Annotated in this window: 47 protein-coding genes (2 of these 47 cut by a window edge); 30 read left to right on the top strand and 17 right to left on the bottom strand. The window is 61.8% G+C overall.

The genetic code is table 11. The features are described 5' to 3' along the window. The 3 genes from DD235_RS10070 to DD235_RS10060 form a co-directional block, all read right to left on the bottom strand. A protein-coding gene (locus DD235_RS10070; protein ID WP_109061926.1) for an HAD family hydrolase crosses the window boundary here: on the bottom strand, positions 1–989 show its 5' portion. Its footprint begins 37 nt before the window's first position; the window shows 989 of its 1,026 coding nt (coding positions 1–989); the start codon lies at positions 987–989; its stop codon lies beyond the left edge, outside the window. A 263-nt stretch (positions 990–1,252) separates the two neighbouring features. After that, complete coding sequence (locus DD235_RS10065; protein WP_109061925.1) at positions 1,253–2,362, bottom strand: S-(hydroxymethyl)glutathione dehydrogenase/class III alcohol dehydrogenase; 1,110 nt, start codon at positions 2,360–2,362, stop codon at positions 1,253–1,255. 77 nt (positions 2,363–2,439) lie between these two features. Continuing rightward, positions 2,440–2,715 carry a metal/formaldehyde-sensitive transcriptional repressor gene (locus tag DD235_RS10060; protein ID WP_109061924.1) on the bottom strand — a complete coding sequence of 92 codons (276 nt, stop codon included), beginning with the start codon at positions 2,713–2,715 and terminating at the stop codon, positions 2,440–2,442. Positions 2,716–2,894: 179 nt separating this feature from the next. On the opposite strand from DD235_RS10060, the gene DD235_RS10055 reads away from it, so the two are divergent. Continuing rightward, positions 2,895–3,398, top strand: a complete 504-nt coding sequence (locus tag DD235_RS10055) for a macro domain-containing protein (protein WP_109061923.1) — start codon at positions 2,895–2,897, stop codon at positions 3,396–3,398. A gap of 24 nt (positions 3,399–3,422) precedes the next feature. On the opposite strand, the gene DD235_RS10050 is transcribed toward DD235_RS10055, so the two are convergent. After that, positions 3,423–4,184, bottom strand: coding sequence for a type 2 periplasmic-binding domain-containing protein (locus tag DD235_RS10050; RefSeq protein ID WP_109061922.1), 762 nt, complete (start codon positions 4,182–4,184; stop codon positions 3,423–3,425). A gap of 227 nt (positions 4,185–4,411) precedes the next feature. Here DD235_RS10050 and DD235_RS10045 point away from each other — a divergent pair, with 227 nt between their 5' ends. The 4 genes from DD235_RS10045 to DD235_RS10030 all read left to right on the top strand — a co-directional run bounded on the left by DD235_RS10045 (position 4,412) and on the right by DD235_RS10030 (position 9,069). Next, the gene (locus tag DD235_RS10045; protein WP_109061921.1) at positions 4,412–4,723 is read left to right on the top strand and encodes a DUF485 domain-containing protein; all 312 of its coding nucleotides are present in this window, start codon (positions 4,412–4,414) and stop codon (positions 4,721–4,723) included. Continuing rightward, a complete protein-coding gene (locus DD235_RS10040) occupies positions 4,720–6,384 on the top strand; it encodes a cation acetate symporter (RefSeq protein WP_109061920.1) in 1,665 nt (554 codons plus the stop codon). Before DD235_RS10045 ends, DD235_RS10040 begins: the two co-directional genes overlap by 4 nt. Positions 6,385–6,452: 68 nt before the next feature. Then, on the top strand, positions 6,453–8,405 hold the full coding sequence (gene acs / locus DD235_RS10035) for an acetate--CoA ligase (protein ID WP_109061919.1): 1,953 nt from the start codon (positions 6,453–6,455) through the stop codon (positions 8,403–8,405). A gap of 7 nt (positions 8,406–8,412) precedes the next feature. Beyond that, complete coding sequence (locus DD235_RS10030; RefSeq protein WP_109061918.1) at positions 8,413–9,069, top strand: response regulator transcription factor; 657 nt, start codon at positions 8,413–8,415, stop codon at positions 9,067–9,069. A gap of 167 nt (positions 9,070–9,236) precedes the next feature. Here DD235_RS10030 and DD235_RS10025 read toward each other — a convergent pair whose 3' ends face one another. Then, positions 9,237–9,566 (bottom strand): hypothetical protein, encoded by a 330-nt coding sequence (locus tag DD235_RS10025; RefSeq protein WP_109061917.1) that lies wholly within the window; start codon positions 9,564–9,566, stop codon positions 9,237–9,239. Further along, entirely contained in the window at positions 9,563–13,042 is a 3,480-nt protein-coding gene (locus DD235_RS10020) for a hybrid sensor histidine kinase/response regulator (RefSeq protein ID WP_109061916.1), read from the bottom strand. The genes DD235_RS10025 and DD235_RS10020 overlap by 4 nt, the downstream gene beginning before the upstream one ends. 235 nt (positions 13,043–13,277) lie before the next feature. Here DD235_RS10020 and DD235_RS10015 point away from each other — a divergent pair, with 235 nt between their 5' ends. The 9 genes from DD235_RS10015 (at position 13,278) to DD235_RS09975 (ending at position 25,419) form a co-directional block, all read left to right on the top strand. After that, a complete protein-coding gene (locus DD235_RS10015) occupies positions 13,278–13,790 on the top strand; it encodes a sigma-70 family RNA polymerase sigma factor (RefSeq protein ID WP_109061915.1) in 513 nt (170 codons plus the stop codon). 3 nt (positions 13,791–13,793) lie between these two features. Then, positions 13,794–14,810 carry a FecR domain-containing protein gene (locus tag DD235_RS10010; RefSeq protein ID WP_109061914.1) on the top strand — a complete coding sequence of 339 codons (1,017 nt, stop codon included), beginning with the start codon at positions 13,794–13,796 and terminating at the stop codon, positions 14,808–14,810. 154 nt (positions 14,811–14,964) lie between these two features. After that, positions 14,965–17,433 carry a TonB-dependent siderophore receptor gene (locus tag DD235_RS10005; RefSeq protein ID WP_420810457.1) on the top strand — a complete coding sequence of 823 codons (2,469 nt, stop codon included), beginning with the start codon at positions 14,965–14,967 and terminating at the stop codon, positions 17,431–17,433. 7 nt (positions 17,434–17,440) lie between these two features. Next, complete coding sequence (locus tag DD235_RS10000; RefSeq protein ID WP_204524224.1) at positions 17,441–18,664, top strand: MFS transporter; 1,224 nt, start codon at positions 17,441–17,443, stop codon at positions 18,662–18,664. Between the two features lie 15 nt (positions 18,665–18,679). Then, a complete protein-coding gene (locus tag DD235_RS09995) occupies positions 18,680–19,897 on the top strand; it encodes an ABC transporter substrate-binding protein (protein WP_204524223.1) in 1,218 nt (405 codons plus the stop codon). Continuing rightward, entirely contained in the window at positions 19,881–20,957 is a 1,077-nt protein-coding gene (locus tag DD235_RS09990) for a FecCD family ABC transporter permease (RefSeq protein ID WP_239990104.1), read from the top strand. Before DD235_RS09995 ends, DD235_RS09990 begins: the two co-directional genes overlap by 17 nt. Further along, positions 20,951–21,712: an ABC transporter ATP-binding protein gene (locus tag DD235_RS09985; protein WP_109061913.1), complete on the top strand. Its 762-nt coding sequence runs from the start codon at positions 20,951–20,953 to the stop codon at positions 21,710–21,712. The genes DD235_RS09990 and DD235_RS09985 overlap by 7 nt, the downstream gene beginning before the upstream one ends. Before the next feature lie 116 nt (positions 21,713–21,828). Further along, positions 21,829–22,461: a pseudouridine synthase gene (locus DD235_RS09980; protein ID WP_109061969.1), complete on the top strand. Its 633-nt coding sequence runs from the start codon at positions 21,829–21,831 to the stop codon at positions 22,459–22,461. Between the two features lie 96 nt (positions 22,462–22,557). Next, the gene (locus tag DD235_RS09975) at positions 22,558–25,419 is read left to right on the top strand and encodes a sensor domain-containing protein (protein WP_109061912.1); all 2,862 of its coding nucleotides are present in this window, start codon (positions 22,558–22,560) and stop codon (positions 25,417–25,419) included. Here the strand turns inward: DD235_RS09975 and DD235_RS09970 are convergent. Then, positions 25,307–25,642 (bottom strand): YbbN family protein, encoded by a 336-nt coding sequence (locus DD235_RS09970; protein ID WP_109061911.1) that lies wholly within the window; start codon positions 25,640–25,642, stop codon positions 25,307–25,309. The genes DD235_RS09975 and DD235_RS09970 overlap by 113 nt on opposite strands. A 392-nt stretch (positions 25,643–26,034) precedes the next feature. On the opposite strand from DD235_RS09970, the gene trpB reads away from it, so the two are divergent. The 6 genes from trpB (at position 26,035) to DD235_RS09940 (ending at position 32,891) form a co-directional block, all read left to right on the top strand. Next, positions 26,035–27,276, top strand: coding sequence for a tryptophan synthase subunit beta (gene trpB / locus DD235_RS09965; protein WP_239990103.1), 1,242 nt, complete (start codon positions 26,035–26,037; stop codon positions 27,274–27,276). Positions 27,277–27,403: 127 nt separating this feature from the next. Further along, complete coding sequence (locus tag DD235_RS09960; protein ID WP_239990102.1) at positions 27,404–27,643, top strand: YtcA family lipoprotein; 240 nt, start codon at positions 27,404–27,406, stop codon at positions 27,641–27,643. A 6-nt stretch (positions 27,644–27,649) separates the two neighbouring features. Beyond that, a complete protein-coding gene (mdtN, locus tag DD235_RS09955) occupies positions 27,650–28,699 on the top strand; it encodes a multidrug transporter subunit MdtN (RefSeq protein WP_109061909.1) in 1,050 nt (349 codons plus the stop codon). A gap of 9 nt (positions 28,700–28,708) precedes the next feature. Further along, positions 28,709–30,565, top strand: a complete 1,857-nt coding sequence (locus DD235_RS09950; RefSeq protein ID WP_109061908.1) for an FUSC family protein — start codon at positions 28,709–28,711, stop codon at positions 30,563–30,565. Continuing rightward, positions 30,562–32,082, top strand: coding sequence for a TolC family protein (locus tag DD235_RS09945; protein WP_109061907.1), 1,521 nt, complete (start codon positions 30,562–30,564; stop codon positions 32,080–32,082). Before DD235_RS09950 ends, DD235_RS09945 begins: the two co-directional genes overlap by 4 nt. Positions 32,083–32,156: 74 nt before the next feature. Next, entirely contained in the window at positions 32,157–32,891 is a 735-nt protein-coding gene (locus tag DD235_RS09940; protein ID WP_109061906.1) for a sulfurtransferase, read from the top strand. 15 nt (positions 32,892–32,906) lie between these two features. Here the strand turns inward: DD235_RS09940 and DD235_RS09935 are convergent, their stop codons facing one another. From DD235_RS09935 to DD235_RS09915, 5 genes are all read right to left on the bottom strand, one after another. Then, positions 32,907–33,587 carry an anaerobic ribonucleoside-triphosphate reductase activating protein gene (locus DD235_RS09935; protein ID WP_193519583.1) on the bottom strand — a complete coding sequence of 227 codons (681 nt, stop codon included), beginning with the start codon at positions 33,585–33,587 and terminating at the stop codon, positions 32,907–32,909. A 98-nt stretch (positions 33,588–33,685) separates the two neighbouring features. Then, positions 33,686–33,901, bottom strand: coding sequence for an anaerobic ribonucleoside-triphosphate reductase (gene nrdD / locus DD235_RS09930; RefSeq protein ID WP_109061904.1), 216 nt, complete (start codon positions 33,899–33,901; stop codon positions 33,686–33,688). A 50-nt stretch (positions 33,902–33,951) separates the two neighbouring features. Further along, positions 33,952–35,676 (bottom strand): ribonucleoside triphosphate reductase, encoded by a 1,725-nt coding sequence (locus DD235_RS09925; protein ID WP_109061967.1) that lies wholly within the window; start codon positions 35,674–35,676, stop codon positions 33,952–33,954. A gap of 384 nt (positions 35,677–36,060) precedes the next feature. Continuing rightward, positions 36,061–37,176, bottom strand: a complete 1,116-nt coding sequence (locus DD235_RS09920; RefSeq protein ID WP_109061903.1) for an NADH:flavin oxidoreductase — start codon at positions 37,174–37,176, stop codon at positions 36,061–36,063. Positions 37,177–37,194: 18 nt separating this feature from the next. Continuing rightward, positions 37,195–37,983: an SDR family NAD(P)-dependent oxidoreductase gene (locus tag DD235_RS09915; RefSeq protein ID WP_109061902.1), complete on the bottom strand. Its 789-nt coding sequence runs from the start codon at positions 37,981–37,983 to the stop codon at positions 37,195–37,197. A 141-nt stretch (positions 37,984–38,124) separates the two neighbouring features. Here DD235_RS09915 and DD235_RS09910 point away from each other — a divergent pair, with 141 nt between their 5' ends. Further along, positions 38,125–38,694 carry a TetR/AcrR family transcriptional regulator gene (locus tag DD235_RS09910; protein WP_109061901.1) on the top strand — a complete coding sequence of 190 codons (570 nt, stop codon included), beginning with the start codon at positions 38,125–38,127 and terminating at the stop codon, positions 38,692–38,694. Between the two features lie 80 nt (positions 38,695–38,774). Here the strand turns inward: DD235_RS09910 and metG are convergent, their stop codons facing one another. Together metG and DD235_RS09900 are read right to left on the bottom strand one after the other, a co-directional pair. After that, the gene (gene metG / locus DD235_RS09905; RefSeq protein ID WP_109061900.1) at positions 38,775–40,877 is read right to left on the bottom strand and encodes a methionine--tRNA ligase; all 2,103 of its coding nucleotides are present in this window, start codon (positions 40,875–40,877) and stop codon (positions 38,775–38,777) included. A 102-nt stretch (positions 40,878–40,979) separates the two neighbouring features. Further along, positions 40,980–41,246, bottom strand: coding sequence for a hypothetical protein (locus tag DD235_RS09900; RefSeq protein ID WP_109061899.1), 267 nt, complete (start codon positions 41,244–41,246; stop codon positions 40,980–40,982). Positions 41,247–41,434: 188 nt separating this feature from the next. Between DD235_RS09900 and apbC the strand changes: the two genes are divergently transcribed. The 4 genes from apbC to dcd all read left to right on the top strand — a co-directional run bounded on the left by apbC (position 41,435) and on the right by dcd (position 48,552). Further along, positions 41,435–42,523: an iron-sulfur cluster carrier protein ApbC gene (apbC, locus tag DD235_RS09895; RefSeq protein ID WP_109061966.1), complete on the top strand. Its 1,089-nt coding sequence runs from the start codon at positions 41,435–41,437 to the stop codon at positions 42,521–42,523. 23 nt (positions 42,524–42,546) lie between these two features. Further along, a complete protein-coding gene (locus DD235_RS09890; RefSeq protein WP_164497340.1) occupies positions 42,547–44,382 on the top strand; it encodes an autotransporter assembly complex protein TamA in 1,836 nt (611 codons plus the stop codon). Further along, positions 44,379–47,879, top strand: a complete 3,501-nt coding sequence (locus DD235_RS09885) for a translocation/assembly module TamB domain-containing protein (protein WP_109061897.1) — start codon at positions 44,379–44,381, stop codon at positions 47,877–47,879. Before DD235_RS09890 ends, DD235_RS09885 begins: the two co-directional genes overlap by 4 nt. Before the next feature lie 106 nt (positions 47,880–47,985). Further along, positions 47,986–48,552, top strand: coding sequence for a dCTP deaminase (gene dcd / locus DD235_RS09880; protein WP_109061896.1), 567 nt, complete (start codon positions 47,986–47,988; stop codon positions 48,550–48,552). Between the two features lie 199 nt (positions 48,553–48,751). Here the strand turns inward: dcd and DD235_RS09875 are convergent, their stop codons facing one another. Then, on the bottom strand, positions 48,752–49,804 hold the full coding sequence (locus tag DD235_RS09875) for a cytochrome-c peroxidase (protein ID WP_109061895.1): 1,053 nt from the start codon (positions 49,802–49,804) through the stop codon (positions 48,752–48,754). Positions 49,805–50,205: 401 nt separating this feature from the next. On the opposite strand from DD235_RS09875, the gene DD235_RS09870 reads away from it, so the two are divergent. The 4 genes from DD235_RS09870 to gcvH all read left to right on the top strand — a co-directional run bounded on the left by DD235_RS09870 (position 50,206) and on the right by gcvH (position 54,970). Further along, positions 50,206–52,467: an arginine/lysine/ornithine decarboxylase gene (locus tag DD235_RS09870; protein ID WP_109061894.1), complete on the top strand. Its 2,262-nt coding sequence runs from the start codon at positions 50,206–50,208 to the stop codon at positions 52,465–52,467. A gap of 6 nt (positions 52,468–52,473) precedes the next feature. Continuing rightward, a complete protein-coding gene (locus tag DD235_RS09865) occupies positions 52,474–53,754 on the top strand; it encodes a BaiN/RdsA family NAD(P)/FAD-dependent oxidoreductase (protein ID WP_162300461.1) in 1,281 nt (426 codons plus the stop codon). A gap of 213 nt (positions 53,755–53,967) precedes the next feature. Further along, on the top strand, positions 53,968–54,585 hold the full coding sequence (locus DD235_RS09860; RefSeq protein WP_109061893.1) for a superoxide dismutase: 618 nt from the start codon (positions 53,968–53,970) through the stop codon (positions 54,583–54,585). 13 nt (positions 54,586–54,598) lie between these two features. Beyond that, complete coding sequence (gcvH, locus tag DD235_RS09855; protein ID WP_109061892.1) at positions 54,599–54,970, top strand: glycine cleavage system protein GcvH; 372 nt, start codon at positions 54,599–54,601, stop codon at positions 54,968–54,970. A gap of 76 nt (positions 54,971–55,046) precedes the next feature. On the opposite strand, the gene DD235_RS09850 is transcribed toward gcvH, so the two are convergent. After that, positions 55,047–56,390 (bottom strand): aminotransferase-like domain-containing protein, encoded by a 1,344-nt coding sequence (locus DD235_RS09850; RefSeq protein WP_109061891.1) that lies wholly within the window; start codon positions 56,388–56,390, stop codon positions 55,047–55,049. Positions 56,391–56,560: 170 nt separating this feature from the next. Between DD235_RS09850 and DD235_RS09845 the strand changes: the two genes are divergently transcribed. Next, positions 56,561–56,974 carry a PaaI family thioesterase gene (locus tag DD235_RS09845; protein ID WP_239990101.1) on the top strand — a complete coding sequence of 138 codons (414 nt, stop codon included), beginning with the start codon at positions 56,561–56,563 and terminating at the stop codon, positions 56,972–56,974. 84 nt (positions 56,975–57,058) lie between these two features. On the opposite strand, the gene upp is transcribed toward DD235_RS09845, so the two are convergent. Beyond that, positions 57,059–57,671: the 3' portion of a uracil phosphoribosyltransferase gene (gene upp, locus DD235_RS09840; protein WP_109061889.1), read on the bottom strand. It continues 20 nt past the right edge of the window; only the last 613 of its 633 coding nucleotides appear in the window; the start codon falls outside the window, past its right edge; it ends in the stop codon at positions 57,059–57,061.

The following is a 57,671-nucleotide window of genomic DNA, read 5'->3' as shown; positions in this document are numbered from 1 at the left end:
CGGATGCTGATGCGTGTCCAGTCACGCTCGGCTGCGCGTGCATGGCTGCGGTCGGCTCCCCGGGCGTAGTCATATTCACGCTGTGCGTCGTCGTGATCCACCAGCAACACCAGAGAGGGGCCGCTGCGGTCGGCCACATAGGTCATCATGGCCAGGTCGCCATCCGAATTGCCGGCGGCCAGGATGGGACGCATGCCCAGGGCAACCTCGATGCCGACAGGCTTGTCTTCGTTGTAGTTATAGAAATCCAGTGTGGGTTCGCGCATGACGACCGAACCGCCGTCCTGCTCCTGGTAGGTCATTTTCCAGCGGGTGGCGAGCACTTCATAAGGTTGGATACCATAGACAGGTGCCAGCGCACGGGTGAACTCATCGAATCCGCCCGTGCTGATATAAGTGCGGAAGCCATGACCGCGCAGCAGCTCGAGCAGCTCCAGCATGGGCTGGTAAACCATATCTCGGTAGAGCATGCCGGTTTCCGGATGTCGGGCGGTAGCCAGCCAGTCGCGTGCAATCGTGCGAAAGCTTTCCTGGTCCAGCCCGGTTTCTGCCAGGGCGGCCAGCCGGATGACTTCCTTGCCGCCCAACTTGGGCGGATGGGCCGGATCGTTGGCGATGACAGAGGCCAGGAGGGGATCGGCCATCCATTCGGGGTGCTCCGGGGCCAGTGCGCGTACGCGATCGATATAAAACTGGACCGAAAACCAGTGCGGCTTTTCCGCCCAGAGCGTGCCGTCGTTGTCGAAGACGGCCAGTCGCTCGGCTGGAGGCACATAGTCAGGGTGGCCTGGCGTGGTGACATGTTCGACGAATGCCAGGATTTCCTGTCTGGCAGCACGGTCTTGCCACGAAGGCAGCGCCTGCGTGGCGGATTGTGTCGAAAGGGCGTGATGGGCCGGGCTGTCTGTCGGCGGAAGGGTGCAGCCAGTCAGGGCCAGGGAGGCTGCGATCAGGCCGACACGCAGGCAGGAAGAGAAGGAAGGAGACATTGGATAGGCAACCGTAGCGAACGAGGATGGCAGCAGTCACGCTGAGTGCCCTGATTCTAACCGTCGATACGGTCTTGGCGGGGCGCGATATCCAGGCTGGCTGGATATGCGCATTTTTTGCGCAGTGCGAGCGATGACCGCATGGCTGCGGGGGTGGGGGGATATACCCATCGATTGCCCCCAGGGTTGTCCACAGGTGATGGGGACAACCCTGATCACTGCGTCCCACAGCAGCGAGGACTGCTGCAGGACGCAGGCATCGGTCAGTAGTGGATGACCGTGCGGATCGACTTGCCTTCGTGCATCAGGTCGAAGGCCTCATTGATCTGTTCCAGGGGCATCGTATGGGTGATGAAGGGATCGAGGTCGATTTCGCCCTTCATGGATTGCTCGACCATGCCCGGCAATTGCGTACGGCCTTTCACGCCGCCGAAGGCCGAGCCGCGCCAGACGCGGCCGGTGACCAGTTGGAACGGGCGGGTCCGGATTTCCTGTCCGGCCCCGGCCACGCCGATGATGACGCTTTCGCCCCAGCCCTTGTGGCAGCACTCGAGTGCTGCCCGCATGACATCCACATTGCCGATGCACTCGAAGCTGAAATCGACGCCGCCGTCGGTCATCTCGACAATGACTTCCTGGATGGGCCGCTCATGGTCCTTGGGGTTGATGCAGTCGGTGGCCCCCATGGCCTGTGCGAGGATGAACTTGTTGGGGTTGGTGTCGATGGCGATGATGCGGCCTGCCTTGGCCTGTACCGCACCCTGGATCGCAGCCAGTCCGATGCCGCCCAGGCCGAAGATGGCAACGGTATCGCCTTCCTGGACCTTGGCTGTATTGTGGACGGCTCCGATGCCGGTGGTCACGCCGCACCCCAGCAGGCAGACTTTTTCCAGCGGGGCTTCGGGATTGATGACTGCCAGCGAAATTTCGGGCACGACCGTGTATTCGCTGAAAGTCGAGCAGCCCATGTAGTGGTAGATGGGTTCGCCGTTGTAGGAGAAGCGCGTGGTGCCATCGGGCATCAGGCCCTTGCCCTGGGTCGCACGTACGGCCTGGCAGAGGTTGGTCTTGCCGGACAGGCAGAATTTGCAGGCGCGACACTCTGCGGTATAGAGCGGGATGACATGATCGCCGGGCTTCAGGCTGGTGACGCCTTCGCCGACCTCGACCACGATGCCGCCGCCCTCATGGCCGAGCACCGCCGGAAAAATGCCTTCCGGATCGTCTCCCGACAGGGTGAAGGCATCGGTGTGGCAGACGCCGGTGTGCGTGATTCGAACCAGGACTTCACCCTTTTGAGGGGGCGCGACGTCGATCTCGACGATCTCAAGAGGCTTGCCTGGGCCGAAGGCCACTGCTGCACGTGATTTCATGGTGGAACTCCTTGTTGGTATGGAATGGCGCGGCGAGGCCGGCGCATGCGAGAAGGACACAGAGAACGGGATGTTGCCTACTTGAGGTAGGAGCGGACCAGACTGTTGAGCTCTTCGATCTGGCGACTGCGTTCGGGGGATGCGTCAGCTGTCTGGCCGAAGGTTTCGCGGATATGGGCTTCCATGACCTCCGACATCAGACCGTTGACGGCACCGCGGATGGCGGCGATCTGCTGCAGGACCGCGGCGCATCCCTGGTCTGCATCAAGCGCGCGCAACAATGCTTCGGTCTGTCCGCGGATGCGCTTGACGCGTGCGGTGACGCGCTTTTTCTCATGAACGGTATAAGGCATGTCCAGCACTCTCTATATACTGGGGGGTAGTATATTTATATTGTTCTGTCATGGCAAGCAGCATGGCTGGAAATGCAGCGCAACGTGTTTGATTACTGTCAAGGCAGGGCCGGCATGGCGGGCGTACCCTGACATTGCAAGCTGGTTCTAGTAGAAGTGTTCAACCAAGAGGAATAACCATGATTCGAGAAGTTGAAGGCGATATTCTGCTGACCCAGGCCCAGGTGATTGCCCACGGCATTGCGCCGCAGGACCCGTTTGACAGCGGCCTGGCGCTGGCGCTGCGCGAACGCTGGCCATCACTGGTCAAGGATTACCGGCATGCAGTACGGGCCCATTCCGTGGTGCCGGGCGATATCTGGCCCTGGGCTGGCGTGAACGAGGATGGTTCGGTGCGCCGCATCGTCAATCTGGTGACTCAGGACAGCCTGGGGGATGGCCGTACGGCCCGGCCCGGCAAGGCGACTCTCGAGAATGTGGGGCATGCCCTGCGCCATCTGGCCAGGTACCTGCGCGACGAGCAAGTCTCCAGCGTGGCATTGCCCCGGCTGGCAACCGGCGTGGGCGGGCTGGCGTGGCAGGATGTCAAGCCGTTGCTGGAAAAGCACCTGGGTGAACTGGATATCCCGGTAATCGTTTACGAGGTCTATCGCGCTGGCACGCAGGCCGACGAGGCGATCTGACGATCGCCTCCCTGCCGGCGGCGGTCAGTCTTCCAGCGTGCGCGGGGGGGCAACGGCAGCCCCTGCGATGCCGTGCTCGTCGAGGCGTGCCTGGATGAAGCCGCTCTGTTTGAGATGCTCTGTATAGGTCGCCAGAAACCGGGCGGCATCCGCGCCGGCCTCTTCGGAAATGCCCAGTACCTGTTGCAGAACCATGAAGCAGCCGTCGAGCTGGCGCAGCCGATCCTTGTGAGGCGAGTCGTTCCAGGAGGTCAGGCGGATGCCGACGACGGCATCGGCACCACTGTCGAGCATGCTGGCGATGGCATCGAGCGAGGTGCTGGCGCGTACCAGCTGCGCATATTCCAGTGACTTGCCCAGAAATTGCTCGTAGGCACTGCCCTGGCTGACCACGACCTTGTGATGGGCCTGATCCACGTCTTCATTATTGCGGATGGGGGATTCCTGCCTGACCAGATAGCAGCCCTCGATCAGCAGGTAGGGCGCACTGGTCGCGATCGGCTGGTCCTGACAACTGTCGAGAGTGAAGAAACCGAGATCCGCCTCGAGACTGCCGACGGCCTCGACGGCCTGGCGGGCATTGTCTACCACCATCAGGCGGGCTTCCACGCCCAGGCGGTGCGCCAGATCCTGGGCAATATCGATGGAGACACCTGCGACCTGCTGTTCCGGGCCTGGCCGCATGCGTGCCAGTGCAGGATTGCCCAGGTTGATGACGGTGCGCAGCACGCCGGTGGGGGCAAGGCTGGCAACCAGTGTGGGGTCAATGGTGAGGATCGCGCTCATGGTGATGTCTCCTGAAAATCACTGGCGATGACTACTGGGTCGATCGATAACTCTGGATCGATCGGCTGCTAGTGTATCAGCACAATGGTGTTTCCCAGTACGACCAAAGTCGCGCTGTCCATGCCGCTGGCAGGGCTTTATATTGGCTGCCAGAAACCGCGTATAGCGGTGTCGATATACGCAGGACCATAACCTGCGATACCCCATAAACGACTGGAGGCATCAACATGAGCGACAAAGATGTTGTCACTGCCGTTCTCAAGCATCCCAAATACCAGGAATTGCTGAGGCGGCGCAACCGGATGAGCATGCAGTTCTTCATTGCGACTCTGGTTATTTACGCAGGGTTCATCCTGACCCTGGCCTTCGATCCTGAACTGTTCGGCAGTCCCCTGGGACCGGGCTGGACGATGAGCATCGGCGTGTTGCTCGGTGTGCTGATCTGCATCAGCGCCATCGTGCTGGTGGCGGTCTATATCTATTTTTCGAACAAGATATTCGATCCCCTCATCAAGGCCATCGTGAAGGACGTATCATGAAAAAAATCTTCGCTGCTTCCTGGCTGTTCTTTGCGATGACGGGGCTGGCGCATGCCGCAGCGCCCGGACAGGCCAATACGTCGGCCATCGTCATGTTCCTGCTTTTCATTGCAGGCACGATGGGCATCACATGGTGGGCTGCACGTCGTACGGTGACAACCTCGGATTTCTATACCGCAGGTGGTGGGCTGACCGGTTTCCAGAACGGTCTGGCGATTGCCGGTGATTACCTGTCGGCCGCTTCGTTCCTGGGGATTGCTGGCCTGGTGTATGTCAGTGGTTTCGACGGCATGATCTATGCAATCGGCTTCCTGTTCGGCTGGCCGGTGGTGATGTTCCTGATTGCCGAGCGCCTGCGCAACCTGGGTCGCTACAACTTTGCCGACGTGACGTCATTCCGTCTGGGCCAGACGCCGATGCGCGTACTGGCGGCCAGTGCGTCGTTGCTGATCATCGCGCTTTACCTGATCGCACAGATGGTCGGGGCGGGCAAGCTGATCGTGCTGCTCTTCGGTCTCAATTACAAGCTGGCCGTGGTGATCGTGGGCGCGCTGATGATGGTCTATGTGGCCTTTGGCGGCATGACTGCCACGACCTGGGTGCAGATCATCAAGGCTGTGTTGATGCTGTTCGGCGCAACGCTGATGGCCGTCCTGGTGCTGGCAATCTTCAACTTCAACCCCAACACCATGCTGGCGGAAGCCGTCAAGGTGCACCCCGATCATATGGCCCTGATGGCACCGGGCGCATCGGTCAGCAGCAATCCGCTCAATGCGCTGTCGCTGGGTATTGCCCTGGCCTTCGGCACGGCCGGCCTGCCGCACATCCTGATGCGTTTCTTTACCGTCTCGAATGCTCAGGAAGCGCGCAAGTCCGTGATCTATGCCACCAGCTTCATCGGCTACTTCTACATCCTGACCTTCATCATCGGCTTCGGTGCCATTGCGCTGTTGGTTCGTCATCCCGAGTTCTTTGTGACGGGGCCGGATGGCAAGTTCAACATGCTGACGAATCTGATCGGTGGCACCAACATGGTGGCGGTCCATCTGGCCAATGCGGTCGGCGGCAACCTGCTGCTGGGCTTCCTGGCTGCGGTGACGTTCGCTACGATCGTGGCAGTGGTGGCAGGCCTGGCGCTGGCCGGTGCGGCAGCGATCTCTCATGACCTGTACGCCAATGTGTTTGCCAAGGGCCGTGCGACCGAGCAACAGCAGATGCGCATTTCCCGCTTGTCGACGGTGGCGCTGGGAGTCCTGTCGATCCTGTTGGGGATCGTGTTCGAGAACCAGAACGTGGCCTTCATGGTGGGTCTGGCCTTCGCGATTGCCGCCAGTTCCAACTTCCCGGTCCTGGTCATGTCGATTTCGTGGCGTGGTTGCACGACCCGCGGCGCGACCATCGGCGGCTTCATCGGCCTGGCTACGGCCACGATCTGGGTGGTGCTGAGCAAGACGGTCTGGGTCGACGTGCTGGGCAATGCCGAAGCCATCGTACCGTTCCCGAATCCGGGTATCCTGTCGATTCCGCTGGCGTTCCTGTCGATCTGGCTGTTCTCCAAGCTCGATAACAGCGAGCAGGCCCGCAAGGAAAGCGAAGCTTTCGATGCACTGACAGTGCGCAGCCAGACCGGGATCGGTTCTACGTCGGCCGTTTCCCACTAAACTGATCTGTCGATGACCATGCCTGGACCCTCCGGGGTCCAGGCCTGATTTCTGAAAGAGGTAATGCCATGACCGAAGTTCTCGACCGCTATCCCGCTCCCGCAGGATTTGCTGGCCCCAATACGATCACCGAGGCCGAGTACAACCGATTGTACAAAGAGTCGATCGATGATCCCGATGCATTCTGGGGCAAGGTCGCCAAGCGCCTGCAGTGGTATAAGGAACCGACCAAGATCCGCGATGTCGACCTGAACCCCGACAACTTCAAGATCAAGTGGTACGAAGACGGCGAACTGAACGTCAGTGTCAACTGCGTGGATCGTCATCTCGAAAAGCGTGCCGACAAGACTGCCATCATCTGGGAACCGGATGATCCCAATGCGCCAGCGCAACGCGTCACCTACGGCGAACTGTATACCCGCGTCTGCAAGCTGGCCAATGCGCTGCGCAAGCTGGGCGTAGGCAAGGGAGACAGGGTGACTGTCTACCTGCCCATGGTGGTCGATGCTGCCGTGGCGCTGCTGGCCTGCGCCCGTATCGGTGCGATCCATAATGTGGTGTTCGGTGGCTTTTCGCCGACTTCGCTGGCCGACCGGGTACGCGACTGTGATGCCAAGGTGGTGATCACGGCCGATGAAGGTCTGCGTTCCGGCCGTCGCGTGGCGCTCAAGGCCAACGTCGATGCCGCCCTGCAACTGCCGGACGTGACCAGTGTCGAAGCGGTTGTGGTGCTGCGCCATACGGGTGGCGACATCGAGATGCAGGCAGGGCGTGATCACTGGTGGCACGAAGTGACCGCCAACGAGCCGGGCGAATGCGAGCCCGAGCGCATGAATGCCGAGGATCCGCTCTTTATTCTGTATACCTCGGGCAGCACCGGCAAGCCCAAGGGCGTGCTGCATACGTCGGGGGGGTACCTGACCTATGCCAGCTATACCCATGAGTGCGTTTTCGACCTGCGCGAAGAAGACGTGTACTGGTGCACGGCCGATATCGGTTGGGTCACCGGGCATAGCTATATTGTCTATGGCCCGCTGGCCAATGGCGCTACCACGGTCATTTTCGAGGGCGTGCCCAGCTATCCCGATTCGTCGCGCTTCTGGACTACCATCGACAAGCATCAGGTCTCGATTTTCTATACGGCACCTACGGCAATCCGCGCGCTGATGCGCGATGGCGAGGAGCCGGTCAAGAAGGCCTCGCGCAAGTCGCTGCGCCTGCTGGGTACAGTGGGCGAGCCGATCAATCCCGAAGCCTGGCGCTGGTACTACGATGTGGTGGGCGATGGCCGCTGCCCGATCGTTGATACCTGGTGGCAGACCGAAACCGGCGGTTGCCTGATGGTACCGCTGCCAGGGGCCACGGCAGCCAAGCCGGGGGCTGCCATGAAGCCGTTCTTTGGTGTCGAGCCGGCACTGGTCGATGCCAATGGAGAGTTCATCCAGGGGGCGGGAGAAGGGAATCTGGTGCTGCTGGGATCGTGGCCTGGCCAGATGCGGACGGTGTACGGTGATCACCAGCGTTTCATCGATACGTACTTCAAGGCCTATCCGGGTATGTATTTCACGGGTGATGGCTGCCGCCGTGATGCCGATGGCGATTACTGGATCACCGGCCGCGTCGATGATGTGATCAATGTCAGCGGTCACCGGATCGGTACGGCCGAACTGGAAAGTGCGCTGGTGCTGCATGCCAAGGTGGCCGAGGCCGCTGCGGTCGGCTTCAACCACGACGTCAAGGGCCAGGGCATCTACGTGTACGTCACGCTCAAGGCCGGCGAAGTGCCGAGCGAGGAGTTGCGCAAGGAGCTGGTGGCTCATGTTCGCCAGAATATCGGCCCCATCGCCACGCCGGACTACCTGCAGTGGGCACCGGCATTGCCGAAGACGCGTTCGGGTAAAATCATGCGGCGCATCCTGCGCAAGATTGCCGAAAACGCGCCTGAGCAATTGGGTGACATCAGCACGCTGGCCGATCCGTCGGTCGTCGAGTCGCTGGTCCAGGAGCGTTTCATCCGCTGATGACCGCATGACAGAACTGCTGATTGCCGACGACCACCCCCTGTTTCGCGAAGCACTGCGCGGGGTGGTCGCGCGGGCATTGCCAGGTACTGCCATCCATGAGGCCGACCAGCTCGCACGCCTGTACGAGCTGGTCGAAGAATATCCCGATGCCGACCTGCTGCTGCTGGATCTCGACATGCCGGGAGCCAGTGGCTTCAGTGCGCTCATTCACCTGCGGGCACTGCATCCGCAGCTGCCTGTCATCATTGTCTCGGCACATGAGGACCCGTTGCTGATGCGGCGGGCGCTCGACCATGGTGCCATGGGGTTCATCCCGAAGTCTGCCGATGCCACCATTCTCGGGCAGGCCCTGCAGCAGGTGCTCGATGGCGGCACCTGGGTGCCCGATGTTGCCTATTCAGTCCAGGGGGCCAGCGACGAGGAGCAGCAGGTGGCCGCGCGGGTGCGCGAACTGACACCGCAGCAGTTTCGTGTGCTGCAGATGGTCGGTGCCGGACAGCTCAACAAGCAGATTGCCTATGATCTTGGCGTATCCGAAGCCACGGTCAAGGCGCACATGACCGCGATCATGCGCAAACTGGGGGCGTCCAACCGTACCCAGGCGGTGCTGGTTGCCGGCAAGCTGGGCCTGAACCTGCCGAATCGGCCGATCCAGGACTGAGCCAGCCTTTTTTGTCATCAGGCCGTCCCAAGACAAAAAGCGCCCCCTTGGGGGGCAGCGCTGGCGTGCAGCGACAAGCATGAGGGTATTTTTTTGGCTGCCCTTGATCTACTAGGTTGATTTACCTGTGTTGGGTGAGAAAGCCAAGGCGACAGGCTGGATCATGGCTATTTGGTGTCTATGCGGTAGCAATCAGGGCCGGACCACGAGATGACTTTATAGCTCCCGCAGTAGAGTCCTTGTTCTCTGTACAGCGCCATGACTTCGGAGGGGTACCATCCATAGCCAAAGAGGAACAGGGCATCCATTTGTGCCAGCGTTGTCAGGATCTGGATCTTTTCAGTCTGATCGTGCGTGGTTCTGACCATGCAACCGTTTTCGGCCATGAATCCAAGGCGTGTCATTGCTGACAGCAGATGCTTGCCTTCGACCCTGATCCTGATTTGCTCTCCGGCAATGTCCTGCACGATGATGGCGTCTGGAGGCGAAGTGTTCATGCGTCTATGCCGGCAGAAGGCAGATTGCGGCGTTGGCTGGCCTGCGCGGAGAGAAACGCCCGCAGAGAGGCTGGCTTGACCGGCTTGGTCAGGACTCGGTAGCCCCGTGCACGGGCCGCCTGCTTGACTTCGGCGCTGCCATCGGCCGTCAGAAGTGCCCCTTCTATGCCCGGACAACGGGCCGTGAGAGCGTCGAGGCTGTCGAGACCGTCAAGACGGTCATGCAGGTGATAGTCCACGAGCAGTACATCGGGGCATTCCTGCATCAGTTCCAACGCTTCGTCGATCGTGGTGGCGCAGATCGGTTCGATCTGCCATCGACCCAGCAAGGCTCGCATGCCGGCCAGGATGTCGGGATCGTTATCGAGGCAGAGTACACGCAAACCATGCAGAGAGGCATCGGCGGGCAGGATCGGGCGTTGAGCATCGGCGGTCGGTGCTTCGGCCGGTGCGGCCACGGCGGGTACCGTGATCGAGAACATGCTGCCTTTGCCGACGACAGAGCGTGCGCCCAGCGCATGGTCAAGCAGCAGCGAAATGCGCTGGCAGATCGACAGGCCCAGGCCCAGGCCACGGCCATCCCAGTCAAAAGGCTGTTCAAAACGATGGAATTCTTCGTAGATCTGTCGCAGGTGGTGCGCGGGAATGCCTGGGCCGGTATCCCAGACCTGCAGGACGATCTGGTCGCCGCGCCGTCGTGCCGACAGGATGATCCGGCCTGTGCGTGTGTAGCGCAGGGCGTTGGCCAGGAAGTTCTGCAGCACGCGGCGCAGCAGGCGCCGGTCGCTGCGCACGAAGGTGGGGCGGGCATGGATGCGTATTCGCAGGCCGCGTCCGGTTGCCATTGGTACGTACTGGTCTGCCAGTTGGCGCAGCATGGCGCTGACATCGAATTCGGACAGCTCCGGGCGCAATGCCCCCGCATCCAGGCGCGACACATCGAGCAGGCCGTCGAGCAGTTCCTCGGCGGCACGCAGCGAAGTGTCGACGCGTTCCGCCAGATGCCGGAGTTCCTCCGCCTCCTGACTTTCCCGCATGGCCGAGGCGAACAGGCGCGCGGCATTGATGGGCTGCAATACATCGTGGCTGACAGCAGTCAGGAAACGCGAGCGTGATTCGTGTGCCTGTTCGGCTTCTCGGGTGCGTTCGGCGACCCGCTGCTCCAGGGTTTCATTGATGTCGCGCAGTTCGCGCTCGACCCGCTTGTAGTCGGTCACGTCGCTGTAACTGGTGACGTAGCCGCCGCCAGGCAGTGGGCGTCCGCGCAGTTCGATGACCTGGCCGGACTTGAGCGTGCGCTGGTAAATATGGGGAGAACCTGCCTGCATGAAGGCGATGCGCTTGTTGACTTCCTGTTCCATGTCGAGATCTGGGCGACCCTCTCCGATCTTGCCGCTGGTGACGTTGTAGCGGATCAGGTCGGCCACCGAACGGCCTACATAGAGCATGCCGGCCGGATAGTTGAACAGTTGCTGGTAGCGTTGGTTCCAGGCCATCAGCCGCATTTCGCTGTCGACGACGCTGACACCCTGGTCGATATTCTCCAGCGTGGCCAGCAGGATGTCGCGGTTAAAGCGCAGTTCCTGGCCAGCTTCGTCGAGTACGGCCACAACGGCAGCAATTTCCATGCCGGAGCCCTGCAGGGCGCTGGTCATGACCAGCCGCGCCGATGCCGCGCCTACGGCAGCGGCCAGCAGCAGTTCGGTGAAGTGTACCCAGGCACGGTCGGCGCGCTGGTTGGGATCGAGAGGTTGATTGAAGACCTTGGCCTGGCGTTTGAAGGCGCGTAGTGCGGTCTTTTCGCCGACGATGCGCGCGGCCAGTGTCTGCAGGTCGTGTACGCGCAGCGTGCCGTGCCACTGGCGCGAAGTGTGGGCACGGCGGTCGGCATAGGGGTCGAGGAACGGCTCTGCGCGCAGGCGCTCGGCCAGGCTGGGGCCCCAGCGCGCCGAAACCAGCAGCATGACAATACTGTTGAGCAGCAGCGACCAGAAGGTGCCGTGCGTGAGTGGGTCCCAGCCATCAAGACCGAACAACTGATGGGGGCGCAACCAGCCGATGCCGAACGGGCCGTGGATCATCCAATCCATGTCGAGCCAGCCGGCCTGGGTCAGGCTGGGCAGCAACAGGGTGTAGGCCCAGGTGCCGAAGCCGATCAGCAGGCCGGCCTCCACGCCTTTGCGGCTGGCTCCGTGCCAGTAGAGGCCACCGATCAGTCCGGGACCGAACTGGGCCACGGCGGCAAACGACATCAGCCCGAACGAGGCCAGCGACGAATCGCCACTGCCGGCGCTGGCACGGTAATAGCCATAGGCCACGGCCGCCAGGCCGAGAATGGACAGGCGCCGTACCCACAGTACGACCGAGGCCACGCTGCCCTGATGGGCCTGGGCCCATTTGCGGCGCAGCAGCATCGGCATGATGAGGTCATTGCTGACCATGGTGGCCAGTGCCACGCTGACCATGATGACCATGCCGGTGGCAGCCGAAAAACCACCGATGTAGGCAATCAGAGCCAGCCAGGTCTCGCGTTGTGACAGCGGCAATGCCAGCACGAAGCTGTCAGGGGCGACGACGCCGTGCGCACCGAACAGGGCGACGCCCGCGCTGGCGATTGGCAGGACCATCAGGCTGATGATGACCAGATAGGCACCGAACAACCAGCGGGCACGGCGGATGTCGCTGACATTGCCGCACTCGACGATGGCGACGTGGAATTGGCGAGGCAGGCAGATAATGGCGGCGAAGGCCAGCAGGGTCTGGCCGACAAAACCAACCGGCGGCGTGGATTCGATCAGCGCACGGCTGGCAGAGACCAGATCCAGGTCGCGGCCGGAGAACCAGTGCATGGCGAACAGGCCGACCGCGACCAGCGCCAGCAGCTTGACCAGTGATTCGAAGGCAACGGCCAGCATCAGACCGGGCCGGTGCTCGGTGGCATCGACCTGCCGAGTGCCGAACAGGATGGAAAAAAGCGCCATCAGCGCCGCCACGTAGAGTGCTGGATCGCCGAAGGTGGTGGATAGCATTTCGACGCCGCCCAGTACGCCCAGGCTGATGGCGACGGCCTTGTATTGCAAGGCCAGATAGGGAATGGCCGCGATGATGGCGATCACCGCCACGATAGCCGCCAAGCGCTGCGAGCGGCCATAGCGCGAGGCGATAAAGTCGGCAATGGAAACGGTGTTCTGCGACTGGGCAATCAGGGCCAGTCGTTCGAGGATGCGCCAGCCGAACAGCATCATCAGGAAGGGGCCGAGATAGATCGGCAGGTAGCCGATGCCGTAGCGCACGGCCGAGCCAACTGCACCGTAGAATGTCCATGACGAGCAGTACACCGCCATGGCTAGGCTGTAGACGGCCGGGCGCAGCCAGGGGCGTTGCGGATACAGCGGGTAGCGGTCGCCGATCCAGGCGACGGCAAAGAGCAGGGCGGCGTATCCCAGGGATGCCAGAACGACCCAGCCGGGCAGCATGCATGTTCTCCTCGACAGGCGGGACGTGCCCGCATGTTCTTGTTGTGATGTGATGCTTGGTTGTGCCGCCATTATCCACCAGCCTGTGGTTGCCTGTGTGATACCGGGTATCTGAGCAAGAGAGGGAAATCGTCTGAGCGGGCTGCATCTCTTGTTTTTGAAAAGAGTGATTTATAATAAAAATCAATCACGTTGATCTTCAAAGCTCCCTCTTTTCATTCGCGGCGCTGTCCTCATGTCTGCACCCGACGCCAATCCGCTGGATTTCCCCGCCTTCGAACGCCTCTATCGCGACCACCACGGCTGGCTGCGCACCTGGTTGCATGGCCGCATGGGCGGCAGCGCCGAGGCGGCAGACCTGGCGCACGATACCTTTGTCCGGGTGCTCAGCACGCGCCGCATGCCGGCGATGCCGGAGGAGGGTCGACGCTTTCTGACGCACATAGCCAAGGGCCTGCTGATCGATCATTGGCGTCGCCAGGATCTCGAGCAGGCCTGGCTGGACACCCTGGCTGCGTTGCCAGAGGCCGTGGCACCCTCGCCGGAAACACAGGCGTTGCTGCTGGAGGCGCTGCATCGTATCGATGCCATGCTGCAGGCCTTGCCGGCGCGCACGCGGCGCGTCTTCATGCTGTCGCAGTTCGATGGCCTGACCTATGCCCGGATCGCGGCCGAAACAGGCCTGTCGCTGCCGACGGTCAAGCGTCATATGCGGTCGGCCTTTCTGGCCTGCCTGTCGGTGGGCTGAATCATGCCGCGCAACGCGCCAGGCAATATGCCAGGCAACACGACCGACATCGTCCCTGACCGCAAGGTGCTCGAACAGGCTGCCGACTGGATGGTATTGCTGCAGTCGGGTGAGGCTACGGCACGCGATCGCAGCCGCATCGAGCACTGGCGAAGCCAGAGCCCGCATCATGAGGCGGCATGGCAGCGGGCCGGACAGATCATGGGCTTGCTGGGAGCCGTGCCAGGAGAACTGGCGGGTGAGACACTGGGCCGGCTTGATCGCAAGGGACGGCGTCGTATCGCACTCAAGCTGGCTTTGCTGATGGCGACGGGGCCGCTGGCCTGGGCGGGCTGGCAGGGGCGTGACGGCATACGCGCACAATTGGCCGATGTCCAGACCGGTACCGGTGAGCAACTGACCCATACGCTGGCCGATGGCGGGACTGTCCTGCTCAATATCGGCAGTGCCGTCAATGTGGTCTATACGGACGAGATCCGGGCGCTCGAATTGTTGCGGGGCGAGATACTGGTGACGACCGCATCAGATCATGGCACGGCGACACGACCGTTCGTGGTGCGGACTGCCTATGGCGAGATCCGTGCGCTGGGGACCTGTTTCGATGTGGCTCTGACGGGCCGGGGTTGCCGGGTGGCCGTCTACGAGGGGGCGGTCAGTGTCTCCAATGTGGCAGGAGAGGCAGCCGGGTTGCGGATCGAGGCGGGCTGGCGCGGGCAGGCCGATGGCAACCCTGTGGTCTGGTCACGGGAGCCGATGGCATCCGGCAATGACCGTCCCGCCTGGACGCGGGGCATGCTGCTGGCACAGGACATGCCGCTTGAGACGCTGCTGGGGGAGCTGGCACGTTACCGTCCCGGTGTGATCCGCTGCGATCCGGCGCTGGCGCAGTTACGTGTGTCAGGAGCCTTTCCCGTATTGGACAGTGACCGCAGCCTCAATCTGCTGGCCCAGACACTGCCGGTTCGGATCGTGCGCATGACGCGCTATTGGATCAGGGTGGTGCCGGCAGCCCAGACCTGACTGGGCTGGCCGCTGCATGCCCTGCGGATGTTGCAGCATGCGCAGTCATTTTTTGATCATAATTGCATAACGCACTGATACCTTTTTTCATTTCGTTCGGTATAGCTCATGAAGCGATGATTGCATCGCACGAAACCGGAGAAAAGGTAGCACCATGTCGTCATTTTTCCTTGCGTCTCATGCGCTGCCGGGCCGTCGTAGCGTGCCCGGCACTCTGCCTGCGCGTCGGCAGCCCTTGGCCTGCGCCGTTCAGGCTGCCCTGGTTGGCATGTTGTTGCTGTCTGCCATGCCGCAGCAGGCCTCGGCACAGACAACTGAAGCTGCGTCTGCTGCGCAGACCGTGGATATCGCTGCAGGTTCGCTGGCGGATGTGCTGTCGCGTTTTGCTGCGCAGGCAGGTGTGGCCCTGTCGTTCGATCCGGCCCAAGTGGCCGGAGTACAGAGCCGGGGTGTGCGTGGTAGGGTCACGCCCCGACAGGGTTTCGAACAGATTCTGGACGGTACCGGCTTCGATCTGGTGCAGCGTGGCGATGGCTATGGTCTGCGTCGCCTGCCACAGGCTCCCGGCGTGGAAACGCTTTCGACGATTTCGGTGACGGCGGCTGACCAGTCGCTGGATCTGCTGCCACTACCGTATGCAGGCGGCCAGGTGGCGCAAGGCGTGCGTCTGGGGGTGCTGGGCAATACTTCGAACATGAAGGCCCCGTTCAGCACGACCAGCTATACCGCAGAGGCCATCGGCAACCTGCAGGCCAATACGATCGCCGAGGCGGTCAATCGCGATCCCTCGGTGCGCTATACGGTGCTGCCGGGCGGTAATGTCGACAATCTGTATATCCGCGGCTTTCCGATCTGGGAGGGCAATTCGGGCGAGATCGCTTTCGATGGTATCTATGGCGTGGCACCCAACTACCGCGTCAGGACCGAATATGTGGAGCGCATCGAAGTCGTCAAGGGACCGGGGGCGCTGCTGTTCGGCATGTCGCCCAACGGCTCGGTTGGCGGGGTCATCAACATTGCGCCCAAGCGGGCGCTCGAGGACAGCGCCAGCCTGACCACGACCTACACTTCCGACAGCCAGTTCAAGGGGCACCTGGATGTGGGCCGGCGTTTTGGCGAGGACGAGGAGTTCGGTATCCGCCTCAATGGCAGTTACTACGGTGGTGATACCACGATGAAGCACCAGTCGGTCGAAGGCAATGTCGGCGCACTGGCACTGGACTATGCCGGTACCCGTTTCCGGGCCACGCTGGATCTGCTGTCGCAGAACGAACGGATCGATGCCACTGGCCGCCCCATCATGCTGGCAGGCAATTTCGACATGCCCGATGCGCCGGATGGCAAGATCAATGTCACCCAGCCCTGGGAGTGGTCGCGCAACCGCGAGCGTGCCGCATTGCTGCGCACCGAGTTCGACGTGACGGATTCCCTGTCGGTGTTTGCCAACGTCGGTACTTCCGGTGCCAAGGTCTCGCGCGTGTATGACTCCGCGCCACGTCTGATCAGTGCCTCCGGTGATACCCTGATCACGCCGACGTACGCAATCTTCGAAGTTGATCGTCGTACTTTCGACGGAGGCCTGCGCGCCCGCTTCGAGACGGGGTCGGTCAAGCATTCCGTGACCCTGCAGGCAAGTGCTTACCGTGAAGTGTTTGATCGTGCACTCAACCCCGGTACGGCGGTGCAGTCCAATATCTATGATCCTGTCTACTACCCCGAACAGAATATTGCGCGGCCATCCGAGGTGCCGCGCATCCATGACAACCGCAATACCAGCCTGGCCTTGGTCGATACGATGACCCTGTTCGACGATACCCTGCAACTGTCGCTCGGGGTGCGCCGCCAGAAGATCAAGTCCACCAACTACAACGTGCTCAGCGGTGGCGGCTCCAGCGTCTATGACGAGAGCGTCACGACACCTGCCGTGGGCATCGTGGTCAATCCGTCGCGCAACTGGTCCCTCTATGCCAACTATATCGAGGGGCTGAGCAAGGGTGAGATTGCGCCGCCGGCTGCCAGCAACTACGGCGAAGTCATGGCGCCGTACAAGAGCAAGCAATACGAAATCGGTACGAAATACGATTTTGGCGACATGTTTGCCAGCCTGTCGCTGTTCCAGATCGAGAAGCCCAGCGGGGGCCTGAACCAGGGGGTGTTTTCTGTCAACGGCGAGCAGCGCAACCGCGGACTGGAGCTGTATGGCTATGGTGAGGTTCGGCCGGGCCTGCGGGTGCTGGGTGGCGTCACGCTGCTGCAATCCAAGATGACCAGTTCGGGCAATCCGGCGCTGGTGGGCAATCGTCCCATCGGTGTGCCGCGACTGATGGCCAACCTGGGTGTCGAGTGGGATGTGCCTGTCGTGCCGCGTCTGACGCTGACCGGTGATCTGGTCCATACGGGGCGGCAGTACGTCAATCAGGCCAACAGTGCGGAGATCCCGGCGTGGACCCGGTTCGACCTCGGTGCCCGCTATGTGACCAGAATTGCAGGTCACACCACGACTTTCCGTGCAACGGTGCAGAATGTCGCCGACCGGGCCTACTGGGCAGGCGTGACATCGTGGGGCGCGGCGTCGCCTGCGACACCCAGGACTTTTGTATTGTCTGCTACGGTGGATTTCTGACCGAATCGTGAGGGCAGCTTCCGCGCTGACGCGGCGGATTATCGTGATCCAGTTCATCTCCATGGGTGCCATGGAAATGAGCAACCCATTCTGGCCCCTGTATCTGCAGGGGCTGGTGCATGATCGTGCGCTGCTGTCTCTGGCGGGCGCGGGGGTCTACATCCTGCCGATGCTTGGTGTGGCACTGACCAGCATCTGGTGGGGACGCATGGGGGATCGGGTCGGGCATCGCTGGATGATGATCCGCGCACTGATCGGGCTGGCGCTGACGCAATTGGCGCTGGCTTTCAGCAGCGGGGCGGTCGAAGTGCTCGTGCTGCGCTTCCTGCAGGGCGCACTGGCCGGTTTCATTGCGCCAGCCCAGGCCTATTGTGCGGCATTGACACGCCGCAGGCAGCGCTATCGGCTGTTTGCCAGACTGCAGATCGCGACCAATGTCGGGTCGTTCCTGGGCGCGTTGGCGGGTGGTGCGCTGCTCGGCGTGGCACCGTTCTTCTGGCTGAATATGCTGGCGGCACTGGCCTGTACGTCCTGTGCGCTGGCCGTGGCCGTGAGCCTGCCGCCGCTGCAGGGGCGTGCACGCCTGCCGGCCTCTACACGGTTGGCTGTACGGGCTTCCGGACACGCATCAGCAGATTTGGCAGGCCGTCAGGGTGAGGGTGTGCCAGGCTGGTTGCGTACCACGATCCTGGCTCTGGGTTTGCTGCTGGCCGCCAGAATGATCCTGCAACTGCCGCTGTCCCTGTATGCCGAGCAGGTATTGCAGTTTGCGCCCTGGCAGACAGGGCTCTCTTACGGACTGGTCGCATTGGGTTTCTGCGCAGGAGCGGGAGCCTGGGCACGTCATTTCGAGGGGCAGCAGGCCGTCGGCGTCATGCGTGTTCAGCGATGGCTGGCCTGGGGGCTGGCGCTGGTTGGCTGCGTGCTGGGGGCTGCCAGGGTGCCGGGATGGTTTTTTGCCGGCCAGTTCATATTGGGCGTGCTGCTGGCGGCCACGACGCCGATACTGACAGGTCTGGTGTCCCGACATACGCCGGCCGTTCGGCAGGGGGCGGTGCTGGGACGGCTCCAGAGTGTATCCCAGTGTTGTTCTGTGGTCGGTGTCGCCTGCGGAGCAGGCTTGCTGTATGCCGGTGAACTGGCCCATATCTACTTTTACGTGGCGGCGGCCTATCTGGTCGCATGGTGGGTGCTGCAGCAGGTGCGTCCGCCTGCGGCATCAGGTTCGTGATGGACGGAGGAAAAGATGATGCATGAATGGACAGGCAGCAACTGGGGACGCCTGCTGGCAGGTATGGGGCTGCTGTGGGCGATAGGGTGGGGAGCCGCGCAGGCTGCGCCGGCATCTGTCGCTCAGGCGTCGGCAGTCGAGGCCGGCACGGGGCACGAAGGCCGTATCGTCGTGACCGATGTGCTGGGACGACAGGTGGAGATCAAGCTACCGGTGCGGCGCATCATCTTGGAGGAAGCGCGTCAGGCCTATGCTGTGGCCATGCTTGAGGACGCACATCCTTTTGGGCGCATCGTGGGGTGGGGCGGCGATCTGGAGCAGGCCGATCCGGCGACCTATGCGCAGTACCTCAAGGTGTTTCCAGAGATTCGAGAGATCCCGGTATTGGGACGGCTGGCCGATGCTTCATTCAATCTCGAGCGAGCGGTGGCACTCAGGCCCGATGTACTGTTCCTCAACATGGAGACAGCGCGCATTGCCGATGATGCCCGCTATCTGGAAACGCTGGACAGCCTCGGTATCCCGGTCGTGTATGTGGATTTTCGCCATCATCCCGAGCGCAACACAGAGCCTTCGCTGCGGCTGTTTGGCGACATCCTGGGGCAGCGTGCGCGCACGGAGGATTTCATCGCATTCCGTGCCCGTGAACGTGCGCGTGTTACCGAGCGCCTCGCACAGGCAGACGTGCCGCAGCCCCGTGTGTTCATCGAAAGAATGGGAGGGTTCGCCGAAGAGTGCTGCTACAGCTTTGGCGATGAGAACATGGGCCATTATGTGGAAATGGCAGGGGGGCACAATCTGGCGGCAGAGGTACTGCCGGGCACCTTCGGACAGCTCAGTCCCGAGCAGGTACTGGCCATGTCCCCGGACGTCGTGCTGGTGACCAGTGCTGATTGGAGTGCTTTCCGCCCCGATGGCGACTGGATCCCGGTTGGGCCCGGCGCGGACGCGGTGCGAGCTCGGCAGGCTTTGGCACGTTATCTGGACAAATCCGCCTACAGCGGCTCGCCCGCTGTTGCGCAGCGCAGGTTCTATGCCATCTGGCACCAGTTCTACAACAGTCCCTACGACTTCGTCGCCGTACAACAATTGGCCAAATGGCTGCATCCGGCGCTGTTCGAGGATCTGGATGTGGACGAGACATTCAGGACGCTGCACGCGCGTTTTCTGCCCGTGCCCTATGCGCCGGGCTATTTTGCCGCGCTGGAGGGAGAACATGACCATGCACGCTGATTCGTCCCTTGGCAGGTCGCAGGCGGGCGGGCGTCATACCTATGGCCGCCGGGTTCATTTCAAGGTTGGGGTCGTGCTGGCCTTGCTGGCGGCACTGTGCCTGAGCCTGGTGGCCGACATCGGCTATGGGCCGACGCAGTTGTCGCTGACCGAGGTGTTGCAGGCGATTCTGTCGCCGAACAGCGTGGAGCGAACTGTCAGGGTCGTGGTGTGGGACATGCGCTTGCCGATGGCGCTGATGGCCGTGCTGTGTGGTGCGGCGCTGGCGCTGGCCGGCGCGCAGATGCAGACCATACTCGACAACCCGATGGCGAGCCCCTTCACGCTGGGGATCTCTGCTGCGGCCAGCTTTGGCGCTTCGCTGGGGATTGCCGCCGGGATCAGCCTGGTTCCGTTCGTGACGGCGCAGGTGGTACCCGCCAACGCCTTTGTGATGGCCATGCTTTCTGCGGGTGTCATCCACCTGCTCAGCGTGCGGCGGCATGTGACCCGGGAAACGATCATTCTTTTCGGGCTGGCCATGGTGTTCATTTTCAATGCATTGCTGGCGATCGTGCAGTTCTTTTCTTCGGATCAGGCGGTGGCTGCCGTGGTGTTCTGGTCGCTCGGCAGCCTGACCAAGAGTACCTGGCCCAAGCTGGGGATCGTGTTGTTGTCGCTGGCGATAGCGGTCCCGTTCTTTGCCTGTCATGCCTGGAAACTGACGGCTTTGCGGCTGGGTGACCAGCGGGCTGCCAGCCTGGGGGTGAAAGTCGCCCGCCTGCGGCTGTACGTGCTGGTCATGGTCAGCCTGCTGGCAGCCTGCTCCGTGGCGGCGATCGGCACCATCGGTTTCATCGGTTTGATCGCGCCGCATCTGGCACGACTGACCGTGGGCGAGGACCAGCGATTTTTCATGCCGGTTGCCATGCTGTGTGGTGGCCTGATCCTGTCGCTGAGTTCGCTGCTTAGCCGGATGATCCTGCCCGGCGCGATTTTCCCGATCGGGGTGATCACGACCCTGATCGGCATTCCGTTTTTCATTGCACTGATCATGGACAGGAAGAGACAGGCATGGTGACGCTGACACTGGATCGGGTCGGAGCTGCCTATGGCCGGCAGACCATTCTGGAGGGGATCTCCACGCCTGCGTTGCAGGGTGGTTCCCTGGTGGCGCTGGTTGGTGCCAATGGTGCGGGCAAGTCCACGCTGCTTAGGCGCCTGGCCGGCCAGCTTGACGGGCCGGGGTGTGTCGTGGCCGAGCATGATGGCCGGCCGGTCGAGGCGGCCCGGATCTGCTACATGCCGCAGGATACGACGCCGGAGGCACGCCTGACGGTCTATGAGTCAATGATTCTTTCACTCAAGAACCAGAGCCGGGGCTGGCGGGTCAGCAGTCATGAACATGATGAAATCGAGTCCGTTCTGGCGATGCTGGGGATTGCCGAACTCGGCTTTCGTACCATGGCCGAATTGAGCGGCGGTCAGCGGCAACTGGCCGGCTTGGCACAGGTGCTGGTGCGCCAGCCGCAGATCCTGCTGCTGGACGAACCCACCAGTGCACTGGACCTGCGCCGACAGATGCAGTTTTTCAAGCTGATCCGTCAGGTGGTCACAGCCCGTGGCATGGTGTGCGTGGCCTCCCTGCACGACCTGAACCAGGTCATGCGGTTTGCCGAATGCGTACTGGTGCTGGAAAACCGGCAGCACAGCGTATGCGGACACCCTGATGTGGTGCTGACCCCCGAACGGCTGGCCCGGGTCTACGGTATCGAGGCGCGCATCGAAAGCTGCTCGCGTGGGCAACGGCATGTCTTCGTGGATGACTGTAGCTAGAGCGTTTTTTCTGGAATCCTTGCTTTGCAGGCGAAGCAGCAACCTGTTGTAGCCTTGCCCCGGAACGCTTGCTGCCGGGTACACTGCAGGTCGTCCTGTCATGTTCCGGTTTCTCCATGGTTGAGCCCCGCCGCCCACGCCTCGCGCGTTCCCGTTCGCCCGTTGCTTCTGCTGTTCCGCAGGTGCGGCGCACGGAGGCAGCACCGTCGCGTCTGATCCTGCTGAACAAGCCGTACGATGTCCTGACGCAGTTCAGCGATGATCAGGGGCGACCCACGCTCAAGGATTTCGTGCCCGTGTCGGGGGTCTATCCCGCCGGGCGGCTTGACCGGGACAGCGAAGGGCTGCTGCTGCTCACCAATGAGGGCCGCCTGCAGGCACGCATTGCTGATCCGCGCCACAAGATGGAGAAGACCTACTGGGCCCAGGTCGAAGGATGGCCGACCGAAGCGCAACTGCAGCAATTGCGTGATGGCGTGGTGCTCAAGGACGGTCCGACGCGGTCGGCCCGCGTTCGCTTGCTGGATGCGCCGACACTGTGGCTGCGCGATCCCCCTATCCGTTTCCGCCAGCATATTCCGACTGCCTGGCTGGAACTGTCGATCACCGAAGGTCGTAATAGGCAGGTACGACGGATGACGGCATCGGTCGGCTTGCCCACGCTGCGGCTGGTACGGGTACGCATTGGCCCGTGGGCGCTCGATGGCCTGTTGCCGGGGCAATGGCGCGAGGTGCCTTGCCGGATCTGAGCCGGCTGCTACCCCCATTCTTGATATGGGAATGCTTGTTATTTTTGTTGAAAGGCAATAAATTTCAATATTCTGTTGCTTTTTCAACCTTGCCCCATGAGTGATCCTTTGCCCGACGCGCAGCCGTACGCAGCGTCATCGGTCACGGCTGGCATTCCGGACGAGACCGGGTTCAGGCTTTTCTTCGAACGCAATCCTATTCCCATGCTGGTTCATGATCAGGATTCCCTGAGGCTGCTGGAGGCCAATCAGGCTGCTCTGGACCTTTATGGCTATACGCGTTCGGATTTCCTGACGCTGACCTTGCATGACCTCTGGCCTGGACAGGATATCGGGCAGGCGCTGTATGGCGGCGAGCCCCCCGTGACACCCAAGGCGGCCGATACCGAGAGTCTGCGCCAGCGGCACTGTCGCGCCGATGGGGCGCTCATCGATGTCGAGGTGAGCGGCAGCCAGTTCGAGCGGGCCGGACGGCGTGTCCGGCTGCTGTCGTTGCGTGACATTACGCGCCAGATCCGGGCCGGCCGCGAGATACTGCGTGTCAGTGGCGTCCAGCGTTTGCTGAGTGCCTGCAACGAAGCCCTGGTCAGGGTCGAGTCCAGGACCGACATGTTTCGGCAGGTGTGTGCGCTGGCCGTGCAGGTGGGTGGCTATCGGCTGGCCTGGGTTGGCCTGGCCAGTCCCGGACAAGACCGGTGGCTGGAACCGGTAGCGTCCGCAGGCGATACACGCTATCTCGAGGATGCGGTGTTTTCCTGGGGGGAAGGCATGGCCGGCCATTCGGTGTTGGCGCATGGGGTGATGACGGCCGGCGAGATTGGTGTGGCCGATGACCTGGCCAGGCAGACGGACATCGCCTGGCCGGAGCGTGCCCGCCGCTTTGGCCTGGCCAGCGCGATCTGCCTGCCGCTGTGCGAGGATGATCGTGTGATCGGTATGCTGGGACTGTATTCTGCCGATCCTGTCCAGGCGGGCGAGGATGAGCGGCGTCTGTTGCAGACGCTGATGGATGATCTGGCATTCGGTATGGGACGCATGCGTGCGCTTGAAGAGCAGCGGCATATCCAGTCAGCCATGCTGCAGGTGGCGGCAGCGGTGTCTTCGCATTCCGGCAGTGCCTTCTTCGAGCAGATGGTGCGGCACATGCTGGAGGTGCTGGGGGCAAAGGCGGGTTGCCTGGCACGTTGCCTGCCGCAGGGTGGTTTGCGTACCGTGGCTGCGATCGTCGAGGGACAGGCCTGCCCCGATTTCGAATGGCAGCCGGAGCGCACCGCATGTGGCAGCGGCGCATGTCGTGTACGCTGGATGATGGCGGGGCATGACCTGCCTGCCGGGACAATGCTGGGACAGTGCCATGCCCAGGCCTGCGTGGCCTACCGTGTCGAGGATGCCTCCGGGGCTGCCATGGGGGTGCTCTATGCCATGCTCGATCACCAGCCCAAGCAGCATGACTTCATCGTATCGATCCTGCAGATATTTGCCGCCAGTGCGGCCAGCGAGATGCAGCGTCAGGAGGCATTGAGGGAAATCCGCCAGATCGCCCTGCATGATGCACTGACCGGCCTGCCCAACCGCAAGCATCTGATGGATATGCTGGAGCAGGCACTGAACCGGGCGCGACACGAGCAGGGGGCGGGCGCACTGCTGTTCATCGACCTGGACAATTTCAAGACAATCAACGATACGCTGGGTCATGACAAGGGCGACCAATTGCTGGCGCAGGCGGCCCGCCGGCTGCGTCAGTGCGTGCGCAGTGGTGATATGGTCGGGCGTCTGGGCGGGGATGAGTTCGTCGTGCTTCTGGAAGGGTTGGGTACCGTGCCGGCCCAGCTCAACCGCCAGGCCCGGCGCGTGGCACGCAATATCCTGTCGGCCTTGAGCGCGCCCTACCATATCGATGGTTATACCTACGAGAACAGCTCCAGCATTGGGGTGGCGGCATTCCTGGGCGGGGGCGAAACGGTCGGTGAACTGATGAAGCAGGCCGATATGGCGATGTACCAGGCCAAGGCGGCAGGGCGCAATGGCGTGTGCTTTTTCGACCGCCGCATGCAGGCTGACATGATGGCGCGCGCCTTGCTCGAAATGGATCTGCGCCAGGCGCTCGCGCAGGAGGACTTCGCACTCTATTATCAACCCCAGTCGGACAGCCTGGGGCAGGTGACCGGTGTCGAGGCGCTGGTGCGCTGGCGGCATGCCCGCATGGGCCTGGTGTCGCCGCTGCAATTCATACCCGTGGCGGAAGAGACCGGACTGATCGTGCAGTTGGGGCAGTGGATCCTGCTGCGGGCTTGCGAGCGCCTGGCGGCGTGGGCGGGCTCCCCAGAAACGGCGCGGTTGACCATGTCGGTCAATATCAGTGCCCGCGAATTCCGCCATCCCAGGTTTGTCGAGCAGGTGCAGGAGACGCTGCTGCGGACTGGGGCCGATCCCTCGCGCCTGAAACTGGAACTGACCGAAAGCCTGATGGTGGAGGATATCAAGGGCACCATTGCCAAGATGGAGTCCCTGCGGCAACTGGGTATCGGTTTTGCTCTGGATGATTTCGGCACGGGTTATTCATCGCTTTCGTATCTCAAGCGCTTGCCGCTCGAGCAGATCAAGATAGATCGTTCGTTCATCCTGGATGCCACCCTGAGTCGGACCGGGGGAGCCATCGTGCACAGCATTTTTCAGCTGGGCCGGGATCTCGGCCTGACGGTGGTGGCCGAAGGGGTAGAAAACGAGGCGCACCTGGATTTCGTGCTCAAGCACGGGTGCGAATGCTACCAAGGCTATTTTTTCAGTGCGCCGCTGCCCGACAGCGCATTGCCGGCTTTCCTGGCCATGCATGGCGTGAGGCAGGTCAGGGCAGTTCGGCAGGGTAATTGCTCTCCGCCAGCGCAAGCTGGCGGCGGATATCCCATGACTCCAGCCGTGCGTCGACCGGCCCGTAGAACACGCCGTCGCGGGCCATGAACATGCTGGGCAGGTGGAAAACCTCGTAGCGCTGCACCAGGCCGCCATTGTCACCGGCATCGATCCAGCACAGCCAGTCTACCGGCAGGTTCATCTGCGGCAGTTGTTCGCGGGCAAGCTGGCAGTTGCCGCAGGTGCGACTGTAAAAGACCAGCAGGCAGGTGCCTGGCGTGTCCAGCAGAAAACGGTCTGCCGTGCCATCGTCGAGTTCGGTTTCTTGCATGTCGGCTGCCTCTGGCGGCGAGGAATGTGTGGCGGGCATCATAGCGGCAGATGCGCTTCGGGCCAAGAAGGTCGTTACCCGGTTCTCAAGCGTGCGGTTTTGTATTAATCTGGACAGGTCACTCTTTCCTGACAGATATCGCATTGGTCACTGCCACCAACAAACGTCATCTCTCGCCGCGACTCTCGTGGTGGGTACGCATCGGCAAGCGCGAGCGCTGGCCGTTTTTCCTGCGCCCTTGAGCGGCCCGGGTGGTTCTCGCTGACCACCGATCTCTGCTGTCCTGCATGCAATGACGATGACCTGCACGGTATGTGTGGGCCAGCCTTCTGTCGCGTGCCGGACGTATCTGCATCAGTTTTCCACCCGCCGGTGCGCGGAGGATGAACGCTATGGAAAGTCCCATCATGAATCATGTCTGTTCCAATCCTGTTTCCTGCCTGCCAGACGAGGCTGGCCATTTCGGTCGCTATGGCGGCAGCTTTATCGGTGAAACCCTGGCTCCGGCCGTTGCGCAGTTGCGCGAGGCTTATCTGCGCTATCGTGACGATCCAGCTTTCCGTGCCGAATTCGAGTATGAGCTGGCTCACTATGTCGGTCGCCCGACGCCGATCTACCATGCACGACGGCTGAGCGAGCAGGCCGGGGGCGCGCAGATTTTCCTCAAGCGCGAGGACTTGAACCATACCGGTGCGCACAAGATCAACAATGTGATCGGACAGGCGATGCTGGCCAGGCGCATGGGCAAGCCGCGCATCATTGCCGAAACGGGGGCAGGCCAGCACGGCGTCGCCACGGCCACCATCTGCGCACGCTATGGGCTGGAGTGCGTGGTCTATATGGGCAGCGAGGATGTGCGCAGACAGCGGCCCAATGTCGAGCGCATGCACCTGCTGGGGGCCACCGTGCGGGCGGTCGATTCCGGCAGCCGCACGCTCAAGGACGCCATGAACGAAGCCATGCGTGACTGGGTGACGAATGTCGACAATACTTTCTACCTGATCGGCACTGTTGCCGGCATGCATCCCTATCCGATGATGGTGCGCGACTTCCAGAGCGTGATCGGCCGCGAATGCCTGACGCAGATGCCGTCGTTGCTGGCGGAGCTGGGCATGGGCCGACGCCAGCCCGATGTCGTGGTGGCCTGCGTGGGCGGCGGCAGCAATGCGATGGGTATTTTCCATCCCTATATCGACCTACCGGATGTCCGCCTGGTGGGAGTCGAGGCTGCCGGACAGGGCCTCGACAGTGGCCGGCATGCTGCGTCCATCCTACGCGGCAGTCCTGGTGTACTGCATGGCAATCGCACCATGGTGCTGCAGGATGCACATGGGCAGGTCGTCGAGACGCACAGCATCAGCGCAGGGCTGGATTATCCCGGTGTCGGTCCTGAGCATGCCTGGCTGCATGAAACGGGGCGCGCCGAATATGCCGGGGCAACCGACGAGGCCGCACTGGAGGCCTTTCAGCGCCTGTGCCGCGTCGAAGGGATTATCCCGGCGCTGGAGTCCAGTCATGCCGTGGCCCATGCCCTGGCGCTGGCACCGACGATGCGCCGGGACCAGGTCATCCTGGTGAATCTGTCGGGGCGGGGCGACAAGGATATCGATACGGTGTCGGCTGCGCTGGCGTGATAGAGCCTGAAACGATAAGGGCCTGAACGGAAATTACCTGAAAATTCAGGTCATAATATGAGAAGGCTTCCGATATCTGCAAAAAGGTGAATACCGCATGCATGTGCGCAGTGCTTTGATGGCGGTCATGACCGCATTTTTGCTGACGGGCTGCGGTACCCCGCGCGCCGGAGAATTCCTGTTGTTCGGCTCGTATTTCCCGGCCTGGCTGGTGGGAACGGCGTTGGGAATTCCCCTGACTTTCCTGGTGCGCTGGGTGCTGATACGGACTGGCATCGATGACCAGTTGCCGCTGAGGCTGCTGGTCTATGTTTGCCTGACTGTGCTGTTCGCCATGGCCTTTGCCTATGCCTATTCTCCCCGTTGACCCCACATGACGACTTCCGCCCAGCGATCTTCCAAGCGTCCTGCAGCCATTGCCGTTGCGGTCCTGTTAATCGGTATTACCCTGATCGCCGCCATTGCCTACCTGCGGCATGACGAACTCAATCCATTGTCCGAGGATGCAGCTTTGCAGGCCAATATCGTGCATATCAGCGCGGCCGTGCCCGGGCAGTTGATCGAACTCGCAGTCGAGGAGGGCGCGCGCGTCAAGCGTGGCGATCTGCTGTTCAGGCTGGATCCGACGGTTTATGAACTGCAGTTGCAGCAGGCTGAGGCCGGTCTGGAAATGGCGCAGGCCGTGTTGTCCACGCGAGGCCGCCAGATTCGCGCCGAGGCGGCCAATGCGGCAATTGCCGATGAACAGATCACGCGGGCCCGCACCAACCTGGAACTGGCCGAACGAACCTTGCGTCGTTTGCAGCCTCTGGCCGCCAAGGGTTATGTACCGCAACAGCAACTGGACACGGCCGCGACGGCCGAACGCGATGCCCGCATCAGTCTGACGCAGGCATTGTCGCAGGCCGAGGCTGCCCGTGAACTGGTCGGTGAGATGGAGGCGGCCGAGGCCGCCGTGACGCAGGCTCAGGCCACGCTGGGCCTGGCTCGCAAGGCGCTGGCCGATACCGAGGTACATGCCCTCAACGATGGCTTGGTGGTGGGGCTGCTGGTGTCGCCCGGCGAGCGTCTGGCACCCGGGCAATCCCTCTTTACCTTGATCAATTCCGAGCGCTGGTATGCCACGGCATTTTTTCGCGAGACCGACCTGCTGGCCATTCGCGGGGGCAATTGTGCTGTGGTCTACACCATGATCGATCCGACCCGTCGCATTGAGGGGCGAGTTGACAGCATCGGCTGGGGCGTCAACAACGAAGACATGATTTCCCTGCCGCGTGCCTTGCCCTATGTGCAGAAATCCCTCAACTGGGTACGGGTCGCGCAGCGCTTTCCGGTGCGCATCCTGCTGCAGGATCCGCCCGAGGACCTGATGCGCATGGGGGCTTCGGCCACGGTGGCGGTACGACCCGGCGTGGATTGCTGAGGTCGCACGGTGCCGCACGTAATTTGGGAGATCCTCAAGAAAGAGCTGGCACCGTTCGACGGCCGGCTGGCCACGGCCTGGCGAGTCGCGGCCATCTGCATGCTGGCATCGTCAATCTTCATGATCTACCAGTTGCCACTAGTGGCGATCGGCTGCTACCTGATCCTGTTCGTGATGAAGCCGAACACCGGCGAAAGCATGCTGATGGGGCTGGGGATCTGTGTACTGGTCTCCATCGTGGTCGGCATTATGTTCATCCTGATGCGCTGGACCATCGACAGCCCGATGATGCACATGGTGGTGCTCGCGCTCAGTTCCTTTCTCTTTCTGTACCTGGGGGCCGCCAGCCCGCTCGGGCCGGTCGGCAACATCATCGCACTGGTCATGGGCTTCATCATGTCTTTGCTGGGCATGGTGCCTCTGGGCGAGGTGGCAACGCGGGCATTGCTGTATGCATGGCTGATGGCACTGGTGCCCATGGCAACGCTGGTGGCCTTTTGCGCGGCCTTTGGCCGGTCGCCGCTGAGGCTCGTGCGGACTGAAATAGCCGAGCGGCTGTGCATCGTGGCGGCGGTGCTGCAGGCAGGAGCGGATACCGACCCGCCTGTGCCGACATCTGGTGCCCAGGACGAAGCGGCCCGGCCGCGCCTGCTGGAGCGCATCCGGGAAGGCAATGAGTCGATCGGCAAGGCCATGCTGTTTGTCCAGTTGTTCCACCTTTCCTCGGGCCAGGAAATACGCCTGCTGGCCGATGCGATCAAGAGTACCTATGCCTTGATGGTGGCTGCCGCCGCATTGCCTTCCGATGCGGCTGCCGAGGCCTGGCGGTTAAGCCAGAGTGAGCGTTGCCGGATGCTGGCTGCGGCAGTACAGGCAGGTGATGTGCGCACCCTGGCAGCGCAGCAGGTCGAAGACACCGCGGCGGCGACCGATCCGGCCGGGGCTCTGGCTGGCATGCTGGCCGCCTTTCCGGTGATGCCGGGGGCGGAACAGCACAAAGTGAAAGAGCCGTCTGCAGGCTTTTTCTTTGCCGATGCGCTGACCAATCCGGAATACACCCGCTTTGCCCTGAAAACGACCTTTGGAGCCATTTTCTGCTATCTGGTCTATACCGCATTGCAGTGGCAGGATATCCATACGGCCATGATCACCTGCTATATCGTGGCCCTGGGCTCGACCGGAGAAACGGTGCACAAGCTGACCCTGCGCATCATCGGCTGCCTGATCGGGGCGTTGATGGGCGTACTGTCCATTCTGTTGCTGATGCCGCAGATGACCTCGATTGGCGAACTGATGCTGCTGGTGTTCGTCGGCATCCTGTGCGCTGCCTGGGTGTCGAGCGGTTCGGAGCGCATCGCCTATGCCGGCGTGCAGGTGGGATTGGCGTTTTTGCTGACGGTCCTGCAGGGATTTGGACCAAAGGTCGAGCTGTCGGTCGCCATGGACAGAACGATTGGTATCCTGCTGGGCAATGTGGTGATGTATGTCCTGTTTACCCGCGTCTGGCCGGTGAGTGCAGCCCGGCTGGCAGAGCGCAAACTGGCTGCCGTGATCGAGGCGACGGCATTGCGCTGCAGTGATGTGGACAATGGTCCTTGGAGATTGCGTGCCTATGCCGACAGTGCCCTGGCCCAGATTGCCGCCGCGCGCGAACAACTGGTCATGTCCCATTTCGAGCCCGCCAGTGTGCATCCCGGTCGTGAGCGCCTGCAGCGTCTGCATGCAGTGGCAGACGATTTGGAACAGACCTATGTCGCGCAGGCTTTTCCTGCCCGGCAGCCCCAGACGGCCAGTGCCGCATCCCGGGAGGATGCCATGGCAAAGCTGGCCGGGTTCAGGCAGACACTGACAATGAGCCCTGCATGATGACGATATACAAACTCCTGCCAGTCACGCTGCTGCTGGCCGGCTGCGCCGGGCAGGCGCTTGATCGCGCCCCTGCCAGTTCCGACCGTCCCTGGCGCGGTAGCGCGCCCGACGGCATCAGCCAGCAAGTCAGCGAGGCACCTATCGATGGCTTTGGCGTGCCCTATATCCGGGCCCTCAGCCAGCCGGCATCCGGGCAGGCCGCAATCTCCCTGCAGGAGGGGGCCTACGATCTGGCCCAGCTCATCGATCTGGCCCAGCGTGAAAATCCCCAGACCCGGCAAGCCTGGAATCATGCCCGCGAGGCAGCGCTGGCCACCGGTTTGGTCGAGGCGACGTTTCTGCCCCAGTTGTCTGCCAATGTCCTGACCGGGCATCAGCGCACCCGACGGCCTTTGCCGACCGATATTGCCGGTATCAGCGATATCGATACCAAAGTGCAGGGGACTGTGCCATCGCTGGCGCTGGGGTGGCTGCTGTTTGACTTCGGGCAGCGTGCTGCGCTGCTCGAGGGAGCCGAGCAGCTTTCGTTTGCGGCCAATGTCCTGTTCAACGGCATCCACCAGAAGGTCATCCGGGATGTCACTGACCAGTATTACCAGTACGAAGCCGCCCGTAGTCGTACCCGGCTGGCCCACGAGGCGCTTGCCAACCAGAAGGCAGTCGAGGCGGCCGCAGCCGACCGCTTGCGTGGCGGCGTGGGTACTACGGTCGAGCTGGCCGTGGCCAGGCAGGCTGTTTCCCAGGCACAGTTCCACCTGGTCAACAGCGAGGGCCTGGAGCGCAATATCTACCTGGCCTTGCTGGGGGCGGTCGGTCTGCCGCCGACGGCACGCATTGAGGTGGCTGCGCCGCCGGTCCGCTTTCTGCCAGGGCCGGACAGTGCCCTGACCCAGGAGGCGCTGGATATGGCTATCGCACGGCGCCCGGATGTCGTTGCCGCGTATGCCGCAGCCAAGGCAGCCGAAGCAGGGATACGCGCAGCCGAGGCTGAGTTTCTGCCCAAGGTCTATCTGGGGGCCGTGGCCTCTCACAGCCGTACCAGTTTCGATGTGCGCGGCTTGCCGACATTGAGCCAGCAGGCGACTTCGCGTGGCGTATTGCTGGGGGTGTCGCTGCCGCTCTATGATGGCGGATTGCGGCGTACCCAACTGCAGCGGGCCGAGATTCGCCATGAGTCTGCGCGTGAGACGCTGCAGACACTGCAGCGCGATGCGGTGCGCGAGATGGTCGCGGCCGAAACCATGCTGAACTCTGCGTTGCAGGGACACCAGGCTGCCGATGACCTGGTGCGTACCGCGCAGACGGCCTACGATGCCGCGCTGGCGGCCTTCGAGTCAGGGGTCGGCACCATCACGCTGGCGACAGAGATGGCGACCCGCCTGCTCGAAGCCCGCCAGGCGCGTGCCGATGCCTACAGCATGGCCCTGGTGATGGCCGCCAACCTGGCGTTTGCCACCGGTGCCATGATCCATCCCCAGGAAGACTGGCTGCCGGCTGCCGACGCAGTCAGGTAAATTCTGCGGTGCATGCGGGCGTGGTGGTGCCTCTGGCATAAAATGGGGCATCGTCAATTTCCGGCTGTGCATCCGTGTCTTCCGTCGTCAATATTTCCGCCTATAAATTCATCACACTCGGCGACCTGCCTGCTTTGCGCGAAACCCTGCTCGAACATACTCTCCAGCATGGTCTCAAGGGCACGATCCTGCTGGCCGAGGAAGGCATCAACCTGTTCCTGGCCGGGGCTCAGGACGCACTGGATGCTTTCGTGTCATGGCTGCGCAGTGATGCCCGCTTTGCCGATATGGAGCCCAAGTACAGCTGGTCGGATACGCAGCCGTTCGGCAAGATGCTGGTCAAAATCAAGCGCGAAATCATCCGCATGAATCATCCTTCTATCCGTCCTGAAAATGGCCGTGCCCCGGTGGTCGATGCACCGACGCTGGCGCGCTGGCTGGCAGCAGGCCAGGACGACGCTGGTCGCGAGGTCGTCATGCTCGATACCCGCAATGATTTCGAGGTCGATGCCGGCACGTTCGAAGGGGCCGTGGACTGGCGGCTCGAAAAATTCTCGCAGTTCCCCGAGGCCCTGCAGGCACACCGGGCCGAGTTCGAGGGCAAGACCGTGGTCGGTTTCTGCACGGGCGGTATCCGCTGCGAAAAGGCAGTGATCTACATGCAGGAAATCGGCATGGAAAATGTCTACCAGCTCGAGGGGGGCATTCTCAAGTATTTCGAGTTGGCAGGCGGCCAGTCCTACCAGGGCAACTGCTTTGTTTTCGACGAGCGCGAGACGCTTGATGCCGCGTTGGCACCATCTCGCTGATTCACGCTATCTCAATCAACGCACTACAAAATCCGGAAACAGGCAGGCAATTTCCGCCAGCGTATCCGATGATGGGAACGTGCCCGCATACATGGTGGCCTTGAGTGCATCGTTGTCGCAGCCGTCAGGTCGGAAGCGCTGCAGGGCGTAATGTTGTACGCCGTAGGCAGCCAGTTGCCGGGCCAGGGCCAGGATGCCGGCATCGTTGTGCAGGTCTGGATGAATCGTGGTCCGGCATTCGTAGCTGACACCACTTTGCAGCATGTGGGTCAGACTGTCCCGCACGGGATCGCCGCTTTTGGGAATGCAGGTGATATCGGCGTAATCGTCGAAACCGGTCTTGATATCCAAACCTATCCAGTCCAGATATGGCAGGATTTTTCGCAGCGGGGCAGGGTACGAACCCCCGCTGTGCAAGGCAATCTTGAAACCCATGGCCTTGGCTTCGAGCACGGCTTCGGGCAGCATGGGATCCATCAGCGGTTCGCCACCACAGAATACGACTGCATCCAGCAGGCCGCGCCGCCGTTCCAGCCAATCACGCAGATCGGGCCACGATAGCGGGCTGTGGCGGGTGCGCGGCTGCAGGTGCGGGTTGTGGCAATAGTGGCAACGCCACGGACAGCCCTGCACGAAAATCACGGCAGACAAGTGACCTGGATAATCGGTCGCGCTGAACGGCGTCAGCCCACCGATCTTGAGTACGCGATCAGGGCGCAGATGCGACCGTCCGGGCCAGACGACAGGCCGCTCGGCAGTGGCAGGGGCGGTGGCGCAGGCCGGACGGTCGGATATCATGCGTGTGCTCGTACTTGGGCGCGGCCGGCCTGGCTGGGCTCGACAAAGAACTGGCGCTCGTGGAATTCACCTTGCTTGCCGATATTGAACGACTCAACCGGGCGGTGGTAACCCATCACGCGGGTCCAGATTTCGCAACGTTGGCGCTCTGCGTTGTCCAGCACGGGATGGGCAGCCTGAGCCTTGACGGGGGTGTCGGTATGAGTAGACATATCGGTAGTTCCTTGAAATTTCAAAAGGTTTTGGTAAAGCGCCTGCGCAGTCAGTGCAGGTGTTCCTGTTTCTGCGCCATCAGTTCGGCATCGCACTTAGGGCAGAATTCGTGATGTCCCGACAGATAGCCATGCTTGGGACAGATCGAGAACGTCGGGGTCACGGTGATGTAGGGCAGCCGGAAGCGGCCCAGCGCACGTTGCACCAGCGTACGGCAGGCGTCGGCCGAGGACAGCGCTTCGGTCATGTAAAGGTGCAGGACTGTGCCGCCAGTGTATTTGCGCTGTAGCTCGTCCTGGCGCTCAAGTGCCTCGAACGGATCGTCGGTGAAGCCGACAGGCAATTGCGACGAGTTGGTGTAGTAAGGCATGTCGCTGGTACCGGCCTGCAGGATCTCGGGCCAGCGCTTGCGGTCTTCCTTGGCAAAGCGGTAAGTGGTGCCTTCGGCCGGCGTGGCTTCCAGGTTGTACAGGTGGCCGGTTTCTTCCTGAAATTCGACCATGCGGGCACGTACGTGATCCAGCAGGCGTACCGCAAAGGCGTGGCCCCAGGGCGTCGTGAGGTCGTGTTCGTCGTGCGTGAAATTGCGGATCATCTCGTTGATGCCGTTTACGCCCAGTGTCGAGAAGTGATTGCGCAATGTGCCCAGATAGCGCCGGGTATAGGGAAACAGTCCATCATCCATATGCTGCTGGATGACTTCGCGCTTGATCTCCAGGCTGACCTTGCCCAGTTCCAGCAGTTCGTCGAGGCGGCGGATCAGTCCAGCTTCGTCACCGGCATGGAGGTGGCCCAGGCGGGCGCAATTGACCGTCACCACGCCCAGCGAGCCCGTCTGCTCGGCCGAACCGAACAGTCCGTTGCCCCGCTTGAGCAGCTCGCGCAGATCGAGCTGCAGGCGGCAGCACATCGAGCGGATCATGTTGGGCTCGAGTTCCGAATTGATGAAATTCTGGAAATACGGCAGGCCATAGCGTGCCGTCATCTCGAACAGGCGGTCGGCATTGGGGCTGTGCCAATCGAAATCACGCGTGATGTTGTAGGTGGGAATGGGAAAGGTAAAGGCGCGCCCCTTGGCATCGCCCTTCATCATGACCTCGATATAGGCCTGGTTGATCATGTCCATCTCGGCCTGCAGGTCGCCGTACTGGAAGGACATCGTCTCGCCACCGATGACCGGCACCTGTTCGCGCAGGTCTTCCGGGCAGACCCAGTCGAAGGTCAGATTGGTAAACGGAGTCTGCGTGCCCCAGCGCGAGGGGACGTTCAGGTTGTAGATCAGCTCCTGGATGCACTGCAGCACTTCGGCATACGGCAGATTGTCCTTGCGGATGAAGGGGGCCATATAGGTGTCGAACGAACTGAACGCCTGTGCGCCGGCCCATTCATTCTGCAGCGTACCCAGGAAGTTGACGATCTGGCCGACTGCGCTCGACAGGTGCTTGGGCGGTGCAGCCTCGACCTTGCCCGGCACGCCGTTGAGGCCTTCGTGCAGCAGGGTGCGCAGTGACCAGCCTGCGCAGTAGCCGGCGAACACGTCCAGATCGTGGATGTGCAGATCTGCCTGTCGATGTGCCTGGCCGATGGCTTCGGGGTAGATGTGGCTCAGCCAGTAGTTGGCCACGACCTTGCCCGAGACATTCAGGATCAGTCCGCCCAGCGAATAGCCCTGGTTGGCGTTGGCATTGATGCGCCAGTCGTGCCGGTTGAGGTATTCATTCATGGTGCTGCCGACTTCGACGGCAGGGGCGACGGCGGTATTCAATGCATTCATCGTGTCTATGGGATCGTTGGCTGCAGGGTGCTTGCGCGTATGCAGCGGGAGGATGGTCGGAAGAATGGCTCCGGCAAGGAATCGGTGCGTAGTCATGCGTGCTCCATTCTATATATAGTGGTGTATTTGAGGTTTTGATCTATATGTAGTGTGTGGAGCATAGTCCTTTTGGCCGGACGGATACCTTGATATTGGTTAAACAATGGGGAGAGTAGAGGAAACAGGATGTTTCTGCGGGTGCTGGATACACAGCAGGAAATGAGGTTCAGGGGGAGGCGTTGGGGAAGGGATGCCTGGCATAGGTGCATATGCCAGGCTGTATCGGCCAGAGCAGTCTGGTCAGAGAAGCTGTGTTGAAAGCAGCCGCCAGCGGCGGTGCGTGTGTCAGTCGAGTGTGGCCAGGTCTGTTGCCTTGAAGCCTGCCAGTTCCTGGGTGCGTTCATCCCGGACCTTGTTGACCCAGTCGGCGTCGGAAATCAATACGCGGCCGATGGCAATCAGGTCAAATTCGCCTTGCTCGATACGCGCAGCCAGGTTGCCCTGCAGTGTGGTGGCATGGGAGCCCTGACCACCAAAGGCGCTGAAGAAATCATCGGACAGCCCGACTGAGCCTACGCTGATGGTGGCTGCGCCAGTGAGTTTCTTGGCCCAGCCGGCAAAGTTCAGGCCTTGCTCGCCATCCAGTTCCGGGAACTCCGGTTCCCAGAAACGCCGTTGCGAGCAGTGCAGGATATCGACGCCCGCTTCTACCAGCGGTTGCAGCCATGCAGTCATCTCCTCGGGCGAGCAGGCATTGCGGGCGGTGTAATCCTGCTGCTTCCATTGACTGACGCGCAGGGCAAGAGGAAAGTCCGACCCGACTGCCTGACGCACCGCCCGTATGGCACTGGCAGCAAAGCGTGATCTCTCTGCAATCGTGGCACCGCCGAATGCATCATGCCGCAGGTTGGTGCCCTGCCAGAAGAACTGGTCGATCAGGTAGCCGTGGGCACCATGCAATTCGACGAGATCGAATCCCAGTTGCCGTGCGCTGGCGGCCGCCTTGGCGAAGGCGGCGACCGTGTCGGCAATGTCTTCTTCAGTCATCGCGACGCCGCGTGGATCGTCGGGGCCAACCAGTCCCGAAGGGCTTTCAACCGGGGCCTCGGGTACCCAGTTGGTACCCATGCTGCGGGTGGAGCCGGTATGCCATAGTTGCGGGCCAATGCGGCCGCCGGCCGCATGCACCGCCTGGGCGACATGTTCCCAGCCGGCCAGGGCCGCCGGACCATGGAAAAAAGGGATGCCCGGATCGTTGCGTGATGCCGGACGATCAATGACGGTGCCTTCGGTCAGGATCAGGCCGACGCCGCCTGCTGCGCGACGGCGGTAATACTCAGCCTGTTTTTCTGCCGGTATGCCGTCCTGCGCCATGGCTCGCGTCATGGGGGCCATCACGAAACGGTTGGGCAGGGTCAGTCCGTTGACGGTGAAGGGACTGAAAAGGATTGTGTTGGACATCATGTTTCCTTGCTGTGTTCAGGAGGCGCTGCGATAACGTTGTGCGGCATGGCTTTGATCGAGATCGCCCAGCAGAGCCAGGCGTGCGGTGTCCAGGGCGTTCCAGTGCGCGGCATCCTGGAGCGGTGGAATGGTGACCGGCTCGTGCCGGTCGAAACCGACCAGCGCCGCATCGACCAGTTCATCGACCTCCATGATATCGGTCACGGTATCGATATCGATACCGGCCTTGTCCCAGATAGCCGTCCGCGTGGCGGCAGGCAGCACAGCCTGTATCTGGATGCCCTTGGGCCCCAGTTCCTGCTGCAGGCCCTGCGACAGCAGCAGCACGTAGGCCTTGGTGGCTCCATAGAGCGTCATGCCGAATTCCGGTGCCAGGCCGACGACCGAGCCGATATTGATGATGGCACCGGTTCCCGCCTCGGCCAGCCGCGGTGCGATGGCCGCCGACAGGCGTGTGAGTGCCGTGATGTTGAGGCCGATGAGCCTGTCGATGCCGGCAGTGTCCTGCTGCAGGAAGCCCCCCGCTTGTGGCAGGCCGGCGTTGTTGACGAGGATGCCAATGCGGCGATCGGAACGGAGCCGGTCTTCTACGGTCGCCAGTTCCTGGTGAATGGTCAGATCGGCTGGCAGGACATCGACGGCGACCTGGTGTGTTCGGGCAAGCGCCGTGGCCAGTGTCTGCAGGCGTGCCTGGTCTCGGGCGACCAGGACGAGATCGTGTCCCCGGCTCGCAAAGCGTTTGGCATAAACAGCCCCGATGCCGCTGGATGCGCCGGTGATCAGGACGGAGGGTAATGTAGTCATGAAGTTCCTCGTGATGGCATGGAGGCTTATCACTTGCCATGCGTGTCTGTGTTGAGATGACGTGCGATATAATGATGATGGTCATCATAATTGATGTCAAGATTTTTTGATTATGAATGAAATCATAAAGAGGACTGGAACATGAAAGTCAGCAAGGCGCAGGCACAGGAAAACCGGCAGCGGGTTGTAGATGCTGCATCCCTGCTGTTCCGCGAGCGTGGTTACGACGGGGTGGGGGTGGTCGAACTGACGGCGGCCGCTGGCTTGACGCATGGCGGCTTTTACAAACAGTTCTCTTCCAAGTCTGCATTGATGGCCGAGTCTGCTGCCTGTGGCCTTGAACAGTCAGTCAGGCAACTGCAGGGACTCGATATGATTCAGTTTGTCGAAGGCTATCTCTCCAGGGCGCACCGGGATGCGCGAGGTCCTGGGTGCACGATGGCCGGACTGGGGGGGGATGCCGCACGGCAGGGCGAGGACGTCAGGAATACGTTCAGCCATGGCATCGAAACCCTGGTACAGGCGCTTGGCGATAAGCTGGCAGGGCAGGCACTGCCCCATGATCGCACCCGGATACTGGCACTGCTGGCACAGGTTGTGGGGGCATTGGTGCTGTCGCGTGCGTGCCCTGACACGTCTGCATTGTCAGATGAAATCCTGGTTGCCTGCCGCCAGCAGGCATTGGCGCAGATACAGAACACGCAGGCATGAAAAAACGCCCCAGGAATTCTCCGGGGGCGTTTTGCCTGGTGATGTGAAGACCAGGTAGATATCCGGCCTGGAGGAATCCGTCAGCCGATGCGCATACCAGGCTGTGCGCCGGGCCAGGGTTCCAGCACATACAGGCCGGGTTCCTGCTTGCGGTCGGCGTGAGCCGCCGACAGCACCATGCCTTCCGAAACGCCGAAGCGCATCTTGCGCGGAGCCAGGTTGGCCACGACCACGGTCAGTTTGCCGGCGAGATCTTCAGGCTTGTAGGCTGACTTGATGCCGGAGAAAATATTGCGCAGGCGGCCTTCGCCCAGGTCCAGCGTGAGCTGCAGCAGCTTGTCGGAGCCTTCCACTTCCTTGCACTCGACGATGCGGGCAATGCGCATGTCGACCTTGGCAAAGTCGTCGATGGTGATGTCCGGCTCGATGGCGGCCCCTCCGGGCAGGGTAGCCTGCGCTTCCTGTGCCGGCGCACCGATGGCGGTATTGCCGGATGGCATCTCGAAAAGCTGGTCGAGCTGCTTGGGATCGACGCGCTGCATCAGGTGCTTGAAGGGGCTGATCCGGTTGGGCAACTGGCCGGCATCCTGCCAGGCAAAGCCTTCTGGCCGGCCGAACAGCTCGCGTGCCACGCGATCGCCCAGCGCGGGCAGGATCGGCGTGAGCATGACCGACAGGGCCTTGAAACCCGCCAGGGCGCGCGAGCAGACATCCTGCAATTGGTTGCGGGTGGCCTCGTCGGCATCGGCCCAGCCCTTTGCCAGCACCCAGGGTTGCGCGGTGTCGAAGGCCTGGTTGATCTGGTCGGCATGCGCCATGATGTCGCGTATGGCGCGGCCATATTCGCGTGCCTCAAGCAGGTCGCGGATCTGATCGGCGGCCTGCTGCCAGTGCGCGGCCAGCGCGGCTGTATCGCCATGCACCCGGACTTCGCCGTCGAAGTGCTTGCTGATGAAGTTGGCGGCGCGGCTGGCAATGTTGACGTATTTGCCCACCAGGTCGCTGTTGACGCGAGCCACGAAGTCATCGGGATTGAAATCGATGTCTTCGACGCGGCTGTTGAGCTTGGCGGCGATGTAGTAGCGCAGCCATTCGGCATTCATGCCGATCTCGAGATAGCGCAACGGCGAGATGCCGGTGCCGCGGCTCTTGGACATCTTTTCGCCACTGACAGTGATGAAGCCGTGCACGTTGAGCGCGTCCGGCACCTTGCGGCCTGAAAATTTGAGCATGGCGGGCCAGAACAAAGCGTGAAAGTAGACGATGTCCTTGCCGATGAAATGAACCTGCTCGGTCGGACTGTCCGGTGCCAGCAGGGCATCGAAATCCAGGCCGGCCTTGTTGCAATAGGCCTTGAGCGAGGCCAGGTAGCCGACGGGGGCATCCAGCCAGACGTAGAAATACTTGCCTGGTGCATCGGGGATCTCGATGCCGAAATAGGGGGCGTCACGCGAGATGTCCCAGTCAGCCATGGAGGCATCCGAGGCATCGCCGCTGCCCAGCCATTCGCGCGTCTTGGCCAGGACCTCGGCCTGCAGGCGCTTGTTGCCCTGGCGATTGTCACCGCGGGTCCAGTCCTGCAGGAACTCTACGCAGCGCGGATCCGACAGTTTGAAGAAGAAGTGCTCGGACTGGCGCAGCACCGGCGTGGCGCGGGTAATGGTGGAATAGGGGTTGATCAACTCGGTCGGGCTGTAGACCGTGCTGCATTGCTCGCAGGCGTCGCCGTATTGATCCTGGGCATGGCAGTGCGGGCACTCGCCCTTGATATAGCGATCGGGCAGGAACATACCCTTGATCGGGTCATAGAACTGCTCGATGGTGCGGCTTTCGATGAAGCCGGCTGCCTTGAGCGCCTGGTAGATGCTGCCCGACAGTTCGACGTTCTCGGGCGAGTGGGTCGTATGCCAGTGATCGAACCGGATGTGGAAGCCGTTGAGGTACATCGGCCGTTCGGCCGCATAGCGGGCGACCAGTGCTTCGGGCGTGATGCCCTCGGCCTCTGCCTTGAGCATGATGGGCGCCCCGTGGACATCGTCGGCTCCGACGAAATGTACGGTATGTCCCGCCATCCGCATGCTGCGCACCCAGATATCGGCCTGGATGTATTCCATGATGTGGCCGATATGGAAGGAACCGTTGGCATAGGGCAGTGCGGTGGTGACGAACAGTGTGCGCGACATGGATCTGCTGAAGGAAAAATGACGGAGGGTGAATCCGTCATTTTAGGATGGATGCCGGGTTTTGTCCCGGCGTGATCCGAGGCGCGCTGCCCGCTGCGGCCTTCAGCGTACTTCGCGGACCTCGACGTCGATGGCGTCCTGGTTGCTGAAATGCTGCTTGCCATACTGGAATGGCTTGGGGCGGGCGGCCTGGCGACGGGCCCAGTAAGTACGGATGCCGAACGGCTGGCCGCGCAGGCGCGCCACGATGTAGAGCACGCCGACGGCTATCGCCGTGGAAACCATGAAGATCAGGGCCATGCCCATGCCGACCAAGGCCAGGACGGCCAGCACGGCGAGACGGAGAAAACGGCTGATGGTGTCTTTCATAAAATGATTGAGTTCCGTGTGGGGAGAAAAGTTCCCTGCGATCTGTTCGAAGGCTGGTGACGGAGTGTGTGTATTACTGCGATCCGACAGCTTATCCGCTATCCTTGTCGTCTGATGCATGAAAGAAAGATGCATGTTTTCTGGCAGCATACATTGCCATGCCGCCATACCGCAATGATGGAAACGAAATGACAGCAACACTCGAACAGATCCGCGCCGTGCTGGATAGTATCGTCGATGACGCCACCGGGGTCGCGCTCGGTCACGCGGTTCGCGACCGCGACATCGATCTGGGCGGCAGCGTGCCCGCCATCCGTGCCGAGGTCGGCTACCCCCTGCCGGAAGAGCGCCGCGGTGCGCTGCTGGGGCAGGCGCTGGCCGCATTCAGCGAGGCAGGCATTGGTGAGGTCACGCTCGACCTGCAGTGGAAAGTGCAGTCGCATGCGGTGCAGCGTACGCTCAAGCCCGTGCCGGGCATACGCAATATCATTGCCGTCTCATCCGGCAAGGGGGGCGTCGGCAAGAGTACCACGGCCGTCAATCTGGCTCTGGCACTGGCGCGCGACGGTGCCAGCGTCGGGATGCTGGATGCCGATGTCTACGGTCCCAGTCTGCCCACCATGACTGGCGCGACCGGTCGTCCTCCCAGCCATGATGGCAAGACGATGGAGCCACTCGAGGCCCACGGCATCAAGGTCAATTCGATCGGTTTCCTGATGGGAAACGATGCGCCGGCGATCTGGCGCGGTCCGATGGCTACCCAGGCGCTCGAGCAACTGCTCCAGCTGACCAACTGGGGTGATCTGGACTATCTCATTATCGATATGCCGCCGGGTACGGGCGATATCGCCCTGACCCTGTCCCAGAAAGTGCCGGTGGTGGGGGCGGTGATCGTCACCACGCCGCAGGACATCGCCCTGATGGACGCGCGACGGGGCTTGATGATGTTTAACAAAGTGGATGTGCCGATTTTGGGTATCGTAGAGAATATGGCCGTGCATGTCTGTTCCAATTGCGGTCATGCAGAACATATTTTCGGAGAAGGAGGCGGTCAGCGCATGGCGCAGCAGTACGACACCCCCTGGCTGGGCAGCCTGCCACTGTCCATGCCGATACGTGTCCAGGCCGACAGCGGTCGACCGACGGTGGTGGCCGATCCGGGCAGTGCAGAGGCTCTGGCCTACCAGCAGATTGCCCGCCGTGTGGAGGGCCGTGTTGCCGTGCTGCCCCGTGACATGAGTGCCCGCTTCCCTTCCGTCGTGGTCGAATCTCTCTGAGGCGCGTGGAAAATGAGGACTGGATGCGTATAGCGTCGGGATATCCAGGCTGCTGGCTCTGGCTGGCAGCGACCGGGCTTTGTCTGGCATCGCCGCTTTCGATGGCTGCCGAGCAAGAGGCATCCAGGCCTGAATCGATCCGGCCCGAGGTCACGATCGATCCGGGCGGTGTAGGGCCCGAGGTACTGCAGGCCATCATGGGGTCTGTCGATGTGATCGTCAGGCTGGCCGAGGACATGGACGGTGGCGAGTCGACCCGGCTGCGTCGCCGTGCATACGAGGCCGCACTGTCGGCCCTGGCGACGCAGGGTTATTTCGAACCGGTCGTCACGCTGGAGGTCGGTACAGACTTCGCCGGCGAGACCTGGGATTTCGTGATTGAGCCAGGCAAACGTGCCGTGGTGCGCAAGGTCGATCTCGAATTTACCGGGGCAGCTTCACGGCCCGAGTTCGCTGAACGGCGCGAGACATGGCGTCAGGACTGGCAGTTGCCGGCCGGCGATATTTTCATCAACAAAGCGTGGAGCCAGGCCAAGGCCGATCTGCTGAACCAGGTTGGCGAGCAGGATTTCTTCCTGGCCCGCCTGGCGCACTCTCAGGCCCGGGTCGACCCCGAAGCCGGTGCGGTGGATGTCTCCGTCACTATCGATAGCGGCCCTCGTGTGCTGCTGGGCGAACTCAAGGTTGAAGGGCTGCGTCGCACGCCCGAGGAACTGATCGATTATTACGTGCGCTACAAGCCCGGCCAGCCTTACGAACGGGACCAGTTCGTGACCTGGCAGCAACAGTTGCAGAGCACCAACTTTTTTCGTGGTGCCTTTGTCTATCCCGAGCAACCGACGGCAGATGATGACGTCGTGGTCAAGTCCGATGGCGACCTGACGTTGCCTGTCCAGGTGCAGGTCACCGAGGCGGCGGCCCGGCGTTATGCATTCTCATTGGGGCTCGATAGCGACGTGGGTGTGCGGGCCGAGGCGCAATATCGCCAGAATATCGTGTTCGGCCTGCCATTGACGATGGAAACCGGTATTGGACTGGACCGCAAGCGTCAGCGTGCTTATCTGGATTTCTACCTGCCACCCGATGCCAATGGCTACAAGGACAGCATAGGCTTGCTGGCTGATCGCTCGGATATCAATGGCCTGGACGTGACGCGGCTGGCGCTGGGGGCGACCCGATTCATCGGCTGGCGATCTGAAACCAACCGTCGCGTTGACTACGAAGCGCGTTACGGTGCGCTGCTGGCGCATGACCGGGTGCGCCTGGAGGATGGCGAACCCTACAGCCTGCCTTCGGCTTCGCTGACGGCAGAATGGCTACGGCGAGACGTCAACGACAAATACGATCCTCGCGACGGCAACCTGATCGTGCTGGGCACGGGGGGCGGCATGACGCTCGACGACGGCAAGCCCTACCTGCGCGGCAGCCTGCGCGTGCAGACATGGTGGCCGCTCAGCAAGCGCGATATCCTGAGCCTGCATGCCGAAGTAGGCAAAGTCTGGGCCAATGACCAAGTCCAGGTGCCTGACGATTTTGGATACCGCACCGGTGGCGCACGCAGCATTCGTGGCTACAAGTACCGCAGCATTGGCGAGCACCGTGACGGTGCCGTCATTGGTGCGCGAACCCTGGCGCTGGCTGGGATTGAGTACACCCACTACTTCAACGATACGGTCGGCATGGCGGTGTTCGTCGATGCTGGTGATGCCGCTGCATCATTCAAGGACATGAAGGTATTTACCGGCTATGGTGCCGGCGCACGCGTGCGTACGCCGGCCGGGCCGCTGGAACTGGACCTGGCCTGGGGACAGCGCGATCACCGCCTGCGCCTGCATTTTTCCCTGGGGATCGCATTTTGAGATCGCTCACATACCTGCTGCGGTTGCTGGTCTACTGGTGGCTGCCGGCTTTGGCGATGCTGTTGACCATTGCTGTCGGCTTCGTGGTTTGGGCACTGGGCTCGCAGCCTGGTACCCGTTTCCTCCTGCAGACCGTCAGCAGTCAGTTCGGGGGCGAGGTGCGTGAGGTACGAGGCTCCGTACTGGGCGGACTGACGATCGGGCATTTTTCTTTGAACGACCCGGCGTTCGAGGTGTTGCTTGAAAACGCAAGGCTCGACGTGGATTGGCTGGCGCTGGGTTCGAAACGCCTGCAGGTCCGTGAGCTGTCTGCTGGTCTGGTCCAGGTTGCATTGCACAGCAGTGAGGAGGATGCTGCTCCTGAGCCGGAAGACGAGGCACCATTTGCCATGCCGGTGTTGCCGGTTTCAATTGCTCTCGACAAGTTTGCCGTGGGGCGTTTCGAATTCCAGCAGAATGGCGAGTCGCTGCCGGTTGGCGTGAGCGATGTCGAGGCGGCTCTATTTCTGGGTGCAGCACAAGCGCAACTGGTGTTGACACAGGGGCGGGTGAGCCATGAGCAGGCCGAGGTCGACCTGAGTGCAGATATGCGTCTGAGCGGCCTGCAGGATCCCTGGCCGCTCAGTGGCTGGGTCCAGGCCAAGGCCAGGGGGGCAACGGCCGAATCCGTGTTGTGCGTGCCTGCGCGCGTGCAGCGCCAGGATACGGCCGATGCCTGCGTGCTGGACCTGACAGTGGCAATGGAAGGATCGCTTGACACCATGACCACGACGCTGGCCGGCAGCGGTGCAGGACTGTCGCTGCGTGCGCAGGCCGATCTGTTGCCGCGTGCGCCCTTTCCTGTACGCATGGCTGATATCGTGCTCGATATTGCCCAGGGCGGCAGCATCGAGGGCAAACTGGACTGGTCGGGTGAGGGCGGTGGCCAGACGCCCGACTGGCGGGCGTGGAAAAGCAATCTGAAGATTCGCGGTCTCGACCTGTCGCGCTGGTTGCCTGCGGATGTGCCGCAGGCGGTCATTTCGGCCGACCTGGCTGTCGATGGGCGGCTTGATGAACAGGGGCGGCCGCTTGATGTCGGGCTGGATATGCGCATGGGGCCTGGCGCGCTCTGGAACCGGCAGGCGGTGTCCGGCAGTCTGGCGTTGCGGGCCGATATGGCCGGGCCAGACTGGACGACATGGAGACTGCCTTCGTTCCGCTCGGATCTCAAGGTGGGGGATGCCGGCCTGCGCGGCAATGGTGCCTGGGGGCGGGCTGGCGACAAGCTTGTGCTGGATGTGGCCGTGCCTGCGTTCGGTACGCTGTGGCCGGACCTCGAGGGGCGGGCCGATCTGAAGGCCGAGATCGAAGGCTCATTGCAGGCGCATCGCCTGCGGCTGGAGGGGCACTATGCGCCCCGTAATGTACTGCCTGGCGTGGTCGGCCAGGGGCCGGCCTCGGCCAGACTCAATGCTGCCGGCGCATGGTCGGCATCCACGCAGGGCTGGCGTGGCCAGTTGTCGCAGTTGCAGGCTGAGCACGCAGGATTTTCTCTGGCATTGCAGCAGGCGTTGCCGCTGTCTCTTGATATGCCCCCGGGCCAGCCACTGCAGTGGCGCGTCGGGAAAACGACATTGCTGGTGGGCTTGCCCGATGATCAGCAAGTGGCAATCGATCATGAATTGAGCGCGGGCGCGGGCGAGCGCATCCAGAGCAAGGGCCGCATTCCGGATCTCGTGCTCAGCAGTGGTCTGGTGGACAAGCTCAAGGCCGCTTTCCAGCAGGCAGACAGTGCCACGGCCGATGCGCGGGGTGGTGTGGTCGTGCTCAATGAGCGCCGGTCCGAGCAGCGTGTCAACCTGTCCGCAGAGTGGGATCTGGTCGTGGCCCAGCATCTGACCGGTACGGTCAGCATCGAACGACGCGGTGGCGATATCCTGATTCCGGGTGAGCCCCAGGTGGCATTGGGACTCGACAAGTTGCGCATCGAGGCGCGCGCGCGTGCGGCGGGTGCGCGTGGCAGCCAGGTCGATATTGGCCTGGAGTTGCAGAGCCAACGCGTGGGCTCTGCCAGCGGGGAAGGATCGCTTTTGCTGGTCAGGCCGGCTGCCGGTGGCTGGGCGCTGAGTCCGACCGTGCCCATTCGGGGTGCCTTGCGGGCTGACCTGGCAGATTTGTCATGGCTGGCATTGCTGACGGGTGATTCCCTGGAGGTGGGGGGGAGCCTGCGTGCCGATGTGCAGGCCGAAGGCTTGCCCGGCAAGGACTGGGATATCCGCGGTAGCGTGAGTGGCGAGAAACTGCGGGTCGTGCGTGTCGATGATGGTATCCGGCTGGTCGACGGCCGGCTGGCGGCACGTTTCGATGGTGATCGGCTGTTGCTCGATGAACTGTACTTTCCTGCTTCTGTCCGGGTCGAGGCAACCGAGTGGCGTACCCGCGAATGGATCGCCAAGGAGTCCGATGTCAAGAACGGGTACGTCAAGGCAACCGGCGACTGGAACCTGATGGCCTCGGCGGGCAAGATCCGCGTCGAGATGCACCATTTTCCGGCGATGCAGCGGACGGACCGCTATGCCATGCTGTCGGGGGCGGTCGAGATCGACGCGGCGTTGCCTAAGGTCAGTGTTACCGGCTCGCTCACGGCCGACGCCGGATGGTTCGGTCTGGATATGCTTAGCAGCGTGCCGCGCGTGGATGATGATGTGGTGGTCGTGCGCAGCATGGACCAGCACGTGGCACAGTCATCCGCACTGGATCTGTCCATGCAACTCAAGATCGATCTGGGGCCGCGTTTCTATATCGTGGGCCTGGGGATTGATGCGGGGCTGGTTGGTTCGCTCGAAATCACGCTCAGGGATGGACGCCTGACGGGCATGGGTACTTTGCGCACGCGGGCAGGCCGGATTGAGGCCTATGGTCAGCGGTTGCGTCTTCAGAAAGGCATCCTGACCTTCCAGGGGAGCCTGGAAAATCCGCTGCTCGATATCGAGGCTCTGCGCAACGAGGGGCAGGTCCGCGCAGGGGTGCGCGTCGTCGGTACGGCGCAGCGGCCTCGCATCGACCTGATTTCGTATCCGGAGGTCTCCGATGTCGAAAAACTGTCCTGGCTGCTGCTGGGGCGCGGCCCGGATGAGGGCGGGGGCGATACGTCGATGCTGCTGTCTCTGGGCGCGTCGCTGATTGGAGGCAATGGCGAGCCGTTCTATCGCCGTTTCGGCCTGGACGATGTCGGTATCCGCAGTGGCTCGGTAGGATCATCCGGTAGCCTGCTGCCGGATGTGACGGTGGCGGGCAGCGTGAACCGTACCGGGGATGATGACCTGTCTTCGCAATTCATCTATGCCAGCAAGACATTTGCCGATGGCATCACGGTGGGCATCGAACAGGCATTGTCCGGTTCCGAAACCGTGGGACGCATTGGCTACCGACTGGCACAGGGTCTGTCTCTCGACCTGAAGACAGGTACCGTCAACGGCCTGGAGCTGATCTATCGACTGATCCTGCCGGATTGATCCGGCGCATGCCGATGGCAAAGATGCGGCGCGCATGTCAACACATCGCGCCGTGGCTATGCCATACTTGCGCCTTGTACAAAACTCGCCGGTTTTCAGGGCCCCTATGAGCATTAAAAGTGATCGCTGGATTCGCCAGGCTTCGGCCGCAGGCATGATTGAACCCTTCGAACCCGGACAGGTCAGGATTGATGCCCGGGGCGAGCGCATCGTCAGCTTCGGCACCAGCAGCTATGGCTACGACGTGCGTTGCGCCGACGAGTTCAAGATTTTCACCAACATCAATTCCACGATCGTGGATCCCAAGAATTTCGACGAAAAATCATTCGTCGATTTCAAGGGTGATGTCTGCATCATCCCGCCCAATTCCTTTGCACTGGCCTATACGGTCGAGTACTTCCGCATCCCCCGCAACGTGCTGACGGTTTGCCTGGGCAAGAGTACCTATGCTCGTTGCGGCATCATCGTCAACGTCACGCCGCTGGAACCGGAGTGGGAAGGCCACGTCACGCTGGAATTCTCCAACACCACGCCGTTGCCGGCCAAGATCTATGCGGGCGAAGGCTGTGCCCAGATGCTGTTCTTCGAGGGCGACGAAGCCTGCGAGACTTCCTACAAGGATCGCGGCGGCAAGTACCAGGGGCAGCGTGGCGTAACACTGCCACGCACCTGACGCTGTGGACCCTGGAGGAGCGGGACCGGACCCGCTTGAACTGACAAGGCGCTACCCTGTGCGGGGGCGCTTTTTGCCTTGGGGCGACCCGACCAGCAAAAAGCCCGTTTGCCAAAGGCAAAACGGGCTGCAGAGTCGTGCTGTCAGGTTGCCCATGCGCGGGCAACCTGGGCAGGGGCGGGAGCGCCCCTGCGTGCCATTACATCGGCTTGGGCAGCGGCGTATCCCTGGTGCTGGGCGGCAGGATCGGGTATTCGACCTTGGGCTGCTCACCGGTCAGCGTCTTCAGGAAGGCCGTGATGGCCTTGACTTCGCCGTCGTTGAGATCATGGCCGAGCTGGCTGGTGCCCATGATGGCAACGGCCTGTTCCAGATCCCAGACCTGTCCGCTGTGGAAGTAGGGGGCGGTCAGCGCAATGTTGCGCAGCGGGCCGGCGCGGAAGACGTACTCGTCCACGGCGGTTTCCGTCACGGCAAAGCGACCCTTGTCACCCTCGGGCAGGATGTTGGCCCCCGGCTTTTCGATCACGCCGAAGGGGAAGTAGCCCTGCCCGCCGACGTTCTGGCCGGCATGGCAGGCCACGCAACCCTTGTTGATGAACAGGTCCAGGCCCTGCAGCTCTTGCTGCTCAAGCGCCGACTGGCCGGCCAGGAACTGGTCGAAACGCGAATTCGGCGTGACCAGGGTCTTTTCGAACGCTTCGATGGCATAGGCCATGTTGTCGAAGGTGACCGGATCCTTCTCGCCGGGGAAGGCCTTCTGGAAGAATTCCACGTATTCGGGAATGCTCTTGAGGGTCGTCACGACGTGTTCGGGTGTGCTGTTCATCTCGACGCTGGCCTGAACCGGGCCCTTGGCCTGGGCGGCCAGATCGGCGGCACGACCGTCCCAGAACTGGGCGGCGTTGAATACCGCGTTCAGCACGGTGGGCGAGTTGCGAGGACCGGCCTGCCAGCCGTGGCCGATCGAGGTCGGGATGTTGTCTGCGCCACCGGTGCCGACGCTATGGCAGGTATTGCAGGTAATGATGTGGCTGGCCGACAGGCGGGGTTCGAAAAACAGCCAGCGACCCAGTTCGATCTTGTCGTTGCTGATATTCTGCTCTGTGATGATCTGCTCAGCCGTCGGGATGGGCTGGAACAGATTCTGTGCAGTGGCACGCAGGTCTTTTTCGACGACCTGTTGATCGGCCATGGCCGGATTGGCGGCCAGGAATGCACAGGATATGGCAAGAGCGAGTCGGTTATACATAACGCTTCTCCATGGTTGAACAACCTTCTTCAGGCTTTATATAACCATGCTGTCAGCATAGGAATCTTTGCGTTACATCAAAGGTTCGAATATTGCGAAAAACCGTCCTCCGGTGATTTTCAGGATTATTCCGCATGAAAATCATTCACGATTTTCGGCAAGGCATGCCGATATGCGACAGATTGTCATCAGTATGGATTTACAATTCGGCCAAACCAAGTGCTGGCGCGGGTTTCGACGGGTCGCTTGAAAGATTTCAGAGTATTTGTTTTTATCTATTGGGTATATTCCAAAATGCTATCGTGCGATAATCTGGATATATATCCGGGGTATTTTATTTTTCTATCACCTCAATTCATGAATGCTATTCCGATGAATAATTTCGCCAAGGAGCACCAGGCATGAAATTTCGTTTTCCTATCGTTATTATTGATGAAGACTATCGCTCGGAAAATGCTTCCGGCCTGGGTATCCGTGCACTGGCTGCAGCCATCGAGGCAGAAGGCGTCGATGTTGTCGGGGTGACCAGCTATGGCGACCTGAGTTCGTTCGCGCAACAGCAGAGCCGCGCCAGCGCCTTCATCCTGTCGATCGATGACGAGGAGTTCGATGTCGATTCTCCCGAGGATGTGGCGCATGCGATTCGCAACCTGCGTACCTTCATCGGCGAACTGCGTTTCCGCAATGCCGACATCCCGATCTATCTGTATGGCGAAACGCGTACGTCCGAGCATATTCCCAACGATATCCTGCGCGAGTTGCATGGCTTCATCCATATGTTCGAGGACACGCCCGAGTTCGTGGCCCGGCACATCATCCGCGAGGCCAAGAGCTATCTGGACGGACTGGCTCCGCCTTTCTTTCGTGAACTGGTGCAGTATGCGCAGGAAGGTTCCTATTCCTGGCATTGCCCTGGCCACTCGGGCGGCGTGGCATTCCTGAAAAGTCCGGTGGGGCAGATGTTCCATCAGTTCTTCGGTGAAAACATGCTGCGTGCCGACGTCTGCAACGCCGTGGACGAGCTGGGCCAATTGCTGGACCATACGGGGCCGATCGCCGAGTCCGAGCTCAATGCCGCGCGCATTTTCCATGCTGACCACTGCTTTTTCGTGACCAACGGTACTTCCACCTCCAACAAGATTGTCTGGCATGCCAACGTGGCACCGGGTGATGTGGTGGTGGTGGACCGCAATTGTCATAAATCGATCCTGCATGCGATCACCATGACAGGCGCGATTCCGGTGTTCCTGCGCCCGACCCGCAATCACCTGGGAATCATCGGGCCGATTCCGCTCGAAGAGTTCGACCCGGAAAGCATCCGTCGCAAGATCGAGGCCCACCCGTTTGCGCGCAATGCGGTGAACAAGCGGCCGCGCATTCTGACGCTCACGCAAAGCACCTACGATGGCGTGATCTACAACGTCGAGATGATCAAGGAACGCCTGGGCGATGCCATCGATACGTTGCATTTCGATGAGGCCTGGCTGCCGCATGCGTCCTTCCATCCTTATTACAAGGATATGCATGCCATCGGCTCGGACCGTCCTCGCAGCAAGAATGCCATGGTGTTCGCCACGCACTCCACCCACAAGCTGCTGGCCGGTATTTCACAGGCGTCGCAGATCGTCGTGCAGGAACCCGAGGCGCGCAAGCTGGATCGCAACATCTTCAACGAAGCCTACCTGATGCATTCGTCCACTTCGCCGCAGTACGCGATCATCGCGTCCTGCGACGTGGCGGCTGCCATGATGGAGCCACCGGGTGGCACGGCACTGGTCGAGGAAAGCATCCGCGAGGCCATGGACTTTCGCCGCGCCATGCGCAAGGTGGCGCTGGAGCTTGGGCACCATGACTGGTGGTTCAAGGTGTGGGGACCGGAAGGGCTGGCACCGGAGGGGATCGGCAAGCGCGAGGACTGGGTGCTGCAGAATCGCGGCAACTGGCATGGTTTTGGCGAGATCGCGCCCGGATTCAACATGCTGGATCCGATCAAAGCTACCATCGTCACGCCGGGGCTGGATGTGTCCGGCAGTTTTGGTGAAACCGGTATTCCGGCGGCTCTGGTGTCGCGTTACCTGACCGAGCACGGCATTGTGGTTGAGAAGACCGGTCTGTATTCGTTCTTCATCCTCTTTACCATCGGTATTACCAAAGGTCGCTGGAACACATTGCTGGCATCGCTGCAGCAGTTCAAGGACGACTACGACCGCAACCAACCGCTGTGGCGCATTCTGCCCGAATTCTGCCGTGCACACCGGCAGTACGAGCGCATGGGCCTGCGTGATCTCTGCCAGCAGATCCATGAAGCCTATCGTGAATTCGACGTGGCGCGACTGACCACCGAGATGTATCTGAGCGAAATGGAGCCGGCCTTGATTCCGTCCGAGGCCTTTGCCCGCATTGCGCATCGGCGCATCGAGCGCGTGCCTGTCGAGGCGCTGGAAGGTCGCGTCACGGCCGTGCTGCTGACCCCGTACCCGCCGGGCATCCCGCTGCTGATTCCGGGCGAGCGCTTCAATCGCTCCATTGTCGATTACCTGCGCTTTGCCCAGGGGTTCAATGCGCGCTTCCCCGGTTTCGAGACCGACATGCATGGACTGGCGACCGAGCGTCAGGCCAATGGCGAGCTGCGTCACTACGTTGACTGCCTGATCGAGGATTGAGCGGCTGTGCGTGCTGACCTGGATGTCATCATCATCGGTGCCGGCGCGGCCGGCATGATGTGTGCCGCTGTGGCCGGGCGGCGTGGGCGTCGCGTGATGCTGGTCGATCACGCCGAACGGCTGGCCGAAAAGATCCGCATCTCGGGGGGCGGTCGCTGTAACTTTACCAACCGCCGCGTCGGGACCGAAAATTTCGTTTCCGACAATCCCGACTTCTGCCGCTCGGCGCTGGCGGGCTATGGTCCGGATGATTTCATCAAGCTGGTCGATGCACATGGTATTGCCTGGCACGAGAAACATCGCGGGCAGCTTTTCTGCGATGACAGCAGTGAAGACATCATTGCACTGCTGCGCCGTGAATGCGATCAGGGCAAGGTGGGCTGGCGCATGCCTGCGCGGGTGCAGTCCCTGGAAAAAGGCGACCTGTTCACGGTGCACACGACGCTGGGTGTCCTGAAGGCCCCCCAGCTCGTGATTGCCACGGGCGGCATGGCTATCCCTCAACTGGGGGCGACCGACTTTGGCCTGAGCGTGGCGCGCCAGTTCGGCCTCAAGGTGATCGAGCCTCGTCCGGCACTGGTCCCCCTGGTCTTCGATCAGGCGCAATGGCAGCCATTTTCGACTCTGGCCGGGCTGTCGTTGCAGGCCGAACTGACTACCGGGCAGGGCCGCCAGGCAGGTGCGTTCGTCGAGGATCTGCTGTTTACCCACCGGGGGCTGTCCGGGCCGGCCATCCTGCAGATTTCCAACTACTGGCAGCCTGGGCAACCCATCAATGTCGATCTGATGCCAGGCGTCGATCTCGATGCCTGGTTGCTGGATGCCAAAAAAGCCCCCCACGCTGGTCGCTGCGCGCCGGCGCTGTCCCCCAAGGGGGGGCCTTTTGCCTTGGGACGGCCCGGCGACAAAAAAGGCGGTCGGCAGTCGCTGATCAATGCCCTGACGACACATTGGCCGCGTCGCCTGGCCGAGTCGTGGCTGGCGGCAACGGGCATGGCAGAGCAGGCTGGCTGTCGTCTGGCTGACCTGCCTGATGCCACGCTGCGCCAGGCCGGCAGGCAGGCCCAGGGCTGGCAGCTCGTGCCGTCCGGCACGGCCGGCTACAAAAAGGCCGAGGTCATGCGTGGCGGCGTGGATACACGTGGCATCAACCAGAAAACCATGCAGGCCCGCAACGTCCCGGGACTGTTTTTCATCGGCGAGGCGCTGGACATGACCGGCTGGCTGGGAGGCTATAACTTCCAGTGGGCCTGGTCGTCTGCCGTGGCCTGTGGCAGGGCGCTGTAGGTGCTATTGCATCCGCATGCCGCCGACCCAATGGCTGTCCGGATCATACGGCCGGCCTGCAGACAGGCTGCTTGCCATCAGACTGGATATTGATTTTCATTATTGAGAATTAATCGATATTCTGATAAGGATATGCTTTGTTTTCTATCCCGGACGGGGGATAATCATTCGTTCGCTGATTGCGTTTTCCATTTATCAAATCGGAGATTTCACATGGCCTATACCTTGCCCGCACTGCCCTATGCCTACGACGCACTGGATCCCCACGTCGATGCGCAAACCATGGAAATTCACCACACCAAGCATCACCAGACCTACATCAACAATCTCAATGCCGCGCTCGAAGGTGCCGGCGTGTCGGCCGACCAGCCCGTCGATCAACTGATCGCCAATCTGGACAAGCTGCCTGAAGGTATCCGTACCGCTGTGCGTAACAACGGTGGTGGTCATGCCAACCACACGCTGTTCTGGACCGTGATGGGCCCCAACGGTGGTGGCCAGCCCACGGCCGAACTGGCGCGTGCCATCGATGCCGACCTGGGTGGCTTCGATGCCTTCAAGGATGCTTTCACCAAGGCTGCGCTGACCCGCTTCGGCAGCGGCTGGGCCTGGCTGAGCGTCAATGCACAGGGCAAGCTGGTGGTTGAAAGCACTGCCAACCAGGACAGCCCCCTGCAAGGCGGCAATACCCCGGTGCTGGGCCTGGATGTCTGGGAACACGCCTACTACCTCAAGTACCAGAACCGTCGCCCCGACTACATCGCTGCTTTCTACAGCGTGGTCAACTGGGACGAAGTCACCCGCCGTTTCCTGGCCGCCAAGGCAGCCTGAGTGGAGTGACGGCATGAATCTGCCCGAGGATCGTCGCTACGCCGCCACGCATGAATGGATTCTGCCCGAAGGTGAAGTCTGTCGGGTCGGGATCAGTGATCCTGCCCAAGACCAGTTGGGCGATCTTGTCTTCGTGGGCGAGGTCAAGGTGGGGGCCCGGCTGGGCGCAGGCGACGTGGCCGGCGTTGTCGAGTCGGTGAAGGCGGCTTCAGATATTCATGCGCCGGTCAGCGGTGAGATCGTTGCCTTCAACGATGCACTGGAAGCGGGGCCGGAGCAGGTCAATGCCGCGCCCTACGAGACCTGGATATTCAAGATCCGGCCCGACCGGCCTGCCGACATCGACAGTCTGCTTGATGCCAAGGCCTACGGGGCCTCGGTCTAGGCAGATCGCGCATCCAGGATTTCGGGCCGGTAGCCGCAAAGGCACCGGCCCGAGTCGTATGGGGACGTTGCGCGTCTCATTGAGGTGGAAACGCTTCTATCGTTGCCCGCACTTCACTCAAGGCCGGGCCCAGCTTTTCGAATGGCACGGAGGCCAGCGCCAGTCGCAGCGCATGCGGTGCATGGCGTGTCGTGGCATAGGCTTCGGCCTTGGAGACGGCAATGTTCCGGGTTGCCAGTGCCGTGGCGATTCTGTCCATGCGCAGGCCTTCGGGCAGTCGCAGCCACAGGAAAGGGGCTGCGGGGTGGGCGGTCATGTCCATGCCGTCCAGTATGTTCCTGGCCAGTATCTGCCGCTTGCGCCATTCATTGCGCAAATACGTCTCCTGGCGCAGGACGGTGCCGCTATCCAGCCAGCGGACAGCCATGGCCGACACGATACCCGGCAAGCTCCAGCAGGCGGCGCGTATCGTGGCTCTGATTCGAGTAGCGCAGTGATCGGGCACGATCATGAATCCAAAGCGCAGCCCACTGGCCAGGCTTTTTGAGAGGCTGGATACATGGATTGTCCTTTCCGGTGCCAGGCTTGCCAGTGCGGGAGGAGGTTGGGCTTCCAGGTAGGCGTATGCTGCATCTTCCAGCAGCCAGCAGTCATGTCGTCGCGCAATATCGACCAGTTGCAGGCGTTGTGCATGCGACAGCACCCAGCCCAGGGGGTTGTGCAGGGTAGGCATGGCGTGGATCATGCTTACCCGGTGCTGCCTGCACAGTCGATCGAGGGTTGTCAGATCCGGCCCGTCCGACAGGCAGGGAATGGGCAGGACCTCGAGGTGCTGTGCCGCAGCAAGCATCCGCAGTCCCGGGTAAGTCAAAGCGTCGGCGGCCAATCGGTCGTGAGGTGCGAGCAGGGCTGCTGCTGCAATGTATAACCCCTGCTGGGCACCATTGACGAGGAAGATTCGTTCAGGGGATGCCTCGATGTTACGCGTCTGGGCCAGGAACGCCGAGACACTGGCACGTTCCCTCATGCGACCCCCCGGTGGTGGCTGACGCAGCAGGATGGCGGGATCTCCGGCTGCGGCCAGTTCACGCAGCATGGTGCGCAGCAATGCGGCCTGTTCCGGATGATCTGGATGGTTGAAGGACAGGTCCAGGGCCGAGGCATTCAGGCGTGCTTCGTCGCTGCTGTCCCAGTCGCGTTGCCGTGCATGATCTCTGACGAAAGTGCCGCGTCCGGTTTCGCCGATGACCAGCCCCATTTCGCCGAGGCGAGCATAGATTTTGCTGGCAGATGCCAGGGCCAGTCCGTGCCGGGCCGCCAGTTGTCTGTGCGTTGGCAATTGCGTTCCGGGCGGCAGCCGGCCTTCGCGGATGCTGCTGGACAGTGCTTCGATCAGGGCGGCGACGGAATGACGAGGCATGCGATGTGTATGCAGGACAATTCTTTGATTGTCATAGTCTACGTCATTATGCTGGCCTGACCCGATATCAAAAGGAGGCCGCTATGACTCGGACAGGAACACACTTGCCGGTGCTTGAGTATTTGCAGAGAGCGGTAGCCGGCCGTCTGATGCCGGAGGATGCTACTCATATGCAGTATCCGACGGCGATCTCGCAGTTGCTGGGATTCAGTATCGTGGCGGTTGATGAAGGCACGGCGACGATTGCGTTCGACGCTGACGCTGCTCGTCATGGCAACCAGCAGGGCACAGTGCATGGCGGGATGCTGTGCGAGCTGGCGGACGCGGCCATCGGGACGGCACACTCGACGCTGATAGCCGAAGGTGAAAGTTTTGCCAGCATTGATCTGAAAGCGACGTTTTTGCGCCCGCTCTGGCGTGGGCGTCTGTTGGCGCATGCCCGGATCGAGCACCGGGGGCGCACCGTCAGCCACTATCGGTGCGATATCCTGCGTGAAGATGGCAAACCGGTCGCGAATATTGCCAGTGCAGTCATGACGTTGCGCGGTGGGCAGGTGCACGGACATTCAGGACGGGCACGCTAAACCGGCAAGCAGATCGTGCCTGCTGCCGAGTCTTGTATGCTTGCGCGCCTGAAGCCTAACCCGTCGTTTCCGGCAGCAATGGGATCAGTGCTGCTTGGTGCCGAAGATACGGTCGCCGGCATCACCCAGGCCGGGCAGGATGTAGCCGTTCTCATTGAGCCTGTCGTCAATGGATGCTGCGTAGATGGCCACGTCAGGATGGGCCGACATGACGCGCTCGATGCCCTCGGGCGCAGCTACCAGCACCAGCGCACGGATTTCGCGGCAGCCGGCGCGCTTGAGCAGGTCAATGGTGGCGATCATGGAGCCGCCTGTGGCCAGCATGGGATCGATGACCAGCGCCAGTCGCTGGTCGAGTTCGCCGACCAGTCGTTCCATGTAAGTCTGGGCTTCGAGGGTTTCCTCATTGCGGGCGATGCCGACCACGCTGACGCGAGCGCCGGGAATCAGCGTGAGCACGCCGTCGAGCATGCCGATGCCGGCCCGCAGAATGGGCACGACCGTCACTTTCTTGCCCGAGAGCTTTTCGACCTCTACGTCGCCAGCCCAGCCCCGGATGGTCACGGGCTCGAGCGGCAGATCCTTGACGGCTTCGTAGGTCAGCAACGCACCGACTTCCTGCGATAGCTCACGAAAGCTTTTGGTGCTGAGATCGGCACGGCGCATCAGGCCGAGCTTGTGGCGAACGAGGGGGTGG

Origin of the sequence: Corticimicrobacter populi (assembly GCF_003123725.1) — a bacterium.
Taxonomy (GTDB): domain Bacteria; phylum Pseudomonadota; class Gammaproteobacteria; order Burkholderiales; family Burkholderiaceae_B; genus Corticimicrobacter; species Corticimicrobacter populi.
The sequence above is the reverse complement of the archived record's forward strand: the minus strand, read 5'-3'. Positions and strand labels throughout refer to the sequence as shown.

What these genes read in the sequence shown, in the direction of transcription:
- DD235_RS09970 (WP_109061911.1), bottom strand. Translation starts at nt 25,642, where the DNA reads ATGCAAGAAACCGAACTCGACGATGGCACGGCAGACCGTTTTCTGCTG.
- DD235_RS09915 (WP_109061902.1), bottom strand. Translation starts at nt 37,983, where the DNA reads ATGACTACATTACCCTCCGTCCTGATCACCGGCGCATCCAGCGGCATC.
- DD235_RS09925 (WP_109061967.1), bottom strand. Translation starts at nt 35,676, where the DNA reads ATGAATGCATTGAATACCGCCGTCGCCCCTGCCGTCGAAGTCGGCAGC.
- DD235_RS10010 (WP_109061914.1), top strand. Translation starts at nt 13,794, where the DNA reads ATGCCGCGCAACGCGCCAGGCAATATGCCAGGCAACACGACCGACATC.
- DD235_RS09920 (WP_109061903.1), bottom strand. Translation starts at nt 37,176, where the DNA reads ATGTCCAACACAATCCTTTTCAGTCCCTTCACCGTCAACGGACTGACC.
- trpB (WP_239990103.1), top strand. Translation starts at nt 26,035, where the DNA reads ATGGAAAGTCCCATCATGAATCATGTCTGTTCCAATCCTGTTTCCTGC.
- DD235_RS09995 (WP_204524223.1), top strand. Translation starts at nt 18,680, where the DNA reads ATGATGCATGAATGGACAGGCAGCAACTGGGGACGCCTGCTGGCAGGT.
- DD235_RS09945 (WP_109061907.1), top strand. Translation starts at nt 30,562, where the DNA reads ATGATGACGATATACAAACTCCTGCCAGTCACGCTGCTGCTGGCCGGC.
- apbC (WP_109061966.1), top strand. Translation starts at nt 41,435, where the DNA reads ATGACAGCAACACTCGAACAGATCCGCGCCGTGCTGGATAGTATCGTC.
- metG (WP_109061900.1), bottom strand. Translation starts at nt 40,877, where the DNA reads ATGTCGCGCACACTGTTCGTCACCACCGCACTGCCCTATGCCAACGGT.
- dcd (WP_109061896.1), top strand. Translation starts at nt 47,986, where the DNA reads ATGAGCATTAAAAGTGATCGCTGGATTCGCCAGGCTTCGGCCGCAGGC.
- DD235_RS09850 (WP_109061891.1), bottom strand. Translation starts at nt 56,390, where the DNA reads ATGCCTCGTCATTCCGTCGCCGCCCTGATCGAAGCACTGTCCAGCAGC.
- DD235_RS09960 (WP_239990102.1), top strand. Translation starts at nt 27,404, where the DNA reads ATGACCGCATTTTTGCTGACGGGCTGCGGTACCCCGCGCGCCGGAGAA.
- DD235_RS10005 (WP_420810457.1), top strand. Translation starts at nt 14,965, where the DNA reads ATGTCGTCATTTTTCCTTGCGTCTCATGCGCTGCCGGGCCGTCGTAGC.
- DD235_RS10065 (WP_109061925.1), bottom strand. Translation starts at nt 2,362, where the DNA reads ATGAAATCACGTGCAGCAGTGGCCTTCGGCCCAGGCAAGCCTCTTGAG.
- DD235_RS09980 (WP_109061969.1), top strand. Translation starts at nt 21,829, where the DNA reads ATGGTTGAGCCCCGCCGCCCACGCCTCGCGCGTTCCCGTTCGCCCGTT.
- DD235_RS10060 (WP_109061924.1), bottom strand. Translation starts at nt 2,715, where the DNA reads ATGCCTTATACCGTTCATGAGAAAAAGCGCGTCACCGCACGCGTCAAG.
- DD235_RS10040 (WP_109061920.1), top strand. Translation starts at nt 4,720, where the DNA reads ATGAAAAAAATCTTCGCTGCTTCCTGGCTGTTCTTTGCGATGACGGGG.
- DD235_RS09910 (WP_109061901.1), top strand. Translation starts at nt 38,125, where the DNA reads ATGAAAGTCAGCAAGGCGCAGGCACAGGAAAACCGGCAGCGGGTTGTA.
- DD235_RS09975 (WP_109061912.1), top strand. Translation starts at nt 22,558, where the DNA reads ATGAGTGATCCTTTGCCCGACGCGCAGCCGTACGCAGCGTCATCGGTC.
- DD235_RS10025 (WP_109061917.1), bottom strand. Translation starts at nt 9,566, where the DNA reads ATGAACACTTCGCCTCCAGACGCCATCATCGTGCAGGACATTGCCGGA.
- DD235_RS09860 (WP_109061893.1), top strand. Translation starts at nt 53,968, where the DNA reads ATGGCCTATACCTTGCCCGCACTGCCCTATGCCTACGACGCACTGGAT.
- nrdD (WP_109061904.1), bottom strand. Translation starts at nt 33,901, where the DNA reads ATGTCTACTCATACCGACACCCCCGTCAAGGCTCAGGCTGCCCATCCC.
- DD235_RS09875 (WP_109061895.1), bottom strand. Translation starts at nt 49,804, where the DNA reads ATGTATAACCGACTCGCTCTTGCCATATCCTGTGCATTCCTGGCCGCC.
- DD235_RS09845 (WP_239990101.1), top strand. Translation starts at nt 56,561, where the DNA reads ATGCAGTATCCGACGGCGATCTCGCAGTTGCTGGGATTCAGTATCGTG.
- DD235_RS09900 (WP_109061899.1), bottom strand. Translation starts at nt 41,246, where the DNA reads ATGAAAGACACCATCAGCCGTTTTCTCCGTCTCGCCGTGCTGGCCGTC.
- acs (WP_109061919.1), top strand. Translation starts at nt 6,453, where the DNA reads ATGACCGAAGTTCTCGACCGCTATCCCGCTCCCGCAGGATTTGCTGGC.
- DD235_RS10045 (WP_109061921.1), top strand. Translation starts at nt 4,412, where the DNA reads ATGAGCGACAAAGATGTTGTCACTGCCGTTCTCAAGCATCCCAAATAC.
- DD235_RS10055 (WP_109061923.1), top strand. Translation starts at nt 2,895, where the DNA reads ATGATTCGAGAAGTTGAAGGCGATATTCTGCTGACCCAGGCCCAGGTG.
- DD235_RS09870 (WP_109061894.1), top strand. Translation starts at nt 50,206, where the DNA reads ATGAAATTTCGTTTTCCTATCGTTATTATTGATGAAGACTATCGCTCG.
- DD235_RS09890 (WP_164497340.1), top strand. Translation starts at nt 42,547, where the DNA reads ATGCGTATAGCGTCGGGATATCCAGGCTGCTGGCTCTGGCTGGCAGCG.
- DD235_RS10030 (WP_109061918.1), top strand. Translation starts at nt 8,413, where the DNA reads ATGACAGAACTGCTGATTGCCGACGACCACCCCCTGTTTCGCGAAGCA.
- gcvH (WP_109061892.1), top strand. Translation starts at nt 54,599, where the DNA reads ATGAATCTGCCCGAGGATCGTCGCTACGCCGCCACGCATGAATGGATT.
- DD235_RS09990 (WP_239990104.1), top strand. Translation starts at nt 19,881, where the DNA reads ATGACCATGCACGCTGATTCGTCCCTTGGCAGGTCGCAGGCGGGCGGG.
- DD235_RS09985 (WP_109061913.1), top strand. Translation starts at nt 20,951, where the DNA reads ATGGTGACGCTGACACTGGATCGGGTCGGAGCTGCCTATGGCCGGCAG.
- mdtN (WP_109061909.1), top strand. Translation starts at nt 27,650, where the DNA reads ATGACGACTTCCGCCCAGCGATCTTCCAAGCGTCCTGCAGCCATTGCC.
- DD235_RS10015 (WP_109061915.1), top strand. Translation starts at nt 13,278, where the DNA reads ATGTCTGCACCCGACGCCAATCCGCTGGATTTCCCCGCCTTCGAACGC.
- DD235_RS10020 (WP_109061916.1), bottom strand. Translation starts at nt 13,042, where the DNA reads ATGCTGCCCGGCTGGGTCGTTCTGGCATCCCTGGGATACGCCGCCCTG.
- DD235_RS10050 (WP_109061922.1), bottom strand. Translation starts at nt 4,184, where the DNA reads ATGAGCGCGATCCTCACCATTGACCCCACACTGGTTGCCAGCCTTGCC.